Source organism: Flavobacterium sp. (assembly GCF_046296355.1).
Classification (GTDB): Bacteria; Bacteroidota; Bacteroidia; order Flavobacteriales; family Flavobacteriaceae; genus Flavobacterium.
Map to the genome: position 1 here is coordinate 1 of NZ_JBKBLM010000010.1, position 57,671 is coordinate 57,671.

At 35.9% G+C, this 57,671-nt stretch carries 44 protein-coding genes; 25 read left to right on the top strand and 19 right to left on the bottom strand.

Translation table 11 applies throughout. The features are described 5' to 3' along the window. Positions 1-254 (top strand): CAP domain-containing protein (locus ACK4HO_RS06045; RefSeq protein ID WP_409663993.1); only part of this gene is annotated, 254 nt, incomplete at its 5' end. Between the two features lie 67 nt (positions 255-321). On the opposite strand, the gene fumC is transcribed toward ACK4HO_RS06045, so the two are convergent. Further along, positions 322-1,707 carry a class II fumarate hydratase gene (gene fumC / locus ACK4HO_RS06050; RefSeq protein ID WP_409663995.1) on the bottom strand — a complete coding sequence of 462 codons (1,386 nt, stop codon included), beginning with the start codon at positions 1,705-1,707 and terminating at the stop codon, positions 322-324. A gap of 245 nt (positions 1,708-1,952) precedes the next feature. Here fumC and ACK4HO_RS06055 point away from each other — a divergent pair, with 245 nt between their 5' ends. Beyond that, a complete protein-coding gene (locus tag ACK4HO_RS06055; RefSeq protein WP_409663998.1) occupies positions 1,953-2,126 on the top strand; it encodes a hypothetical protein in 174 nt (57 codons plus the stop codon). A gap of 53 nt (positions 2,127-2,179) precedes the next feature. On the opposite strand, the gene ACK4HO_RS06060 is transcribed toward ACK4HO_RS06055, so the two are convergent. Continuing rightward, positions 2,180-4,639 (bottom strand): TonB-dependent receptor domain-containing protein, encoded by a 2,460-nt coding sequence (locus tag ACK4HO_RS06060; protein ID WP_409664001.1) that lies wholly within the window; start codon positions 4,637-4,639, stop codon positions 2,180-2,182. Positions 4,640-4,730: 91 nt separating this feature from the next. After that, positions 4,731-5,072 carry an arsenate reductase (glutaredoxin) gene (gene arsC / locus ACK4HO_RS06065; RefSeq protein ID WP_409664003.1) on the bottom strand — a complete coding sequence of 114 codons (342 nt, stop codon included), beginning with the start codon at positions 5,070-5,072 and terminating at the stop codon, positions 4,731-4,733. Positions 5,073-5,143: 71 nt separating this feature from the next. Here arsC and ACK4HO_RS06070 point away from each other — a divergent pair, with 71 nt between their 5' ends. Together ACK4HO_RS06070 and ACK4HO_RS06075 are read left to right on the top strand one after the other, a co-directional pair. Next, entirely contained in the window at positions 5,144-6,094 is a 951-nt protein-coding gene (locus ACK4HO_RS06070; RefSeq protein WP_409664006.1) for a CPBP family intramembrane glutamic endopeptidase, read from the top strand. Continuing rightward, positions 6,087-7,127: an AMP-binding protein gene (locus ACK4HO_RS06075; protein ID WP_409664009.1), complete on the top strand. Its 1,041-nt coding sequence runs from the start codon at positions 6,087-6,089 to the stop codon at positions 7,125-7,127. The genes ACK4HO_RS06070 and ACK4HO_RS06075 overlap by 8 nt, the downstream gene beginning before the upstream one ends. A gap of 65 nt (positions 7,128-7,192) precedes the next feature. Here ACK4HO_RS06075 and ACK4HO_RS06080 read toward each other — a convergent pair whose 3' ends face one another. The 5 genes from ACK4HO_RS06080 to ACK4HO_RS06100 form a co-directional block, all read right to left on the bottom strand. Further along, complete coding sequence (locus ACK4HO_RS06080; RefSeq protein ID WP_409664012.1) at positions 7,193-7,618, bottom strand: DoxX family protein; 426 nt, start codon at positions 7,616-7,618, stop codon at positions 7,193-7,195. A gap of 79 nt (positions 7,619-7,697) precedes the next feature. Beyond that, the gene (locus ACK4HO_RS06085; protein ID WP_409664015.1) at positions 7,698-9,317 is read right to left on the bottom strand and encodes a M1 family metallopeptidase; all 1,620 of its coding nucleotides are present in this window, start codon (positions 9,315-9,317) and stop codon (positions 7,698-7,700) included. 48 nt (positions 9,318-9,365) lie between these two features. Further along, positions 9,366-11,030, bottom strand: a complete 1,665-nt coding sequence (locus ACK4HO_RS06090; RefSeq protein ID WP_409664018.1) for a pseudouridine synthase — start codon at positions 11,028-11,030, stop codon at positions 9,366-9,368. A gap of 56 nt (positions 11,031-11,086) precedes the next feature. Next, complete coding sequence (locus ACK4HO_RS06095) at positions 11,087-11,506, bottom strand: DUF5004 domain-containing protein (protein ID WP_409664021.1); 420 nt, start codon at positions 11,504-11,506, stop codon at positions 11,087-11,089. Between the two features lie 30 nt (positions 11,507-11,536). Continuing rightward, on the bottom strand, positions 11,537-13,165 hold the full coding sequence (locus ACK4HO_RS06100; RefSeq protein ID WP_409664024.1) for an acyl-CoA carboxylase subunit beta: 1,629 nt from the start codon (positions 13,163-13,165) through the stop codon (positions 11,537-11,539). A gap of 193 nt (positions 13,166-13,358) precedes the next feature. On the opposite strand from ACK4HO_RS06100, the gene ACK4HO_RS06105 reads away from it, so the two are divergent. The 5 genes from ACK4HO_RS06105 to ACK4HO_RS06125 all read left to right on the top strand — a co-directional run bounded on the left by ACK4HO_RS06105 (position 13,359) and on the right by ACK4HO_RS06125 (position 18,253). Beyond that, entirely contained in the window at positions 13,359-14,003 is a 645-nt protein-coding gene (locus ACK4HO_RS06105) for a DUF47 domain-containing protein (protein ID WP_409664027.1), read from the top strand. Positions 14,004-14,029: 26 nt separating this feature from the next. After that, a complete protein-coding gene (locus ACK4HO_RS06110; RefSeq protein WP_409664030.1) occupies positions 14,030-15,361 on the top strand; it encodes an inorganic phosphate transporter in 1,332 nt (443 codons plus the stop codon). Positions 15,362-15,495: 134 nt separating this feature from the next. Beyond that, positions 15,496-16,719: a porin gene (locus ACK4HO_RS06115; protein WP_409664033.1), complete on the top strand. Its 1,224-nt coding sequence runs from the start codon at positions 15,496-15,498 to the stop codon at positions 16,717-16,719. Positions 16,720-16,870: 151 nt separating this feature from the next. After that, complete coding sequence (locus ACK4HO_RS06120) at positions 16,871-17,380, top strand: hypothetical protein (protein WP_409664036.1); 510 nt, start codon at positions 16,871-16,873, stop codon at positions 17,378-17,380. A 105-nt stretch (positions 17,381-17,485) separates the two neighbouring features. Then, positions 17,486-18,253 carry a dienelactone hydrolase family protein gene (locus ACK4HO_RS06125; protein ID WP_409664039.1) on the top strand — a complete coding sequence of 256 codons (768 nt, stop codon included), beginning with the start codon at positions 17,486-17,488 and terminating at the stop codon, positions 18,251-18,253. A 309-nt stretch (positions 18,254-18,562) separates the two neighbouring features. Here the strand turns inward: ACK4HO_RS06125 and lpxD are convergent, their stop codons facing one another. Further along, complete coding sequence (gene lpxD, locus ACK4HO_RS06130; RefSeq protein ID WP_409664042.1) at positions 18,563-19,561, bottom strand: UDP-3-O-(3-hydroxymyristoyl)glucosamine N-acyltransferase; 999 nt, start codon at positions 19,559-19,561, stop codon at positions 18,563-18,565. Positions 19,562-19,640: 79 nt separating this feature from the next. Then, positions 19,641-20,739 (bottom strand): peptide chain release factor 2 gene (prfB, locus tag ACK4HO_RS06135; RefSeq protein WP_187660477.1). Its coding sequence is split into 2 segments (ribosomal slippage): positions 19,641-20,675 and positions 20,677-20,739, totalling 1,098 coding nucleotides; the frame shifts between segments, so codons are not numbered across the junction. 91 nt (positions 20,740-20,830) lie between these two features. Here prfB and ACK4HO_RS06140 point away from each other — a divergent pair. The 3 genes from ACK4HO_RS06140 to ACK4HO_RS06150 all read left to right on the top strand — a co-directional run bounded on the left by ACK4HO_RS06140 (position 20,831) and on the right by ACK4HO_RS06150 (position 25,388). Then, on the top strand, positions 20,831-21,856 hold the full coding sequence (locus ACK4HO_RS06140; protein WP_409664045.1) for a threonine aldolase family protein: 1,026 nt from the start codon (positions 20,831-20,833) through the stop codon (positions 21,854-21,856). Positions 21,857-22,204: 348 nt separating this feature from the next. After that, positions 22,205-24,268, top strand: a complete 2,064-nt coding sequence (locus ACK4HO_RS06145; RefSeq protein ID WP_409664048.1) for a S9 family peptidase — start codon at positions 22,205-22,207, stop codon at positions 24,266-24,268. Positions 24,269-24,347: 79 nt separating this feature from the next. Continuing rightward, a complete protein-coding gene (locus tag ACK4HO_RS06150; protein ID WP_409664051.1) occupies positions 24,348-25,388 on the top strand; it encodes a PLP-dependent cysteine synthase family protein in 1,041 nt (346 codons plus the stop codon). A gap of 91 nt (positions 25,389-25,479) precedes the next feature. On the opposite strand, the gene ACK4HO_RS06155 is transcribed toward ACK4HO_RS06150, so the two are convergent. The 5 genes from ACK4HO_RS06155 to fahA all read right to left on the bottom strand — a co-directional run bounded on the left by ACK4HO_RS06155 (position 25,480) and on the right by fahA (position 31,476). Continuing rightward, entirely contained in the window at positions 25,480-25,899 is a 420-nt protein-coding gene (locus ACK4HO_RS06155) for a hypothetical protein (protein ID WP_409664054.1), read from the bottom strand. A 320-nt stretch (positions 25,900-26,219) separates the two neighbouring features. After that, positions 26,220-26,930: a YebC/PmpR family DNA-binding transcriptional regulator gene (locus ACK4HO_RS06160; protein WP_409664057.1), complete on the bottom strand. Its 711-nt coding sequence runs from the start codon at positions 26,928-26,930 to the stop codon at positions 26,220-26,222. A 95-nt stretch (positions 26,931-27,025) separates the two neighbouring features. Then, positions 27,026-29,053 (bottom strand): S41 family peptidase, encoded by a 2,028-nt coding sequence (locus ACK4HO_RS06165; protein WP_409664060.1) that lies wholly within the window; start codon positions 29,051-29,053, stop codon positions 27,026-27,028. A 2-nt stretch (positions 29,054-29,055) separates the two neighbouring features. Further along, positions 29,056-30,141, bottom strand: coding sequence for a glycine cleavage system aminomethyltransferase GcvT (gcvT, locus tag ACK4HO_RS06170; protein ID WP_409664063.1), 1,086 nt, complete (start codon positions 30,139-30,141; stop codon positions 29,056-29,058). Positions 30,142-30,192: 51 nt separating this feature from the next. Next, positions 30,193-31,476, bottom strand: a complete 1,284-nt coding sequence (gene fahA / locus ACK4HO_RS06175) for a fumarylacetoacetase (protein ID WP_409664066.1) — start codon at positions 31,474-31,476, stop codon at positions 30,193-30,195. Between the two features lie 109 nt (positions 31,477-31,585). Here fahA and glyA point away from each other — a divergent pair, with 109 nt between their 5' ends. After that, complete coding sequence (gene glyA / locus ACK4HO_RS06180) at positions 31,586-32,860, top strand: serine hydroxymethyltransferase (protein WP_187660467.1); 1,275 nt, start codon at positions 31,586-31,588, stop codon at positions 32,858-32,860. Between the two features lie 53 nt (positions 32,861-32,913). Here glyA and ACK4HO_RS06185 read toward each other — a convergent pair whose 3' ends face one another. Further along, the gene (locus ACK4HO_RS06185; RefSeq protein ID WP_409664071.1) at positions 32,914-33,486 is read right to left on the bottom strand and encodes a pentapeptide repeat-containing protein; all 573 of its coding nucleotides are present in this window, start codon (positions 33,484-33,486) and stop codon (positions 32,914-32,916) included. Positions 33,487-33,633: 147 nt separating this feature from the next. On the opposite strand from ACK4HO_RS06185, the gene ACK4HO_RS06190 reads away from it, so the two are divergent. The 10 genes from ACK4HO_RS06190 (at position 33,634) to ACK4HO_RS06235 (ending at position 49,910) form a co-directional block, all read left to right on the top strand. Then, a complete protein-coding gene (locus ACK4HO_RS06190) occupies positions 33,634-34,677 on the top strand; it encodes a GMP reductase (RefSeq protein ID WP_409664074.1) in 1,044 nt (347 codons plus the stop codon). Between the two features lie 2 nt (positions 34,678-34,679). Continuing rightward, the gene (locus ACK4HO_RS06195; RefSeq protein ID WP_409664077.1) at positions 34,680-35,207 is read left to right on the top strand and encodes an NUDIX hydrolase; all 528 of its coding nucleotides are present in this window, start codon (positions 34,680-34,682) and stop codon (positions 35,205-35,207) included. 63 nt (positions 35,208-35,270) lie between these two features. Continuing rightward, positions 35,271-36,686, top strand: coding sequence for an MATE family efflux transporter (locus ACK4HO_RS06200; RefSeq protein WP_409664080.1), 1,416 nt, complete (start codon positions 35,271-35,273; stop codon positions 36,684-36,686). Between the two features lie 488 nt (positions 36,687-37,174). After that, positions 37,175-38,455, top strand: coding sequence for a tyrosine-type recombinase/integrase (locus ACK4HO_RS06205; RefSeq protein WP_409664083.1), 1,281 nt, complete (start codon positions 37,175-37,177; stop codon positions 38,453-38,455). A 276-nt stretch (positions 38,456-38,731) separates the two neighbouring features. Then, positions 38,732-40,486 carry a T9SS type A sorting domain-containing protein gene (locus ACK4HO_RS06210; protein WP_409664086.1) on the top strand — a complete coding sequence of 585 codons (1,755 nt, stop codon included), beginning with the start codon at positions 38,732-38,734 and terminating at the stop codon, positions 40,484-40,486. Positions 40,487-40,496: 10 nt separating this feature from the next. Continuing rightward, positions 40,497-43,808, top strand: coding sequence for a hypothetical protein (locus tag ACK4HO_RS06215; RefSeq protein ID WP_409664089.1), 3,312 nt, complete (start codon positions 40,497-40,499; stop codon positions 43,806-43,808). Positions 43,809-43,814: 6 nt separating this feature from the next. Next, a complete protein-coding gene (locus ACK4HO_RS06220) occupies positions 43,815-47,300 on the top strand; it encodes a DUF6443 domain-containing protein (protein WP_409664092.1) in 3,486 nt (1,161 codons plus the stop codon). Beyond that, positions 47,284-48,069 carry a toxin-antitoxin system YwqK family antitoxin gene (locus ACK4HO_RS06225; RefSeq protein WP_409664095.1) on the top strand — a complete coding sequence of 262 codons (786 nt, stop codon included), beginning with the start codon at positions 47,284-47,286 and terminating at the stop codon, positions 48,067-48,069. The genes ACK4HO_RS06220 and ACK4HO_RS06225 overlap by 17 nt, the downstream gene beginning before the upstream one ends. Positions 48,070-48,812: 743 nt before the next feature. Further along, entirely contained in the window at positions 48,813-49,340 is a 528-nt protein-coding gene (locus ACK4HO_RS06230; protein WP_409664097.1) for a hypothetical protein, read from the top strand. Between the two features lie 153 nt (positions 49,341-49,493). After that, the gene (locus ACK4HO_RS06235) at positions 49,494-49,910 is read left to right on the top strand and encodes a hypothetical protein (RefSeq protein WP_409664100.1); all 417 of its coding nucleotides are present in this window, start codon (positions 49,494-49,496) and stop codon (positions 49,908-49,910) included. 11 nt (positions 49,911-49,921) lie between these two features. On the opposite strand, the gene ACK4HO_RS06240 is transcribed toward ACK4HO_RS06235, so the two are convergent. Genes ACK4HO_RS06240 through dinB form a run of 3 tightly spaced genes read right to left on the bottom strand, consistent with a single transcriptional unit; the run spans position 49,922 to position 55,537 of the window. Further along, entirely contained in the window at positions 49,922-51,289 is a 1,368-nt protein-coding gene (locus ACK4HO_RS06240; RefSeq protein WP_409664102.1) for an exonuclease domain-containing protein, read from the bottom strand. A gap of 2 nt (positions 51,290-51,291) precedes the next feature. Further along, positions 51,292-54,348, bottom strand: coding sequence for a DNA polymerase III subunit alpha (locus ACK4HO_RS06245; protein WP_409664105.1), 3,057 nt, complete (start codon positions 54,346-54,348; stop codon positions 51,292-51,294). 13 nt (positions 54,349-54,361) lie between these two features. Further along, entirely contained in the window at positions 54,362-55,537 is a 1,176-nt protein-coding gene (gene dinB, locus ACK4HO_RS06250) for a DNA polymerase IV (RefSeq protein WP_409664108.1), read from the bottom strand. Positions 55,538-55,635: 98 nt separating this feature from the next. On the opposite strand from dinB, the gene ACK4HO_RS06255 reads away from it, so the two are divergent. Further along, positions 55,636-56,412 (top strand): XRE family transcriptional regulator, encoded by a 777-nt coding sequence (locus ACK4HO_RS06255; RefSeq protein WP_409664110.1) that lies wholly within the window; start codon positions 55,636-55,638, stop codon positions 56,410-56,412. Between the two features lie 400 nt (positions 56,413-56,812). Next, positions 56,813-57,655, top strand: a complete 843-nt coding sequence (locus ACK4HO_RS06260; protein WP_409664113.1) for a hypothetical protein — start codon at positions 56,813-56,815, stop codon at positions 57,653-57,655. Positions 57,656-57,671: the final 16 nt, after the last annotated feature.

The following is a 57,671-nucleotide window of genomic DNA, read 5'->3' on the forward strand; positions in this document are numbered from 1 at the left end:
TTGATAACAACGTGTTCAACCACGATTACTTCCAACAACGTTCTGATAATTTAATCAGAGTATTAGGCGCAGAAAGAGTTAGCGAGAACATCGCCTACAATTATCAAACGGCTGAAAGTGCTTTTGCAGCTTGGTTAAGCAGCCCTGGACACAGAGAAAACATAGAAGGTGATTACACGCACTTAGGAATATCAGTTACCATCAATCCGGAAACCGGAAGAAAATATTACACCAATATGTTTATGAAAAAATAGTTTGATTATTGTTTTGTTTGATTTTGACAGATCTCTGAAAACCCGCCTCTAAAGCGGGTTTTTTAGTTTATACCATGTCTTCGGGTTTGACCCAAAGATCAAAATCTTCCCTGGAAACATAACCTAACTGAATAGCTTCTTCTCTTAAGGTTGTCCCGTTTTTGTGTGCAGCTTGCGCAATTTCTGCGGCTTTATAATAACCAATTTTTGTGTTTAAAGCAGTAACCAACATTAGTGAATTATCGACTAATTCCTTAATGCGCTTGTGATTGGGTTCAATGCCTTGGGCACAATGTTCATTAAAAGAAATACAAGCTTCGCCTATTAAGGTTGCCGACTGTAAAAAATTGGCCGCTATCATAGGTTTAAATACATTTAACTCAAAATGACCTTGCATGCCTCCGATAGAAATGGCTACATCATTACCCATTACTTGAGCACAAACCATAGTCAAAGCTTCGCATTGGGTTGGGTTAACTTTTCCCGGCATGATAGACGAACCGGGTTCATTTTCAGGAATTAGAATTTCCCCGATTCCGGAGCGCGGACCGGAAGCTAGCAATCTGATGTCGTTAGCGATTTTATTTAAAGAAACCGCCAGTTGTTTTAATGCACCGTGAGCTTCGACAATGGCATCGTGTGAGGCTAAAGCTTCGAATTTATTGGGAGCAGTTACAAATGGATGACTTGTGAATTGGGCAATATACTCAGCGACTTTTACATCATAACCTTTAGGAGCATTTAATCCGGTGCCGACAGCAGTTCCGCCTAAGGCTATTTCGAACAAGTGTGGCAAGGTATTTTTTAGCGCTTTTAATCCATAATCCAATTGGGCTACATAACCTGAAAGTTCTTGACCTAAGGTTAAAGGTGTCGCATCCATTAGGTGTGTTCTTCCGATTTTGACGATATTTTTAAATTCTTTGGCTTTGAGGTCTAAAGTATTGCGTAGTTTTTCAATTCCCGGAATGGTAATTTCTGTGATAACTTTGCATGCCGCGATATGCATGGCAGTAGGGAATGTATCGTTAGATGATTGCGATTTGTTAGCATCGTCATTGGCTTTAATCCATTGTTCACCTTCACCGATTTTTAATCCGGCTAGGACTTGGGCTCTATTGGCGATGACTTCATTGACATTCATATTGCTTTGGGTGCCTGAGCCGGTTTGCCAAATAACTAAAGGGAATTGGTCATCTAACTGACCGGCTAAGATTTCGTCACAGACTTTTGCAATGGCATCGCGTTTTTCGGAAGCCAATGTGCCTAAATCACAATTGGTGTAAGCGGCAGCTTTTTTTAAGTAGGCAAAACCTTTTATGATTTCTTTTGGCATTGAAGCACTTGGACCGATTTTAAAATTGTTTCGGGAACGTTCGGTTTGTGCGCCCCAATATTTATCGGCTGGGACTTTTACTTCTCCCATAGTGTCACGTTCAATTCTGTATTCCATAATTATGCAGTTTTATAATTTAGCCCGGATAGGAGTGAAAATCCTTTTTATTGCTTAGCATACATTCCTTCGATTGCGCTCAAGGTGACAAAGCGATAAAAAGATTGTAGCGGATAGCCGGAAATAGCTCCTTAAAATTAAGCTAAAAATTGTGGATAAACTATTTAATAAAAAAGGTTTTGTTTTTTGGCTACAATAAATATTACGCTTACATTTGCATATAATTCAAAAAAATTCCGGAAAACATGTTTGAATTTTCACAGTATTTAGGTTTCTTGGCTTTCTTAACCATTCTTACGATTGGTTTTTGGTTGATGATTTTCTTAATCACTTTCATCGTTCCTTATTGGATTTTTGGTGGTGTTAGAGAATTATTGGCAGAAAGAAAAGCCCAAAAAGAAGCCGAGCAAACAGCCTAGTTTTGAACTAGATGTTTATAAAAAAAGCCCCGAGTTTCGGGGCTTTTTTAATTTTATGATCCTGGGAAATCTCCGCCGTCGTCTTGTTGACCGTTACGCGGTTTTCTTTCTTTTTCGTTTTTCTGTACGTTGAAACGATATGTGAAAGAGAAGTTGATTTGTCTCACTCTCCATTGCATTTCGCCATAAGAGTCTACTTGTCCCGGAATATAAGTTTCAGAAATTCTCTTTCTGGAATTAAATACATCACTTACATTTAGTGAAACGGTTCCTTTGTCTTTTAAAATATCTTTGCTGAAACCAAGGTTCATACTAAAGTTTCCTAAACTTTTTCCTTGGGCTTGTTTTTGTTCACCGTTGTAAGTAGCATTGGTTTGCCAATCTATTTTATAAGGCAAGGTTATTTTTGAGGTTAGTCTGGTAAACCAAGAAGTGGCACTAAAATCAAAATTTTGCGTAACGAGGATGTCATTTAAATCGGTGTAAGTGTAATCTCCATCCGTTTCGTTGTAGAAGAAGTTGAAATTACTGTTTAATTTCCACCATTTGTAAGGTGAATAATTTAAGGTAAATTCAAATCCAACTCTGTATTGTGTAGCCAAATTGATAGGCGTAGTAATGATTACCGGTATATCGTTTTGTAATTCACCGTTTGGCCTTCTTACCCATTGGAATGAATCGGTAGTTTTGTTCCCGTAAAGTGATGTGTTGAAGGTTAATTTGTTCCAACGTTTGATATAGCCTAAATCGATAGCATCGGTAAAGGCCGGATTTAAATCGGGATTACCTATAAAGATGTTTACGTTACTGGATAAGTTGTTGAACGGATTTAACATTCTTCCTCTTGGTCTTTGAATTCTTCTGCTGTAACTGATGGAAGCGCTGGTTTGTTCACCGATTTCATAGGTAAAGAAAGCACTCGGAAAGAAATTATCGTATTTTTTGTTATTGAAATCAGCTGTTGCTAATTGGTTTACATGAATATCGGAATCTTCCCAACGCGCACCGAAAAGGAAAGAGAATTTTTTGACTTTGAAACCATAACTGCTGTACAATGCACTAACATATTCTTTATATTCTAAAATATTGGTGAATTGTGGCTCTGGAATTCCATCATTGACTACACTATAATTAGTAGTGTTTTTTGAAAAATCACCTTTATAACCGAATTCAAATTGGCTTCCTTTTCCAATGGGGTAAACATAGTCTGCCTGAAATAAATTTCTGCTTTGCTTTTGATTGTTGGTAGTTTCGTCTAATCCGACGACATTGGTATTGGTTGCGGTATCAGAAATCAAAGCTAAGTTTGTATCTGTATTGGAAGAGAACGAACCGTCAACAGTTAGTTTGTGGCCTTCTTTCTTAAAGTTTTTAGTAAAATTGGTTGAGTATTCTACATTCTTACTTTTACTGTCTTCGTAGTTGATACGATTTCTGGTGTAATCATAAACGCGGTTGGCATCGTAATAGTTTTGCAACACATTATCGATATTGTAACCGATACTTCTTCTGAAGTTGACAATGTTCGTCCAAGTGAATGATTTAGTTAAGAACCAATCGAAACCAAAATTTCCATTGTAAGATTCATTCAAACGATCATTTTCTCTGGTTTCAAACAAATAGTTTCTGGTTGAATTGTCATCATTTAAATACCTCGAGTTTGTTAATGCTTTTCCGGGACTGTTTCTATTGCTGTAACCTTGAGTGGTAAACAAGTTAAAATTTTCTTCTTTGTAGTTTATTGTTCCGCTCAAACTATTGTTTTTTGGATCTCCAATGCCGCCGATGAATGTTCCGTTGATGCCTTGGTTTTTCCCTTTTTTCAAGATGATGTTCAATAATCCGCCACCGCCTTCAGCATCATAACGTGCTGATGGATTAGTGATTACTTCCACTTTTTCAATGGCATCAGCCGGAATTAAACGCAAAGCTTCGGTGATGTTAATGGCATTGGATGGTCTGCCGTCAATTAAGATTCTCACGTTTTCATTGCCACGCAAACTCACATTTCCTTCCACATCTACAGAAACTGAAGGGATATTGTCTAATACATCGCTAACGGTTCCGCCTTTGACCATCAAGTCGTTTCCAACATTGTATACTTTTTTATCTAATTTTATTTCAACGGTTGTTTTTTCGGCTCTAACGACGACTTCGTTTAGTTGAGTAGCATCTTCTTCCAATGAAATGGTACCCAAATTGGTATTAGCGGAAAGTTGTTTGCCTTTAATTTCGGTAGGCTTAAACGAAATAAATTCAATAATGATGTCAAATTCACCCGCAGCAGCATCTACTGAAAAGTTTCCTTTGTTATCAGTGATACCGCCAAAAACTTGTTTGAGATTTTTTGTGTTTTTTAAGGTAATTGTAGCGTATTCTAAAGGCAATTTACTTGCTTTATCCGTTACATTACCGGTGACAACTATTTTGGCGCGTGCAGGATTTTGTTGTGCGAATGCTAAAAAGGTGTAAAAAAATAATAATAAGGTTGTGATAATCTTAATTTTTTTCATCTAAAATGTTTTGTTCTTGCTTGAGAGTGCAAAAATACACTTTGGTTTAAGGGACAATTCACAAATGTTTGTTAAATGTACACCTATGGTTTTAGAGGAATTTTTCTAGTTTTTCAAGGTCGCGACCAATGATAGCTTGGTTTCCTTTAATAACTATTGGTCGTTCCATGAGTATTGGATATTCAACCAAAGCTTTGATTACTTGATTATCAGTCAATGTTTTCCCTTTAAAATTATCAATCCATATGGATTCCTTTTGACGAACTAATTCTATTGGGTTAAGATTTAATTTATGTAGTAACTCTTTTAATTCACTTTCGGAAAGAGGATTTTGCAGATAGTTTCTGATTTCGTATTCGGTTTTAGCTGCATCAAGAAAAGCCAAACAATTTCTCGATTTTCCGCATCTTGGATTGTGGAGTATTTGTAACATCTTTTTTTAGGCAAAGTAATAGATATTAATAGAAAAAACTTAATTTAGGCGAAATAAAATCACCAAACCTTATGTTTATAGAAAACGGTTTTTTTCCTGAAAATAAATTTTGGAAATATATTGTAGGCTCAATACTGATTATTGTAGCGTCAACTATCGGTCAAATCCCCTTTGCTGTTGCTGTAGCGGTCAAAGCCATGACATCAGAAGGAAGTTACCCAACAACCAACGAAGCAGTTATGCGTTATTTGTCGCCTAATCTTACTCTGTTTTTGTTGCTTTTGTCTTTTGTTTTTGGGTTTGCAGGAATTATTTTAGTGGTCAGATATTTTCACAGACAAACGCTTTTATCAGTCACTACTTCCAGGTCCAGAATTGACTGGGGAAGAATCTTTTTTGCCTTTTTTGTATGGGCCATTTTTGCAGTGGTTTCAACAGTTGCCTTATATTATTCAACACCGGAAAATTTTATTTGGAACTTCAAACCGATTCCATTTTTGATATTGGCTATTATCGGAATTTTGTTAATTCCCATTCAAACGAGTACTGAGGAATATGTTTTTAGAGGGTATTTAATGCAAGGTTTTGCTGTTTTGGCAAAGAACAAGTGGTTTCCGTTGGTGATGACTTCATTGATATTCGGAACCATGCACATTGCGAATCCTGAGGTAGAAAAAATGGGTTATATTGTTTTGATTTATTATATCGGTACCGGTTTATTTCTTGGTATTATTACCTTAATGGATGAAGGAATGGAGTTGGCTTTGGGATTTCATGCTGCCAATAATTTGGTTACAGCGTTGCTCGTTACTTCGGATTGGTCAGCTTTTCAAACGAATTCGGTACTAAAAGATGTCTCGACACCTTCAGTAGGATTTGAAGTTTTGACACCAGTCGTTATTATTTTTCCGTTGTTATTATTTATCTTTAGTAAAAAATATAAATGGACCAATTGGAGAGAAAAACTCATTGGAAATATTGTAAGCGAAGAACCCATCCAAAATAATGAAAGTCATGAATAGCCCAACCTACGAAAACGTACACAATCAATTTAAATTGAATGGATTTCACCTCAACCACGAAGACTTATGTCGTGTGGCTTATAGTTTTATTAAAGAAGGTGAAGATTTTGAAAAGCCTGTCGGAGATTTTCTTTTAGATTGGTTTGACAGCAAAGATTATATCGAAATGCAAACTTCGGGAACAACCGGAGCGCCAAAAATAATTACTGTAAGCAAACAAGCCATGGTCGAATCGGCTTTGGCGACAGGAGATTTTTTTGAATTGCAACCCGGAAATAAAGCCCTGCAATGTTTACCGGTTAAATATGTGGCCGGAAAAATGATGTTGGTTCGTGCCATGATTCTCGGTTTAGATTTAGAATTTGTGGCGCCTAGTTCACATCCGATGCGTAATAATGAAATTGACTATGATTTTGTTGCTATGGTTCCGTTGCAAGCTCAAAACTCATTGGCAGAATTAAAGAAAGTAAAGAAAATGATCGTTGGCGGTGCAGCTATCAATAAAAATTTAGAAAAGCAATTGTTGAAACTCCCAACCCAAGTTTTTGAAACTTACGGTATGACAGAAACAATCACTCATATTGCTGCCAGAAAATTAGGCGAAAAAGCTTTTACCGTTTTGCCCGGCGTTACGATTTCCTACGACGATAGAAACTGTTTGGTGATTCATGCCCCGAGAATTTCAGATGATGTAATTATAACCAATGACATTGTTGAATTGCTTAACGAAAATCAATTTGTTTTCCTAGGTCGAATGGACAACGTGATTAACAGTGGTGGTATAAAATTAATCCCTGAGCAAATAGAGGAGAAGCTGGCAAACAAGATACAACAACGTTTCTTTATCACTTCTAAACCTCATACCGAATTGGGAGAAAAAGTAATTCTGGTTATTGAAGGTGAAAAGCACGATTTAGGTGACGATATTTATGAAGACTTAGACAAATATGAAAAGCCTAAAGAGTTGGTTTTTATTCCCAAGTTCAAAGAAACCGGCAGTGGAAAAGTCATGAGGAAAGAGACGATGCAATAAATCAAAAACGCACTAAAGTAAACAAACCTTAGTGCGTTTTTTGTTGTTATGGGAATTACAACATTTTATTTTTGCATTTTGAAATAGTAGTCCGCCGAATGTTTACCGCTTCCGTAAATAGTGTAAAAAACACTCAGTGCCAAGGTAACTGTGGCTATAAGTAAATTCATTGCATTCATTTCGCCAATGAAGTTAATTAAAACCGCACCCAACAGAATTGGCAATTGCGCTATCAATGCCCAACGGGTCAGTAGCCCAAAAATAATCATGATACCGCCCATAATATGAGCCGAAGCAATGTAGTGAAAAGTCAACATGCCACCGAGAAAATTACTGACCGGAGCAATTAAGTCTTCAAAATCTCTACTGTTACTAATAAAATAAGCGCCTTTATAAATTAAAAATACACCCAGAAGAATTCTTAGTGTGTCAAACCAAATTGTCGAATGAGCATTGGCCCATTTGTTCAAACCTTTTACTGAAGTATTCATAATAAGTAAGTTTAAAGTTTAATCTAAGTTACTATTTATTAATTAGATACAGAAAAGAATCACGCTTTTTTTGAGTGTATTAACGTGTTAAGATGTAAAATTTATTGGCTAATATGTTGACTTGGTTGATTTCTTTGACTTTTAAATCTGTAGAAGACCAATTGCTTTTTGGGTAAATTCTGATGGTTTTGTTCTCTAAAACAATGTCGACAGGCATTTCAAAGTCGGCCTCCACATTGGTCCAGCGCGCTTCTAACTTGCCTTTGGTTGTTTTCAAGTCAAGCTTAGGGATAGTAGTTTTGTTTAAGTACTGATTGAAAACCGGCGTCAAATTCATCCCGCTTTCTTTGTTGAAAAAGGCAATAACGGTTTCGTTGTCAATGATTTTATGTCTGAAAGTATTGGAATAATCCAAAATCATTTTCCACCATTTAGCATCATCATTTACAATATGGCGCAAGGTATTGAGTAACAAAGCACCTTTGGGATACATATCGCCTGAACCTTCACTATTTACGCCATAATTTCCAATGATTGGTCGGTCGTTTTGAACATTCATGCGCAAACCGTTGGCGTATTGCATGGCTTTTTCGTAGCCCAATGTGCATTCAACATAAACAATTTCGGTGTATTGGGTAAAGCCTTCGTGTACCCACATATCGGCTATGTCTTTAGTCGTGATACTGTTTCCAAACCATTCGTGACCACTTTCGTGAATGGTAATATAATCAAAAGTCAGCCCGATTCCGGTTCCCGACAAATCCATTCCTAAGTAACCTTTGAAATATTTATTACCGTAGGCTACAGCGCTTTGGTGTTCCATACCTAAATAAGAAGTTTCCACTAATTTATAACCATCCTCTTTAAACGGATACTCGCCAAATTTACTTTGGAAACAATCCATCATCGGTTTTACTTCTTCAAAATGGGCTTTGGCTTTGGCTTCGTTTTCACGTAGTACATAATAATCTAAGTCTAAACCTTTGTAGTTATCATGCAGGTGAACATAATCCGCAATATTAACAGTGATGTCGTAAGTATTTATCGGATTTTTAACTTCCCAATCCCAGCGCGTGTAACCGTTTTTTAAATCCTCTGAACCTAAAAATCGTCCGTTAGAAACATTCATCAAACCGTTTGGCACTGCTACTTTTATGCTTGCACCTCTATCGGGTTCGTCGCTTTGAGAATCTTTTACAGGATACCACAAACTCGCGCCGGTTCCTTGAACGGCAACGCCAATCCAATCTTTGCCATTTGAATCTTGACTAAACACAAATCCGCCATCCCAAGGCGCACGACGAGCAATAATAGGTTTTCCGGAATAATAAAATCTAATCGACTGTTCCGGCATGTCTTTTAGTAAAGGCGTTGGGAAATTGATGAAAACAGCGTTGAATTCTCGGTCGTAAGTGAGTTTTCTTTTGTTGTAAACTATACTGTCGACTTTCATGTTTTCGAATAAATCGATTTGGATGGCCGTGGCATTTTCAAACGGTTTAAAAGTAATGTCATTGTAACCGATGATTGTTTTTGTTTTGGGATCAATTTTGATATTCAAATCATAGCGTAAAACATCAAAACAAGTTCGTTCCGGACGCAATCCGCCTTGTAGCGTGTCTTTTCGGGTGAATGCTTTTTGCGCCATTAATGATTGAAAACCAAGTAATAGTAATGAATAACCGATTAATTTTTTCATGTGGAAGTATTTCTTAATGAGTCTCAAAACCCATTATTTGTTACGAATCTAAAATGCTGCAGCTACAGTAACCGTAACCGTCTCTTTTGAAATGGGATGACTAAAAGTAATACTTTCTGCATGCAAATGCAAACGATTCGCTTTAGTTCCGTATAAATCGTCGCCAACTATTGGTGTATTGAGGCCCAAATTATGAGCGGCATGCACCCGAAGTTGGTGTGTTCTGCCGGTAATCGGGTAGAAGTAGACTAAGGTTTGATTATTTCTACGTTCAATCACTTCCCATTTGGTTTGCGCCGGTTTTCCATAATCGTAACACACCATTTGATTTGGGCGATTGTCTAAATCAACGCGCAATGGCAAATCAATCAAGCCGCTATCTTCTTTTAGTAATCCGTCAAGTAAAGCAACATAGCGTTTTTTTACTTTTCGTTTAATGAATTGAGATTGTAATTCTTTATGAATTTCGCTCGACTTAGCAATCAAAAGCAATCCCGAAGTTGCCATGTCTAAACGATGAACAATCAATGGTCCGGTAGCATTGGGATAAAGTTCGGCTACTCGTGCCGAAACAGAATCTGTAACTTGTTTTCCCGGAACCGAGAGGAATTCAGCCGGTTTGTTTACTATGGCCAAATAATCATCTTCAAAAACCACTTCGAGTGATTTTCCTGCAGCCGGATTGATTCCGAATGGATTTTCGTCCATAGGAATATCTTTGAGCATGTGTGCTAAAATGGGTTCGCACTTCCCGGTACACGCCGGATAAAACTGCCCGTGTTTTCTAACTTCTGATTTGGGCGATTGTCCCCACCAAAATTCTGCCATCGCAATGGGTTTCAAGTCATGTTGAAAAGCGTAATGCAATAGCTTTGGTGCCGCACATTCTCCGGCGCCGGCTGGTGGATTGCCATTAAAAATTTGGGCCAAACTTTTTAATTCTTGGTACTGATTGAGAAAGGCATATTCGGCAAAAATCTGCTGTTGCAACGCGGCCGATTTCTGACTGCGTTCTTCTTTGAGTTGGTTAATTTTATGGGTAAATTGGCTCAGTTTCTCTTTGGTTTCGGAAAGATGATTTTCTAAATAGTCGTTTAATTCTCGGAAAAGGAACTTGTCTTTTAAACTTTCTCGGACCAATTCATTCATTATTTTTTCTAAGGAAGTCGCATCGGTAATTTCAGCTTGGGCTTTTTTGCGTTGTAATTTACGTGCCTTTTTAGCTTCACTCATTTTGATTTTCTCGGCTTCTAATTTTGCTGTAGCCAAAGAGCTTTCTGTTTGGAGTATTTCACTTAAGCGAAGAAACTCGGGATGGCTTTCTAAAGTATCTACTTCTGAATTTATAGCGGTTAGTTCTTTTATTCCAATTAAAAAAAAGCTATTTTCTTCCAACATATCAAAAACCGTTGGCACAAATAAAGGCAAATGGTTTTGCTCAGCCAGTTTCCCGGAGAATGCCCAAAGATAACCTAACTCGCTATCAGCCTTTTGAACTACTAGAACGCCAAACATTTTTCCAATTACTAAACCTTCTTGTCCAGTATCTAAGCCAAAGTTGTGTTCAAAATCGGTTTGGGTTTCGAGGTAGTTTTGCAATTCACTTGCAGCAATCACACTCAATTCATGTGGTTCGTAGTAGAATGGAAAAGTGAATTTCTCGGGTAAAGTAATACCTGAAATGTTTTGTTTGAAAGCGATAAAATGAGTCATAGATTTCATCGTTGCAAAGCTAAAAAAGGAAATGGGAATGTTTGCTAAATTCTGATTTATTCCTTTAATAAAAGTTTCAAATTAGCAATCGTAGGAATTTCAGATTTGTAAAATTGAAGCGATGTAGGCACCACTTTATCGGAGGTGTCACGAGGTGATTTTTTAATAACTCTTGCAGTTGTACCGGTGAAATTCAAAGTGTGGTCTTTGTCTAAATCTGAAGTTTCTGTCGTGAATTTTATAATCTTATTTTCTATTTTCCAAGTTCCTTTACCTTTTGTGTAGTATTCATTCGTATTGTTATTGATATAACTCGTATAAAGAAATGTCTTGTCGGAATTCAATTGAAGTTTGTAATCAATGATTTCACCTTTTACTGCTTTTACATAAAAGATATAAGTTCCGGTATATTCTTCGGTTTGAGCAGAAAGGCCTAAATTTATTGTTGCGAAAATGAAAAGCAGTAGTTGTTTCATGGCATTTATTTATCTGTAAAGTAATTGAATTTAAACCTGTATCACACCCAAATTAAATTTCTTCTCAATAGGCGAATGATTCGCAGCTTCGATTCCCATGGAAATCCAAGTACGGGTTTCTAAAGGATCAATAATCGCATCGGTCCATAATCTTGCCGCGGCATAATAAGGAGAAACTTGCGCATCATAACGTGCTTTGATTTTATCAAAAAGTTCTTGTTCTGTTTTTTCATCTACGGTTTCGCCTTTCGCTTTTAGGGAAGAAGCTTCAATTTGAGCCAATACTTTTGCGGCTTGCGTTCCGCCCATTACGGCGAGTTCCGCACTTGGCCAAGCAAAGATTAATCTAGGATCATAGGCTTTGCCACACATCGCGTAGTTTCCGGCACCGTATGAATTACCTACAATCACCGTGAATTTTGGTACCACCGAATTGGAAACGGCATTCACCATTTTGGCTCCGTCTTTAATGATGCCTCCGTGTTCGCTTTTGGAACCGACCATAAATCCGGTTACGTCTTGCACGAACACTAACGGAATTTTCTTTTGGTTACAGTTGGCAATAAAACGGGTGGCTTTATCGGCAGAGTCAGAATAAATTACACCTCCAAATTGGATTTCGCCTTTCTTGGTTTTCGAAACGGTTCGTTGATTGGCTACAATACCGACAGCCCAACCGTCAATTCGGGCATAACAAGTGATTATGGATTTGCCGTAATCAGGTTTGTACATGTCCATTTCGGAGTTGTCGACCAAACGTTTGATAATTTCCATCATGTCGTATTGTTCGGCTCTCGATTTAGGTATTATTCCGTATATTTCTTTTTCGTCTAAGGCTGGTTTTATAGGTTTTTCTCTATTGAATCCTGCTTTTTCGTAATCACCAATTTTCCCTACGATACTTTTGATTCGGTCTAAAGCATCTTTATCGTCTTTGGCTTTATAATCGGTCACGCCTGAGATTTCGCAGTGCGTTGTAGCTCCGCCAAGTGTTTCGTTATCTATGTTTTCACCAATAGCGGCTCTTACCAAATAGCTTCCGGCCAAGAAAATACTTCCCGTTTTATCCACTATCATCGCTTCGTCACTCATAATTGGTAGGTAAGCACCGCCGGCAACACAACTTCCCATCACCGCGGCAATTTGGGTAATACCCATGCTGCTCATAATCGCATTGTTTCTGAAGATGCGTCCGAAATGTTCTTTATCAGGAAAGATTTCGTCTTGCATTGGTAAATAAACACCGGCAGAATCGACTAAATAAATAATCGGCAAACGATTCTCCATCGCGATTTCTTGGGCACGTAAATTCTTTTTAGCCGTAATCGGAAACCAAGCACCGGCTTTTACGGTAGCATCATTGGCCACGACTATACATTGTTTGCCTTTGATGTAACCCATTTTAACCACAACGCCGCCAGAAGGGCAACCGCCATGTTCTGCATACATTCCATCACCCACAAAAGCGCCAATCTCTATACTATTTCCTTTGGCGTCAAGCAAATAATCGATGCGTTCCCGAGCAGTCATTTTGCCTTCGGAATACAATTTTTCAATGCGTTTTTCGCCGCCACCAACTCTGACTTTGGCAAAACGTTGCTTTAAATCGGTGAGTAAAAGTTTGTTGTGATCTTCGTTTTTATTGAAGTTGATGTCCATGTTGTGATGAGTGTAATGATGTTTATTTTAATCGGAGGCTAAGCTACGAAAACGTTTTCAATAAGAGAAATGAGAGTTCTTTATGCTTAAATCTTTATGTTAAAAAATTGTAAATTATAATAACTTCATAATTATAATTAATTAATATTCACTTAACATTGGTACTATACATTTGCATCAAATTTTTTACACCATGTCAATAAACAGTATTTTTCAGTTTTTAGTTCCAAAAGATAAAAAATTCTTTCCACTTTTCGAACAAGCCACAGCAAATTTAGTATTATTAGCCGAAACATTGCATGAAGCGGTTAATGCTCCAAAAGTAGAGCGAGAAGAGTATTACAGTAAGATAGAAGAATTAGAAGCTACAATCGAAGAGATTACTCATAAAACTCACTTAGAATTAAGCAGAAACTTTATCACTCCGTTTGACCGTGAAGATATCCACTCTTTAATTAAAGCGATTGACAACGTTGCCGATTATATGCATGGTGCTGCTAGCAGAATGCGTTTGTACCAAGTTGAAAAAATCACCAAGTCGATTCGTAAATTGACGGAAATTAATTTAGAAGCTTGTCAGTTAATCAATATCGGTATCAAAGAATTGAAAGACATGAAAGACCACAAGGCGATTAAAGAGACTTGTAAAAAAATCAACAAATTAGAAAGCAAAGCGGATTCGGTTTTTGATAAAGCAGTAGCGGATATCTTTGAAAACGAGACTGATGTTAAAAACATTATTAAATATAAAGAAGTACTTTCTGCTTTAGAATCAGCTTCCGATAAATGTAAAAGTGTTTCCAACGTAATGGAGCAAATTTCAGTAAAACATTCATAAATAGTTTCTAACCAATAACAACATTTATGGATTTTACTTTACTAGTAGTAATTATATTTTTAGCCCTGGTATTTGACTATATCAATGGTTTTCATGATGCAGCCAACTCGATTGCAACGATTGTAGCGACTAAGGTTCTGACGCCTTTTCAGGCCGTACTTTGGGCAGCGTTTTTTAACTTTATGGCCTATTGGGTTTTTGGATTTGGTGTAGCCGATACGGTAGCCAAAACAGCTCATACCAGTAGCATTGACTTAACGGTGATTTTGGCTGGAGTCATAGCCGCTATTATTTGGAATTTAATTACTTGGTGGAAAGGAATTCCTTCCTCATCTTCTCATACTTTAATTGGTGGATTCGCCGGAGCGGCTATTGCTCACGGTTTCCGCGATGTAACCGATCCGGAACATGCCGGATTTAAAATTGTAAACTGGTTAAAAGACGCTAAAGAAGGAGAATTATTGCCTTCTGGGGTTGTTATAGTAATCTTGTTTATTGTATTTGCACCGCTATTGGGAATGATTATTTCCTATTTCATTTCTCTATGGTTAATGTATTCTTCTAAGAAAAATGTTTGGCCCAAAGTACTGACTGTTGTTTTAATGATTTTAGTATTGTGGTTTTTAGCTTCAGTAATGGTTTCTTATGAAGACATCAAAAAACCAAGATTTGAAAGTCATTTTTGGAGCGTAATTACTGAACCTCACAATATAAAATGGTTCTTAGTAGCCATTATTTTTTACAGTTTGGCAATATTCAACTTACTATTCAGTAGTTTTTCTACCGCAAAAGCTGAAAAAGTTTTAAAGAAAATGCAGCTTTTGTCCTCAGCAGCTTTTAGTTTAGGACACGGTGGAAATGACTCTCAAAAAGTAATGGGTATTATTGCAGCAGCCGTGGCAGTTTACATCAAATCAAATCCGAATATCGATATGTCTGCCGGTTGGCTGGACTTAAACGTAGTCTTGCCTTCTGAAAAAGACGGCGTAAAAATTGACGGTGTAATGCCTGGTTGGATTCCGTTAACTTGTTATACCGTAATTGCATTAGGTACTTTAAGCGGTGGATGGAAAATTGTAAAAACCATGGGTTCCAAAATCACTAAAGTAACCGCATTTGAAGGGGTAGTGGCTGAATCTGCGGGTGCCTTGACTTTATTCTCTACAGAACATTTTAAAATTCCGGTATCAACAACACACACCATTACAGGTTCAATCATTGGAGTAGGAGTTACCAAAAGGGTTTCAGCCGTTCGTTGGGGTGTAACCGTTAAATTATTATGGGCTTGGATTTTGACCATTCCGGTTTCAGCTGTTTTAGCAGCATTGGTTTATTATTTACTAAAATTGTTCATATAATTTTTTTATATTTTTAAAAGCCGACTGTAAGGTTGGTTTTTTTTATAACCAATCCTTATTTGTTATCAAATCATTTCTTTAATATCAAATTATTGTAAAAAACAATAAAACTAAACTACAACAGACGACTAAACATGAAAAAAATATTAGTAATTGTTACTTTACTCGTATCAATTTCCATATCTGCCCAAATTACAATTGAACAAAACAAAAATGATAATGACGTTAAATTATCAGCTTTGCCCTATTACAGTTTTGGTAAGGGTATTGGGATGACTTCTCCGGATAGTTTGTTTCAAATGAACATTCGTTTCCGAATGCAAAATCGAGTTACTTATATTGAAAATGAAGGCGAAAATGGTGCCTATGACGGACAAGTACGCCGCTTGCGTTTGCGATTTGACGGTTATGTTGGGAATCCGAAATTCTTGTATGCCATCCAATTGTCATTTGCACCCGGTGATATTGGCGAAGTTAAAGAAGGTGAGAATATTAATATAATAAGAGATGCCGTTGTTTTTTACCGACCAAATAAAAATTGGAACATAAGCTTTGGACAAACGAAGTTACCCGGAAACCGCCAACGTGTGAATTCATCCGGAGGTTTGCAATTAACCGACAGAACCATCAACAATGCTAAGTTTACCATTGATAGGGATTTTGGTTTTCAAGTCCATAACATGAATGAATTCAAAGATAAATTCTCCTATAATTTAAAAGCAGCTCTTTCAGGTGGAGAAGGTAGAAACCAAACCGGAAAATCTGATGATGGAGTAGCGTTAACAGGAAAAGTTGAATTATTTCCGTTTGGCGCATTTACTAAAGACGGTACTTATTTTGAAGGCGACATTATCCGTGAGAAGAAACCAAAAGTATTATTGTCGGGTGCTTTTCAACAAAACAATCATGCCCAACGTACACAAGGTCAATTAGGTAATGATTTATTCGAAAGTAGAACTATGCAATCTGTTTTGTTAGACGCCATGTTCAAATACAATGGTTGGGCTGCTATGATGAGTTATATGTCGAGAACCACAAACGATAACGCATTAACGATTAATCCGGATGACATTACCGAAAGCAATTATGTTTTTGTAGGTAACGGATTTGACTACCAAGCCAGTTACATCACAAAGTCTAATTATGAATTCATTGCCCGATATTCGACTCAAAATGTTGGCAAAGACATTGAAGCCTTAACACCAAATACAAGAGAATATTCAGTTGGTATCACAAGATACATTTGGGAGCACTCTTTCAAATTGCAAGCAGAGGTTAACTATGACACCTTGAAATATTTCGACGGCTCTTCTAAAAACAATTGGTACTTGCGTTTTCAAGTCGAAATCGGAATCTAATACACCTTTATATTTTAAACTCTTATTAATCCCAATGTTAAGTTTTTGCCTAAAACGAAAACTTAACATTGGGCTATTCTTTTATATATTACTTTTGTTTACATTAAATTAACAAATAATTTACATTAAGTTTAACAATAAAGAAAATACAATGATAAAAAGAAATGAAACGGTTAGCGAAACAACACCGGAAGTTAATTCTGTTTCGGTGAACCAAACACCAACTGAAGAGGTTGCAAAAGTAGAGTCACCAAAGCCTGCACCAAGAAGAAGAACAACTACTGTTGTTAAAACAACAATTCCTAAAGTGGTAACACCAAGAAAAACAACTACACAAAAAAAAGCTGAAAATATTGCCACTAGCAATGAAGAGGTTTCAGTAAGCATTATTAACCAAGAAACACCGGAAATTATGAAAGATTCTGATAAAGAAAAAGCCAAAAAAGCGAAGGCAAAAGAAAAAGAGAAAAAAGAGAAAGCGAAGAAAAAGGCTAAGGCTAAAAAAGAAAAGGAAAAGGAAAAAGAGAAAAAAGAAAAAGCCAAGAAAAAAGCCAAAGCCAAAAAAGAAAAAGCTAAGGAAAAAGAAAAAAAAGATAAGGCTAAAGCAAAAGCTAAAAAAGAGAAAGACAAAAAAAAGTCAAAGTCTAAAAAGAAAAAATAGCAATTACAAAAGCATTCGGACATCGGATGCTTTTTTATTTAATAACGCATTAACTTTTGTTTTAACATTTTATGATTAATTTTAATCGTAATTAATTTAAATACTATGAAACTAAAAACAATCCTTCTTGCTCTTATTATGTCATCATCATTTATCTCATTTGCCCAACTCAACGCAGTCGACTACAAAGACGGTGAACAAACGTTAAGTGGTTTTGGTATTATGCCAAAAAGTGACTTGAAAGACAAACCCGGTGTGTTGGTTTTACCCGCTTGGTTTGGAATTGATGCCCATTCTAAAGAAAGCGCGGAGAAATTAGCTGAATTGGGATATTATTCTTTCGTTGCCGATATTTACGGAAAAGACAACCGTCCGAAAAACAGTGCCGAAGCCGGAAAAAATGCCGGTTATTACAAAAAGAATTATGCGGAGTATCAAAAGCGTATCCAATTGGCTTTAGACCAACTAGTTAAATTGGGTGCCAATCCCGATAAAATTGTTGTAATGGGTTATTGCTTTGGCGGAACAGGATCTATTGAAGCGGCGAGAGCCAATCTAAAAGTGCAAGGAGTAGTTTCTTTTCACGGTGGCTTAGGGAAAGATGTTACCAGAGCTGTTGGGAAAATCAACCCAAAAGTCTTAGTCTTTCACGGTGCCGATGATCCTTTTGTTCCGAAAGAAGAAGTAGATGGTTTTCAAACAGAAATGAGAGCTTCCGGTGCCGATTGGCAAATGGTTTTTTATGCCAATTCCGTGCACGCTTTTACCCATAAAGATGCCGGAAGCGACAACAGCAAAGGCGCAGCACACAATGAATTGGCCGACAAACGTTCGTGGATTGCCCTAAAAGATTTCCTAAAAGAAGTGTTGTAAGTTTTCACCAAATAGAATCATAGATTTTAAAAGTTATATCATTCTTTTCTATGAATCTATGTGGTAAAAGTTAATAAAAAAAGCCCAAAATAGTTATCTACTTTGGGCTTCATTATTTCTATAAAATACAAAAGTCGATCTGGAGCGATCGACAATTGCGGTGAGGTGTAACTCCCTTTCGGAATCCTCGTGGCAAATATACATTGTTATTTTAAATTATAAATTATAAATTTTAAATTGTTTTTAAAGTTTTTGTTAATGCATTCTAAATGCTAATTTCATTTATAATTTATAATTCAAAATTTATAATTATTTATTTGAGTCTCTTACCAATCTTTTCAAAATAGCCCATTGTTTCAAAGCATCTCGCGCATCAATCGCAGGATAACCTAAAACTGTTTTTCCTGCTTCAATATCTCCGGCAACACCTGAACCTGCTCCAACTATAGCGCCATCTCCAATGGTTGTATGGTCTTTTATCGAAGCGCTTCCGCCAATGATAACGCCGTTTCCTAAAGTTACCGAACCGGCCAAACCGGAATTCCCGGCCATGATACAGAATTTGCCCAACTTAGAGTTGTGCCCAATTTGCACTAAATTATCAATTTTACAACCATCGCCAAGTACGGTCGAGCTGAATTTGCCTCGGTCAACGCAAGAGTTGGCACCAATTTCAACCCCATTACCCAAAATCACATTTCCAATTTGCGGAATTTTAACCAAACCTCTTTCCGTACAAGGCCTGAAACCGAAACCGTCTGCGCCTATGGTGCAGTTAGGATGCAAAATACAATGACTGCCCACATGACAACGTTCCCTGATTACTGTTCCCGACCAAATAATGGTATTTTTACCAATGGTACATTCGTCCAAAATAGTCACATTCGGATAAATGGTAGTGTTTTCTCCAATGATTACATTCGGACCAATATAACATCCGGCTCCAATTCGGACACCATTTCCTATAGAAACGGAGTCGTCAATAATAGCTGTTGGATGAATATCTACAGAGAAAACCGGCGGAGCAGGAGCAAACATCTCCAATACTTGTGACATGGCTAAATCGGCATTTTTTACTTTGATAAATGCTCGATTGTCTCCGGGTTCAATACTGATGTCTTGGTTTACGACGGCAACACAAGCTTTGGAAGTAGCCCAAAGCTTTTCATATTTTTTGTTGCCAATAAAGGATATTTCAGTCTCCGAAGCAGATTCTAATTGCTCCGGAGCTGTTATTTTATGTGATGTATTGCCGACGATTTCGCCTTGTAATACCTCATTAATTTCTTGAATTGAGAAAGAACTCATAGTGGTTTTGGTTGGTTATAATTCTCAAATTACTGAAATTGCATTTGAATATCCTAATTATCCAAAACAGAATGACTGTTTATTCTTCTTCTTTTTGTCCCATCATCATCAAATAAGCTTTCAAGAATTCATCAATGTTACCATTCATTACGCCATCAACATCGCTGGTTTCGTAACCGGAACGCACGTCTTTGACCAATTTATAAGGATGCATCACATAATTCCGAATTTGTGAACCCCATTCGATTTTCATTTTACCTGCTTCGATATCGCTGCGTTGGGCTTGTTGTTTTTTTAACTCTATTTCATACAATTGCGATTTCAACATTTGCATCGCACGCTGTCTGTTGTCTTGTTGCGAACGCGTTTCCGAACACTGAATTTGGATTCCCGTTGGTTTATGGAATAACTGTACTTTGGTTTCTACCTTATTTACGTTCTGTCCACCGGCGCCACTCGAACGAGAAGTGATGATTTCTATATCGGCTGGATTAATTTCAATTTCGATAGTATCATCCACCAAGGGATAAACATAAACGGAAGCAAAGGAAGTATGGCGTTTGGCATTACTGTCAAATGGTGAAATTCTCACCAAACGATGTACGCCGTTTTCCCCTTTTAGGTAACCAAAAGCATAATCACCTTCGATTTCTAAAGTCACGGTTTTGATTCCGGCTACTTCTCCTTCTTGAAAGTTCAACTCTTTGACTTTATACCCTTGATTTTCCGCCCACATCAAATACATGCGCATTAACATTGACGCCCAATCACAACTCTCCGTTCCACCAGCACCGGCCGTAATTTGCAGCACAGCACTCAAACTATCGCCTTCGTCAGAAAGCATGTTTTTGAATTCTAAACTTTCGATATGGGTATTGGTGAGTTCGTATTGTTCGTCGAGTTCCGCTTCGGTGGCATCGCCGTCTTTGAAAAATTCGTACACCATTTGGAGTTCTTCCGCCATGGCATTGCCTTTTTCAAAATCTTCGACCCATTTTTTCTTGGAGCGCAAGTTTCTGACAATGATTTCGGCTTCTTTGGCGTTGTTCCAAAAGTCGGGCGCAAAGGTTTTTTCCTCTTCGTTGGTAATTTCTATAAGCTTGGCATCAATGTCAAAGATACCTCCTCAACGCACCAAGGCGCTCTACAATACCTTTTATTTGTTCGGTATTTGTCATAAATAATGTAGTTTTGTGGTTTATAAACCTAACCGGCTTTTATAAGCTGTCAGGTTTAAATTTCAACAAAAGTAAGCGATACAAACAGAATATGGAAATTAATTTAATCAGCGATACCGTAACCAAACCTTCTCCCGAAATGTTGCAAGCCATGTTCAACGCCAAAGTAGGTGATGACGTGTTTAAGCAAGACCCAACCGTAAATGCTTTTGAAAAAATGGTAGCCGATTTATTTGAGAAAGAAGCCGCTTTGTTTTTTCCTTCGGGAACGATGGCGAACCAAACGGCGATTAAATTAAACACCAATCCCGGTGACCAAATCATTTGCGATAAATGGTCGCACATTCATTTATACGAATCAGGTGGCGCTTCTTTTAATAGTGGTGTCAATTTTAATTTGTTAGATGGAAACCGTGGAATGATTACCGCCGAACAAGTTAAAGCCGGAATTAATGACCCCGAGTTTTACCACGCGCCATTGTCGAAAATGGTAGCGATTGAAAACACGACCAATAAAGGTGGCGGTGCTTGTTATGATTTAGAGGAATTGAAAAAAATCAAACAAGTTTGTGTCGATAACAACTTAAAATACCACTTAGACGGCGCTCGTTTGTGGAATGCGATTGTAGAGAAAAAGCAACATCCAAAGCATTTTGGAGAATTATTCGATACGATTTCCGTTTGTTTTTCTAAAGGTTTAGGTGCACCGATTGGTTCTGTATTGATTTCCGATGCTGAGACGATGCATCGCGCTTTGCGTATTCGAAAAATATTTGGTGGCAACATGCGCCAATCGGGTTATTTGGCGGCAGCCGGCATTTATGCATTGCAAAACAATATCAACCGATTAACTGACGATCACAGAAGAGCAAAAGAACTCGGCCAAGCATTACAACAATTATCTTGGGTCGCAAAAGTAGAACTTGTTGAAACCAATATCATTGTGTTCTCCGTTCAGCCACATATTGATGACAAAGCGGTAATGGACAAGCTTAAACAAAAAGGAATCGTAATCAGTTTACTAGGAAAAGGCGCATTGCGTATGGTTACGCATTTAGATTACCGTCAAGTTATGCACGAATACGTCCTTGAAACGTTAGGAAAGATTGAATTTTAAACTTTAAGTAGAACCTTTCTTGGTGTTTGCATAGCTTCTCTTGTCATTAGTAAAGCCTTTCTTGTTTATTGTTGGACGTATCTTGCTTATTGTTGAGCCTATCTTGTCTATTGTTGGACCTATCTTGCTTATTGTTGAGCCTATCTTGTCTATTGTTGAGCCTATCTTGCTTATTGTTGGACCTATCTTGTCTATTGTTGAGCCTATCTTGTTCTTAATATTGTAACCAAATCGATTTGTAGTGATTAAGTAATGGTTAAATGTTAATTTTTAAGTTTATAACTTCCTGAGCTTGTCAAAACTTGTTTAGGCATTATAGCTATTTTTGTACTAATAATAAACAACTCCATGCCCGAAACCATTCTATTACCGCCAAAAGCTACTATTATTCCACACCAGTTGGAAAAACACGGTCATGTTCGTACCGATGATTATTATTGGTTAAACCAAAGAGAAAAAGCGGAAGTGATTGATTATCTCAATCAAGAGAACGAATACTACCAGCAATCCACTGCGCATACCAAAGATTTCCAAAAGGATTTATTCGAAGAAATGAAAGCCCGAATTAAGGAAGATGACGAATCGGTTCCTTATTTCTACAACGGCTATTATTATATTACGCGTTTTGAAAAAGGTAAAGATTACCCAATTCATTCGCGCAAAAAAGGCAGTTTGGAAGCCCAAGAAGAAATCCTATTCGATTGCAACGAAATGGCGAAAGGGTTTACCTATTTCAACTTGGCCGGATTGAGTATTAGTGAAGACAATGTTTGGGCGAGTTTTGGTACCGATACTGTTTCGAGAAGACAATATACTATTCAGATTAAGAATCTTCAAACCGGAGAAATACTTCCCGTAAAGATTGAAAATACTACCGGTGGCGCAACTTGGGCAAGTGACAACAAGACTTTATTTTACACCCGAAAAGACGACCAAACCTTGCGTTCGGATAAGATTTATAAGCATAAAATCGGAACGACTTCCGATAAAGACAAATTGGTTTACTTTGAAAAAGATGAAACGTTTGATGTTTCGGTTTACAAATCGAAGTCGAAAAAATACATCATTATCAATTCTAACAGCACGCTAACTACTGAATACCGAACGGTTTTATCGGCAACTCCGGATGCTAAGTTTACCATTTTCCAAAAAAGAACACGCGGTTTAGAATATTCGATGTCGCATTTTGGAGACCATTTTTATATCGTTACCAATAAAGACAAAGCAACCAACTTCAAGTTGATGAAAACACCGGAAAACGCTACTACAAAAGAAAATTGGGTAGATGTGATTGCGCACCGAGAAGATGTTTTGTTGGAAGATATTGATATTTTTAAAGACTATTTAGTTGTTGCCGAGCGGGCTAATGGTTTGAACCAAATTCGAATCATGCCATGGAGTGGGAAAGGAGAATACTATTTGCCTTTCGACAGTGAAACTTATACAGCTTACACCACAACCAATCTCGATTTTGATACTGAAATCCTTCGTTATAGCTTTCAATCATTAGCAGTGCCATCATCTGTATTTGATTTCAATATGAAAACGAAGACCAAAACCTTGTTGAAAGAACACGAAGTTTTAGGTGGACAATTCGATAAAAACAATTACACCGAAGAACGACTTTGGGCAACAGCCAAAGACGGAACTAAAGTCCCAATATCAATGGTGTATCGCAAAGGCATCAAGAAAGATGGAAACAATCCAACGCTTTTGTATGCTTATGGTTCTTATGGTGCTACGATGGATTGTTATTTCTCCTCGGTAAGATTGACGTTGTTAGACCGCGGTTTTATTTTTGCCATAGCTCACATCCGCGGCGGTGAAGATTTAGGCCGACAATGGTATGAAGACGGAAAGTTGCTCAAAAAGAAAAACACGTTCACCGATTTCATCGATTGTTCGCAATTTTTGATTGACAATAAATATACGTCACCACAACATTTGTATGCCGAAGGTGGTTCTGCCGGAGGTCTGTTGATGGGTGCAGTAGTCAACATGGCACCATCTTTGTACCACGGAGTCATCGCGCAAGTGCCGTTTGTGGATGTAGTAACAACAATGTTAGACGATACAATCCCATTAACGACGGGTGAATATGATGAATGGGGTAATCCGAATGTAAAGAAATATTATAATTATATGCTTTCCTATTCGCCTTATGACAATGTAGTCGCGCAAGACTATCCGAATATGTATGTATCGACCGGATTGCATGATTCTCAGGTACAATATTGGGAACCAGCGAAATGGGTCGCCAAATTAAGAATTTTGAAAACTGATAATAATCAGTTATATTTGGATACCAACATGGAAGCAGGTCACGGCGGAGCGTCGGGAAGGTTTGAAGCCATTAAGGAAATCGCCAAAGAATACAGTTTTTTGTTAGATTTAGAAGGAATAAAAAGATAGTTTAAAATATTTTATTAAATTTGCAAAGTTAAAAAGTCTGCAAAATAGACTTGTTAATACGCCTTGACTAATTTATTTTATGAAAGAAAATATAAAAGCTCACGATAATGTGTTAAGTTTAATAGGGAATACACCTCTTATTAGACTTAATAAAATCACAGAATCTTTACCGGGAAATTTTTATGCTAAGGTTGAAGCTTTCAACCCTGGTCATTCCACCAAAGACAGAATTGCATTATATATTATTGAAGAAGCAGAAAAACAAGGCATATTAACGCCGGGAGATACTATCATTGAAACTACATCGGGTAACACCGGTTTTAGTTTGGCTATGGTAAGTATCATCAAAGGATACAGCTGTATCTTGGCGGTGAGTTCAAAATCTTCGAAAGATAAAATAGACATGTTGCGCAGTTTGGGTGCCAAAGTATATGTTTGTCCGGCACACGTTTCTGCCGATGACGAGCGTTCTTACTACAACGTAGCCAAGCGCTTACACGAAGAAACCAAAGGTTCTATCTACATCAATCAGTATTTTAACCAATTGAATATAGATGCACATTACAAATCAACGGGTCCGGAAATTTGGGAACAAACCAACGGACAAATTACCCATTTGATTGCGTGCAGCGGCACCGGAGGAACGATTTCAGGAGCAGCAAAGTTCTTGAAAGAACAAAATCCGAATATTAGAATTTTAGGAGTAGATGCTTTTGGTTCAGTATTGAAAAAATACCACGAAACCAAAGAGTTTGATGCCGATGAAATTTACCCATACAGAATAGAAGGTTTAGGGAAAAACTTAATCCCAACCGCAACCGACTTCGATGCTATCGATCATTTTATGAAAGTTACCGATGAAGAGAGTGCACACACCACCAGAGAAATTGCTAAAAAAGAAGGATTGTTTGTAGGCTACACTTCTGGAGCCGTAATGCAAGCCATTAAACAATACGCCGAAGAAGGTGAATTTGACGAAAACAGTAATGTAATTGCGATTTTCCCTGACCACGGTTCGCGTTATATGAGTAAAGTATATAGCGACGACTGGATGAATGAACAAGGTTTCTTTGACAGTATTAATGCGGAAGAAGTACAGAAGATTGAGTTTATTAAGTAATTAGAATTACTTTAAGATATAGAAAACGCCGAGCATTTGCTTGGCGTTTTTTTTTTTGTAGGCACGGATTGTAAATCCTCGCTATCAATTGCTATCGCATGGTTTTATTGACGTCTTTTTCATCATACTTTGCCTTGAACCGTTTGAGGTTGTCGAGATTGATGTCACCTTTAAGGTTAATTACTTTTTCTTCGAGTAACAAGGCGATTAAGAAATCCCATTTTTGTTCACGGAAGTTTTTGGATTGAATCGTGGTGTTTTCTTTGGCAAAAACTATTTTTTTACTGTCATCGACTTTGCTTTCCGTATTATTGTTGTCTACAATGATGTTAAGCAATTCTTCTTTGGTGTTGAGTTTGTAAACATACAACTCGTTGCCCATTGATTTTTTGGCAAAGCTGAATGCCGGTGTATCGCCCGAATAAACAATATTGTCTTTTAGTTTAATTTCCTGCGCGGTTAGAGTTGTTGCTGTAAAAATCAGCGCTGCAATATAGTGTAGAGGTTTCATGACTTAAGAGTTTTATACTGTCTAAGATACGGAATTCACATTAGATAACGTTAGGTTTTGCTTAATGTAATTCGTTTTTGTGGGCACGGATTGAAAATCCTCGCTATCACGTTGAAAATATGTGCTATCCGTTTTATAAACTCTTGTAGTAACGCAGATTCGCAATTCTAGCCCCGATAGGAGCAAGCTACCGTGTAGCGCGGATAGCGGGAGCAGTGTTCTAAGAAAGCCAAAACGTTCTGCTCCTAAAAACAAAAAACGCCAAGCAAATGCCTAGCGTTATATTTAATATCTAAAATTTAATATCTAATATCTAATATTTATTCTTCCATCGTATGATACACGTTCATCACGTCGTCATCTTCTTCGATTTTCTCGATTAATTTTTCTACGTCGGCCATTTCGGCTTCGGTTAACTTTTTAGTGATTTGCGGAATTCTTTCAAATCCTGAGGATAAAATTTCTATACCACGGCTTTCTAGTTCTTTTTGAATAGCTCCAAAACTCTCGAAAGGTGCGTAGATAAGGATTCCGTCTTCATCGGCAAAGATTTCTTCGGCACCGAAGTCGATAAATTCTAGTTCCATTTCTTCGATGTCGATATTGTTATTCGGGATTCTGAAATTACAAGTGTGGTCGAACATGAATTCTACCGAACCTTGTGTTCCCAATGTTCCGTTGCATTTGTTGAAATAGCTTCTGATATTAGCAACAGTTCTGTTGTTGTTGTCGGTAGCGGTTTCAATTAAAAGGGCAATTCCGTGCGGTGCATAGCCTTCAAAAAGTTGTTCTTTATAGTTGGCGGTATCTTTGTCGGTTGCCTTTTTAATGGCGCGTTCAACGTTTTCTTTCGGCATGTTGGCCGACTTAGCATTTTGCATCACGGCTCTCAAGCGGGAATTGGCTTCCGGGTTTGGTCCGCCTTCTTTCACCGCCATCACGATGTCTTTTCCAATACGAGTAAAGGCTTTGGCCATGGCTGACCAACGCTTCATTTTTCTTCCTTTTCTAAATTCAAATGCTCTTCCCATTTCTGATAGAATGTTTTTTTATTTTGTGCAAAAATAAGGGTTTATTCGGTTATTGCAAACAAATACGTCAGCCGAAATTAAGTTAATGCAATCGGCTATGGTTTAAAGTTTTTAACATCGTTTAAGATATTTAAGGCTTCCAGAATATGGTAGTTTTGTTTGATTTCTTTGATTCTTTCCGTGTTGCAGCTTCTCAAATAGTCATCATATTTTTGGTATTCATCATCGGTTGAATTTTGTTCTACGGCTATTGGATAGGTTCTTTCATTGGTGGATTGGATTTCTTTCCAAAGCTTGTTTATTTTAGAGACATCATCAAATACGGCAGAAAATTGCAGCAATACCGGTGGTAAATCATTATCGTAGAGCGGATTGATTTTGGCATTAAGGAGTTTGATATCACTGGCTAATTTATCATTGTCAATGCGATACTGACTCAAGCTGATGGCATTGGTTTTTATGCGCTCGTTGGCCAATCGGTTGTATTTTACATTGATACCGATTTCATCATTTTTTAAGGCGGTTTTATTGCTGTCTTCTCTCGGCATTTGTTTGTCAAACAACAACGGTATTTCCACATCGGGTATGATGCCGCTGTATTGATTGCTTTTTCCGGTAACGCGATAGAATTTCTCTAAAGTCAATTTTAAAAATTCATCATTCTCAGAATTGATGGGAAATATGCGTTGCATAGAAGCTTTGCCTAACGAACGGTTTCCGATGATTAGTGCCCGACTGTAATCTTGCATGGCATTGGCAAAAAACTCACTGGCAGAGGCAGAAAAACCATTAATCATTACTATCATCGGACCATTGTAAATAGTGCCGCGATTCATGTCTTTTAAGATTTCCTTTTTGTTTTTGTTGTTGTTCATCACCGCTAGCGGACCCGCATCAATAAACAAACCAGAAAGCCTTATGGCTTCTTCCATAGAACCGCCGCCATTGTTTTCCACATCAATGATTAAGCCGTCGATTTGATCTTGTTGGAGTTTGTAAATTTCTTTGGCTACATCACCGCTGACACTCGATTTTCCATTTTCAAAAGTAGCGTAGAAGCTCGGAATTCTGATGTAACCAAAAGTGCTGTTCTCTTTTTTCAACTTAAAACTGAAAACATTATTTTGATAATCTTTCATTATCTTTTTGTTGAGTCGAACGCTGTATACTTCACCGGTTTTTTTTCTGAAGGTGAAATCGGCTGTTTTGTATTCGTTTGACGTAATGATTTCATCAATTTTCTTCATAGACGAACAAGCAATCTCGTATTCTTCCTCTTTATATTTGACTTTTAAAAGTGTGTCGCCTTTGTCAATTTTTTCAGTGAAGTAGGCTGAACTTCCCGGAATAATGTCGTCTACGGTCATTTCGTCTTTTTCAGTCACAGAAACATAAAGTCCAAAAGTCAAGTTGTCGGAACTTACTGTTGAATAAAAAGAAGACTTTTCGCTTTGAGAAAAATATTCCGTATGAGGATCAAAATAGGAGCAAAAGGCAGAAAAGAAAACCGAATTAAACTCGGCTTTGTTCATTGCGTAGCTTTGAATTTTACATTCGCTTTTCTCAAAAACCTTGGCTTTACTGGCTGCAGCCAATGTTTCGAAATTAGCGGTAAGCGAATCTTTGTTGGTACTCAATTCCGCCACATCGCGAAGTATATTGTACAGTAATCTTTTTTTGTACAAATGTTTTAGCTCTTTTTCTTCTTTGGCATAAGGAAAAGCTTCTTTTGAAAAGACTACTTTTTCGGTACTGCTCATAGGAAAAGGTTCTTTCTTGATGGCTGCCAATAACACTTTGTATCTCGCAATGGTTTTGGAGTAGGCGGTATAAAATTCATCTAAAAAACTACAGTTGTTGTTTTTGAGATAATCGTCAATTTTGAGTTCGTGTTTTTGAAGTGCTTTGATTTCAGACTCAATAAACAAGCGGTTTTCATCGTCTAATTGACTAAGGAATGTTTTAAAAACATAAACCGATAAACTATCGTCTACCGGTTTGGGTTTATAGTGATTCTCTTGTATGAGCAGGTTAATTTTTGATAAAGTTTCACAAGGATTCTTTTCAGTTTGTCCGAAAAGAATGAAAGGAAGAAAACCCGCTAAGACAAGTAATTTGTTCACATCTATTGTTTTTTATAAAAGGGCAATTTGGCTACTTTTGCTTTTACTTTATTGTTTCTGATTTGAATGTAGATATCACTGTCAACGGCTGCAAATTCAGTTTTGACATAACCCATTCCAATTCCTTTGCCTAAAGATGGTGCCATAGTTCCCGAAGTAACGATTCCGATGTTGTTTCCATCAGCATCTACAATTTCGTAGTCGTGACGCGGAATGCCTCTTTCTATTAATTCGAAACCAACCAACTTGCGAGTAACACCGGCTTCTTTTTGTTTTAAAAGATTCTCAGAATTGGTGAAAGTTTTGGTGAATTTGGTAATCCAACCCAAACCGGCTTCCAAAGGAGAAGTAGTGTCATTAATGTCGTTTCCGTATAAACAGAATCCCATTTCTAATCTTAAAGTATCACGAGCCGCTAAACCAATTGGTTTGATGCCAAAAGCGGCGCCGGCTTCGAATACTTTGTTCCAAACTTGTTCTGCATCTGAATTTTTGCAGTAAATTTCAAATCCGCCTGAACCGGTATAACCTGTGGCAGAAATGATTACGTTGTCAACTCCGGCAAATGGCCCAACTTCAAAATGATAATATTTGATTTCAGATAAGTTTACGGAAGTTAAGGACTGCATGGCTTCCACAGCTTTTGGTCCTTGAATGGCCAACAAGGAATACTCTTCAGAAATGTTTTTCATGTCAACACCTAAATCATTATGAGAAGAAATCCATTTCCAGTCTTTGTCGATATTTGATGCATTGACTACCAATAAATATTGGTCTTCTTTCATTCGGTAAACGATTAAATCATCTACAATTCCGCCGTCATTATTAGGCAAACAAGAATATTGCGCACGCCCGATTTCGAGAACCGAAGCGTCATTAGAAGTTACTTTTTGAATTAGTGCCAAAGCATTTTCGCCCGTAAGCAAAAATTCACCCATGTGTGACACGTCAAAAACGCCCACGCCATTTCTTACGGTTTCGTGTTCGGCATTCACACCTTCATATTGCACGGGCATATTGTAACCGGCAAACGGAACCATCTTGGCACCTAAACTTTCATGAATGTGTGTTAAAGCTGTGTTTTTCATTTTAAATTAAATTGTGTTGTTGTTTGTGTTTGTTCGTTGTTTGTTGGAAGGTTATTTTCTCACGAATGGTGGTAAAAGTTTGGTTTCGACTTCTCCAAAACCAATTCTTACCGTTCTATTTTGACAATATCCTTTCATGATCACGGTGTCATTGTCATTGATGAATTTGCGTTCACTGCCATCATTCATTATAATTGGATTTTTTCCGCCCCAAGTTAATTCGAGCATAGAACCAAAACTATCAGGTGTTGGACCCGAAATTGTTCCCGAACCCATCATGTCTCCTGAATTTACGCGACAACCGTTAGAAGTATGATGCGCCAATTGTTGTGACATTGACCAATACATATATTTGAAATTGGATTTAGAAACCAAACTTGGCTCTACATTTTCAGGTTCGATATACACTTCCAAATTGATATCGAAAGCGTGTTTTCCTTTTTGTTGCAAATAGGGAAGTGGCATCGGCTCTTGGTTTGGCCCTTTGGTTCTAAAGGGTTCCAATGCATCCATAGTTACTATCCAAGGAGAAATCGATGACGCAAAGTTTTTGGCTAAGAATGGTCCGAGTGGCACATATTCCCATTTTTGAATATCTCTTGCGCTCCAGTCGTTCAATAAAACCATTCCGAAAATATAATCTTCGGCTTCAGTTACGGGAATGTTTTCTCCCATGATGTTGGCATCGGTTGTGATGAAAGCAGTTTCCAATTCGAAATCGACTGAACGTGACGGACCAAAAACCGGTGACGTTTCGCCATTAGGTAAAGTTTGTCCCATTGGTCGGTGAATTGGAATTCCGGATGGAATAATAGTTGAACTTCTTCCGTGGTAACCAACCGGAATGTGTAACCAGTTTGGCAACAAAGCATTTGCCGGATCGCGGAACATTTTACCAACGTTAGTAGCGTGTTCTTTGCTGGAGTAAAAATCGGTGTAATCTCCAATTAGGACCGGAAGTTGCATTTCAACATCTTCCATTTTAAAAATGACTATTCCTCGGTGTTCTTCATTGTCTCTGAGTAACGGATTGTTAATATCGAAAATATCGCCAATTCGGTTTCTAACCAATCGCCAAGTTTTTTTTCCGTCAGAAATAAAATCGTTCAATGTGTCTTGCATAAACATATCATCGGTCAAATCAATTCCCTCAAAATAATTTAGCTGTTGTAAAGCGCCTAAATCGATAGCGTAATCACCAATTCTTGTTCCGATCGTGATGACATCTTCTTTGGTTAAGAAAACACCAAAAGGAATATTTTGAATAGGGAAGTCACTGTCTTCAGGTATATTAAGCCATGATTTTCGGGTAGGATTGTTTGTTGTATTGGGCATGATGCTGTTGATTTAGTTGTTGAAAAATTAGCAATCAAATATATCATTAACTATTAATTTAACAAACGATTTTTGTAATTTTGACCTCAATTTAACGAAATAATTTCAAATGCAACGCGACGAACAAATTTTTGACTTAATTCTTGAAGAACAAGAAAGACAAATTCACGGAATTGAACTAATTGCCTCTGAGAACTTTGTAAGTGATCAGGTGATGGAAGCAGCTGGTTCTGTATTGACTAATAAATATGCCGAAGGCTATCCGGGCAAAAGATATTATGGTGGCTGCGAAGTAGTAGATGTGATTGAGCAAATCGCCATCGACAGAGCGAAAGCTTTATTCGGTGCCGAATATGTTAATGTTCAACCACACTCAGGTTCTCAAGCAAACACGGCTGTTTTTGCAGCTTGTTTAAAACCGGGCGATAAAATCTTAGGATTCGATTTATCTCACGGTGGTCACTTAACTCACGGTTCTCCTGTAAATTTTTCAGGAAAATTGTACTCGCCAAGTTTTTATGGTGTAGAACAAGAAACCGGAGTATTAAACTATGATAAGATTCAAGAAATCGCAACCAAAGAGCAACCGAAAATGATTATCGCAGGCGCTTCAGCGTATTCTCGTGACATGGATTTCAAACGTTTCAGAGAAATTGCGGATAGCGTTGGTGCTTTATTATTAGCTGATATTTCACATCCTGCCGGTTTAATTGCAAAAGGTTTGATGAATGATCCAATTCCACATTGTCATATCGTTACAACTACAACGCACAAAACTTTACGCGGACCAAGAGGCGGAATGATTATGATGGGGAAAGATTTCGAAAATCCATGGGGTTTAACAACACCAAAAGGAGAAATCAGAATGATGTCACACGTTTTAGACATGTCGGTTTTCCCGGGAAATCAAGGCGGTCCATTGGAACACATTATTGCCGCAAAAGCAGTAGCATTTGGCGAAGCTTTATCAGATGAGTTCTTTGCTTATGCGATGCAAGTGCAAAAAAATGCCAAAGCGATGGCGGAAGCTTTCGTAAAAAGAGGTTACCATTTAATCTCAGGCGGAACAGACAATCACATGATGTTAATCGACTTAAGAAACAAAAATATTTCCGGTAAAGATGCCGAAATTGCTTTGGGCAAAGCCGAAATTACTGTAAACAAAAACATGGTGCCGTTTGATGACAAATCACCGTTTGTAACTTCAGGAATTCGAGTTGGAACTCCTGCTATTACGACTCGTGGTTTAGTCGAAAGTGATATGGAAACGATTGTTGATTTAATCGACAGAGTGTTGATGAATTCAACTAATGAGGAATTATTAGCTGAAATCGGAGACGAGGTAAACGATATGATGAGCGAAAGAGCGATTTTCGTTTATTAATCGCTTCAAAATATTTAATATAAAACCTTCAAGAGTTCGCTTTTGGAGGTTTTTTATTTTACGACGATATCATATTTCTGCAACAATCCTTTCAAACCATCAGTCGAGAAAATCGCCTTTTTAATTTTATTCTTTTCAGGATCGAAAGCATAATCATAACTCGTTGAAAAATCTGCTTTATTAGCAATAGTGTCAATAAAAACAGCTCTTCGCAGATTACAATTGTCGAATAAAACTTCGGTTAAATCACTCGCCATAAAATCGACGGCTATCATACTGCAGTTGATGAATTGCATTTTTTTCATCTTCAAGGCGTAGAATTGGGCATAATCCAACAAACAATCCTTGAAGTGAAACTCAAAAATTACTTGGTCTGTCATCGCAAAATTGACATTCGTAAAATTGCATTTGGTAAACCAAACACCGCGCAAAGAAACATAATTGATTTTGGTGTCTTTAAAATTACAATCAAAGAAATTACAATCGACAAAAGTTACCGTTTGGAAGGTGCAATCGGTGAAGTCGATGTTGTAAAACGTGCAGTTATCAAACTCTTTGAATTTGGTATTGACATCATTAAAAACCTCGTTTCTGAATTCCTGGTCTGCTATATAATCTGAATGCATAAGTGATTTATTGGTGTGTAAAACTACTAAATTAAATCGCAATGGCTTACGAACAATTGTTGATAAATTTTAGACTGTAAAAATGATATTTTACGATTACCCAAGACGGAAAAACAATACATTTGATTGTAATGAAAAATTTGAATTATGAGAATTGAAACCGATCTGAAATTGGGCTTTAAAGATGTGATGATACGACCAAAACGCTCCACTTTAAACAGCAGAGCTCAAGTGTCTTTGGAAAGAGAATTTAAATTTCTGCACAGCACGCACGTTTGGATAGGTGTACCGATTATGGCAGCCAATATGGATACCGTTGGCACTTTCGAAATGGCATTGGCTTTAGCCAAAGAAAAACTCTTTACCGCCATTCACAAACATTACACAGTAGCGCAATGGAATGATTTCTTGAAAAGTGCACCAAGCGAAATTGCCGATTACATCGCCGTTAGCACGGGAACCGGTAAAAGTGATTTCAAAAAGATAGTAGAAATATTTACTCAGAATCCACAACTGAATTTTCTTTGTATTGATGTGGCCAATGGTTATTCGGAACATTTTGTGGAGTTTCTGCGTCAAGCGCGAAAACAATTTCCGGATAAAGTCATCATTGCCGGTAATGTAGTGACAGGCGAAATGGTCGAAGAACTTTTACTGGAAGGTGCTGATATTATTAAAGTGGGCATTGGTCCGGGTTCGGTTTGTACCACCAGAGTCAAAACTGGTGTTGGTTATCCGCAATTGTCTGCTATTATTGAATGTGCCGATGCGGCTCACGGTTTGGGCGGACATATCATCAGCGATGGTGGCTGTGCGATTCCGGGTGATGTGGCAAAAGCTTTTGGTGCGGGTTCCGATTTTGTAATGCTCGGCGGCATGTTGGCCGGACATACCGAAAGTGGTGGCAAACTGATTGAAGTAGAAGGAGAAAAGTTCAAGCAGTTCTACGGCATGAGTTCTGAAACTGCGATGAACAAACACGTTGGCGGTGTTGCCGATTACCGTGCGAGTGAAGGCAAAACAGTTCAAGTTCCTTTTAAAGGTGATGTAATCGAAACACTTCATGACATTTTGGGAGGCATAAGAAGTACTTGTACTTATGTTGGAGCGTCCAAATTAAAAGAACTTACTAAACGAACTACTTTTATTAGAGTAACTGAACAAGAAAATACCGTTTTCGGTAAATTATAAAGATGACAGACGGAACAGCCTTTTTTAAATTTTGTCCCCATTGTGGTTCGCAGGATATTGAATATAATAACAATTTCAAGTTCAACTGTCATATTTGTGATTTTGTATTGTACCATAACATAGCGGCAGCAGTGGCGATTGTATTTACTTATGAAGACAAAGTTTTGTTTACGGTAAGAAACGCCGAACCTGACAAAGGTAAACTCGATTTACCCGGTGGATTTATTGATCCGGGTGAAACTGCCGAAGAAGCAGCTTGTCGGGAAATCAAGGAGGAAATAGGGTTAGATATTTCACCACAAGCGCTCAAGTATGTTACTACTTCCCCGAATAATTATTTGTACAAAAACGTTGCCTACAGAACGATGGATATTTTTTACGAATGCGAATTGGATTCAAACAATATCTCCATTACTGCAGAAGAGGAAATCAAAGACCTAATTTGGATTAAAAGAAACCAAATCGATTTGGATGTCATAGGTTTTGTATCCATCCGAAAAGTGATTCAAGAACGATATCTTTTGGAATAAGCCATTTTCGTTGGTTTTTTTGTACTAAAAAATGTTATTTTTGAATAAACTAATCCTTTCAGAATGTCATCCAATCCAAATAAAATCACCACACTTTTTCGGCTAATCAAGCAATCACTCAAAGGAGAAGAACATGATTATACGCAAGGCAACGTAAAAACGGCTATCCTTTTACTGGCTATACCGATGATTTTGGAATTGAGTTTGGAATCAGTGTTTGCCGTCGTGGATATTTATTTTGTGGGTCACTTGCCCAATGCTGATGTGGCTGTTGCTACTGTTGGTTTGACTGAAGCTGTAATTTCATTGGTTTATACTCTCGGAATTGGTTTGAATGTTGGTGCCACAGCCATTGTAGCCCGACGTGTTGGGGAGAAAGATTTAGTAGAAGCCTCTAAATCAGGAGCGCAGGCAATCGCAGTTTCCATTATTGTGGCAATCCTTGTGGCTATTTTAGGTGTTTATTTTGCTTCGGATATTTTAGCCTTAATGGGGGCACAACCCGAAGTTATTAAAGAAGGAACTGCTTTTGCCCAAATCATTTTTGCCAGTAGTCCCGCCATTATTTTACTGTTTTTGATTAACGGAATATTTAGAGGTGCCGGAGATGCTGCAATGGCGATGAGAAGTCTTTGGTTAGCGAGTATTATCAATATCATTTTGTGTCCGCTGCTCATTTACGGTTACGGACCTTTTCCGGAACTGGGTTTGGTTGGCGCCGCTGTTGCCACAGCAATAGGTAGAACAACCGGAGTAATTTATCAATGCTATCATTTGTTTGCCAAAAGTAGAACGATTAAAATCTACAACACTTATTTCAAGCCTAATTTCGAAATAATCAAATCTTTGTTGAGCATTTCCACACCCGCTATGTTGCAGTTTTTTATCCAAAGCGGTAGTTGGATTGTCTTGACTTATATCGTTTCAGTCACCGGAAGTACGGATGCTAGTGCCGGTTATCAAATTGCAATTAGAAATGTGGTTTTCTTTATTTTACCGGCTTGGGGATTAAGTAATGCGGCTGCGACTTTAGTTGGGCAAAATTTAGGTGCCAAACAACCTGAACGTGCTCAAAAAAGTGTTTTATTGACCACCAAATACAATATCATTTTTATGAGTTTTGTGACTTTAATCTTTGTTTGCTTCTCCGAATTAATCATTAGTTTTTATACAGCCGACAAAGTGATTTTGGCTTATGGAAGTCAGGCACTGCGAATCATCGGATTGGGTTATGTTTTCTACGGCATTGGAATGGTGATGATACAAGCTTTGAATGGCGCGGGAGATACCAAAACGCCAACATGGATTAACATCGTTTGTTTTTGGATGATACAAATTCCATTGGCTTGGTTTCTTGCCGTTTATCTTAAACTCGGTCCGTTGGGTGCTTTTATAGCGATTCCTTCTGCTGAAACGGTTTTAGCTTTATTGGCTTTTTATTATTTCAAAAAAGGGAAGTGGAAGACGGTGGAGGTTTAATAATGCATTCAAACAAAAAAAAACAATCAAGTAAACTGTAGTGGATTCACTTCGTGCATTCTTAAATAATGGGTTATATAACAAACTGATTTTGCTTCGCAATATCCATCAAAGCTCCGCTTTGATAATGCTATAAAAAACAAAAAAATGATCAAGTAAACTTGTGGTAATGAAGGTAGAGGATTCACTTCGTGCATCCATCAAAGCTCCGCTTTGATAATGCATTAAAACAAAAAAAACGATCAAGTAAACTTGTCGTTTTTTTTGTTTGAATGCATTCATTCGTGACCTCGACTGTTCAACAGTTAGGTCAATATTTTATACCTTTTTACGTCGATCTCGACGTTTTCATTGGCTTTTTTGAACTAAATTTTAGCTTCATGTAGACATTAGTGGACTCAACGACCACCAAATGGACACAAAAAGAGGCACAAAATTTTGACACAAAATTATTAAAATTTAATTTCAAAAAACAAAATGAGCCACAAATGAAAACAAGATTTTATCTCAGAAAAAGCACTAAAAGTTATTCAATTAATTTTGAATATCGTGACGCCTATTTAAATATTAGGTTAAGAACTTCAACAGGATATTCAATATTAAATTCTAAATCATGGGATGATAAAAAGGAACAATTAAAATTGCCATCTTCAGTTCCAAATGCCGCGGAAATTAATACGATTTTGTCGGAAGCTATAAGCAGTTTCAATAAATTTATGCTAGTTGCGCGAGAATCTGAGGTTTCAGAATTATCTATTCAAAAGTTTATGGACCAATTATTTAAAAAAAAGAAGCATGTATCTACTGAAATTGATAATGTACAAAAGAGAACTTTAATTGATTATTATGAATGGTTTTTGAAATTTTATTCAGAAAACAACAGCCCTTATACCAATAAAAAATTGACAAAAGGAACTATAAAAACTTATAGGTCCGGACTAACAAGATTGCAAGAGTATATTAATTCAAAAGGTCTAAATAAATTTTCTTTTCATGACTGTAATCGAGATTTTTACAACAATTACATCAGGTTTTTAACAGAAAAAAATTATTCAAAAAATTATATTGGAACAATAATACAGAAGTTAAAGACAATTTTAGGTTATGCTTATGATGAAGGAATCCATTCAAACAATGAATTTAAGAAGCAATATTTTTCAAAATTAACTGAAGAAATTGACCATGTGTATTTATCTATTGAAGAACTTGGTAAAATTAATTCGCTGACTCTTACAGATGATGAATTAGACAACATAAGAGATATATTTCTAATTGGTAGCTTTACCGGATTAAGGATTTCAGACTTATTGGGTTTACTTAAAAAGTCTAATCAAATATATGTACAAGATGGTTATAAATATTTTAGTATTAGACAACAAAAGACTTCAAATAGCGTTGTAATTCCTCTTAATAGCATTGTTCTAGAGATATTAAAAAAAAGGAATGGTAAATTACCAGTTTACATGCATCAAAATTTAATTAATCAGCATATTAAGTGTATTTGCAAAAGAGCTAAAATAACAAATATTCATGTTTTAAGACGAACTGAGGGTGGAAATGAAATCGAATATGAATTACCAAAATACAAACTAGTTTCTTCTCATACGGCTCGACGTTCATTTTGTACCAATGCATATAAATCAGGAATGCCAATTCAAGATATTATGGCCATAAGCGGACATAAATCTGAAAAAGTATTTATGAATTATGTAAAAGTTGAAAAAACTGAGAATGCCAAAAGAATCGCAAAGCATGCATTTTTCAATTAATCCAATCAAAATAATGTGGCATAAATGAATTTTAATTTGAATAATTAATTGTCAATTATTTTCACTTTGTATTATGAAAATGTTGTTTAACTGCTTTCGGAATCCTTTGCTAAATAATAATCTTGGTAAATGAAAAATGATTTAAAAATCAATTTTTTTATAAACTTGTCATTGTTAATTTCGGCAAAATCAAGCTAATTGTAATCTTTTTACATCATAATCCATAAAAAAAATCCCTATTAGTGGGGATTTTTTTTATGGATTTAATTGTTGAAATTGAAAAAAAAAATTTACAAAATATACACTTTTAGTGTACCTAAAGTTAATAAGACTTATTTAAATTGGCAAAATGAACCTAACAACCTTTTTATTATGACACAAAATATGCTATTGCAACATCGACTTCTAGTCTGTTGCTTTTTTTTATCAGGATTAACATCACTTAGTGCCCAAGACATTCTTTGGGAAAAGAGCTATGGTGGTAAACAAGCCGATTATTTATTTGACGTAGTTCCTACAACTGATTACGGCTTCTTATTGGCCGGTAGTTCTTTATCTAAAAAGACTGGAAATAAAACTGAGGATAGCCGTGGTGATTTAGATTACTGGATATGGAAAATGGATGAAAAAGGAGAATTGGACTGGCAAAAGAGTTTTGGAGGTTCAGGGCAAGACAAACTGAGAAGTGTTGTACTTACTTATGAAGGCGGATTTTTGTTGGGTGGTTCCTCGGACTCTGCTGAAGGTTTGGATAAAAGGCAAAGTGGAAAAGGAGTATCAGATTTTTGGATTATTAAACTCAATGCTAAAGGTGGAGAAGAATGGCAAAAGACTATAGGCGGTTTAGGGCAGGATGAATTGACAGTTGTTTTAAAGACCAAAGACGGAGGTTTTATAGTAGGCGGTTCGAGTAATTCGGAAAAATCAGGCGATAAGACAGAAGATAGTTTTGGTGGCATGGACTATTGGGTTTTGAAGTTAGATGTTAGAGGCGACCTTGTTTGGCAACATACTTTCGGAGGGAATTACAACGATGAACTCAGAAGCATAACCTTGACTGATGAAGGAGGCTATTTATTGGGAGGCAGTTCAAACTCAACAGATAGCGGTACTAAAATTCAAAAAAATATAGGTCAGAGTGATTATTGGATAGTTAAACTGGACAAGGATGGTAATGAGCAGTGGCAAAAGACAATAGGCGGGAAGGGTGATGACCAATTGTATGTGGTGCGAACAACTGCTGATGGTAGCTGTATTTTAGGCGGTAATTCAAACTCAGAAAGTGGTGAGGATAAGAGAAGCAGTAATGAAAGCGGGACGGACTTTTGGGTACTAAAAATAGATAAAGAGGCTAATATACTCTGGCAAGAGACATATAATATTGGGAAAGTGGATGTGTTGACTTCCCTGATTGAAAATGGTGATAAAACCATTTTACTTGGGGGATATGCTAAAGGTGAAGCGGTTAAAAGAAAAGCACCCTTAAAAAAGATTAGTAGTTTAAAAGGCAAGCCTAGCAGTGCAGATATCGAACAAAAAGTTAAAGCAGGAACTGATGACTATGTTGCTTTGAAGATTACTGAGAAAGGGGAAGAAATTTGGCGAAAAAGTGTTGGCAGCCAAGGGCAGGATATCTTGAAGAAAGTTGCAGAAACCAGAGACGGTGGCTATTTAATGGCCGGAACGAGCAAAGGTAAAATCTCTGACAACAAAAACAGCGATATTGGCAGTAATGATTTTTGGGTTGTAAAGTTGAAAGACAAACAAAAGCCAAAAGCAGATAAGAAACCGGTTGAAGCCATTCCAAATCCTGCGACGGATTATACTAATGTTATTGTAGGTTATGATTTCAATAAAGGAACAGCTACGTTAGTTGATTTGGCTGGGCATGTATTGCAACAGTTTGAGATTACTGACAGAACTGTGCCTATAGATTTAAAAGGATTACCTGACGGGATTTATATCGTAAATATTAAAACGGATAAACAGAGTGATGGGGTTAAAATAGTAAAAGGAAGAAATAAAAATTAAAAGAAACAAAATGAAATATTTATTTTTTACAACAGTAACATTATTGTGTTTGATAAGTGGTTACGCTCAAGAAATCAGTACAGATTTACCAGTTTTATCTCCTCAATCACCAACTACTAGTAATTTAGGTAAGTATGGTGAAATTCAAGTTAATGAGTCAACGGGATTAATTTCACCTTCTATACCTGTATTTGAATATGATGCCGGGAAATTTTCAATTCCTTTAAGTTTAAATTATTCCGGAAATGGAGTAAGGGTAAATCAAGACCCAACGTGGGTTGGGATTAATTGGAATATAAATCCGGGAGGTGTTATTACAAGGACAGTTATAGATTTGCCCGATGAATTAACCCCTACTGTACATAGAAAATATGTATCAGAGGAGTATTTAGATAATTTAGATGGAGCCTATGGCGTAATTATGAATTCAAATCCTTATTGTGATTTTGATACTAGTTCAGATTGGTTTACCTATTTAAAAAGTTTAACATTTTCCCATACTGATTCGGAAATGGATATTTTTAATTATAATTTTTTAGGGTATTCGGGTAGTTTTTATTTGGATGTAAATAATGAAGTGCATTTAATAAAATATGACAAAGAGATTTCTGTGAGTTTTCAATTGCTTCCGGATAACCAAAGTATTTTTTTAATCAAAACTCCTGATGGGAACTCTTATTTTTTTGGAGGACCAAATGGGTCAGAATCATCAAGTGTAGTAGTAAATAATGGTGCCGGATCAATTGCCGCAGTTCCACATGTTCAAAATTCCTTTTACTTGTATAAAGTTAGTTATTTAACCGGTGGGAGTGTAGATTTTCATTATGAAAATTATGATACTACTTCTGATTTTCAATATAATATTGGAGTGCAAGAAAGTGCATCAATTTCGTATCCAATGCAAGTTCCCTGTAATAAACAAGTAAAGATTTTAATGTCTGATGTCCAAAATCTTGTAAGATTGACAGAAATATCAAATACATTCAATGATTTAAAAGTTGTATTCAACACTTCATCTTATGGACTTCATAACAGAATGGTAAAATTGAATTCATTAGAACTAAAGAGTAATGCGACTCTTTTGAAAAAGGTGGCATTAAATTATCTTACGATTGACAATGAGGATATTCCCAGTGAGAAAAAGTTTTTTTTAGAAAATGTAACATATTATGATAAAGAAAACATCAAGATTAGTGATTATGAACTTGAATATGAGAGACCGGAAGATTTACCAAGTAAAGATTCATTTGCTCAAGACCTGATGGGGTTTTACAATGGACAAACTAGTAATACGACATTATTGCCGAGAACCAATTTCATGCTACTAAACGAGAATTGTCAATTTGGTTTAGCTAATAGAAATGCTAGTGAATATTTTAGTAAAACCGGATCGTTAAAAAAAATAGTCTACCCAACTGGGGGGTATTCAGAATTTGAATATGAGCTACCGTACAAAGGCGAAGTAGATGTAATCGAAAATCATTACTTATCAGTAAGGTATAGAGATGAGTACTCTAATAGCGAATCCTCTCCTCATGTTAGCTCATTTAATCAAAATATTTATTCAGAAGGAATTTATCACTCGGATGGTGGAGATGGGCCTTTAATTTTAAGTGAAAATAAAACGATAAATGTCAGATTTAATATAGCAATTAACGGTAATTTTTCACATAATGTAGTTGCAAAAGTAACTGCCTTCAAATACAACGGTCCTGAATATTCTGAGACATTTACCATAAATCAAGGAGAACATAACAATGCGATAAAAAATGGAGAAGTGAATCTAAGCCTAACTCCAGGTTCCTATACTTTTAAATTTTCAATGATTCTAAATTGCGCTGATTCTCATAATTGTAATAATCAAAATTATCAAAACAATCAAAATTCCCTCAGGGGCATCGCTGACCTAAGTATTCCCAATGGAACAAGGCCAGAATATTCTCCCGGATTGAGAGTTAAAAGAGTTAGAACATCTGATGGAGGATCAAACGAAAATTTGATTAGATATTATTACAATAATAGATTAAATCTTACCGTTGAATCATTTCAGTTTCATACTAATTTTGTATACCAAACGTACATACCAAATGCCAATGGTGAGCACCTTCCTTTGATAAATTTATACAATCTAAGTACAAGTAGCGTAAAAAATATATTTAATTCTTTTAATAATCAGTTTATATACAATTATATCACTATCAGTTATGGAGGTGATAATTTTGAAAAAGGAGGCAAGCAAATGGAGTTTATCAAGTATTATGATCATCCGCCAACATTTTATAATTATTCCAGAGATTGTCCATTTGAAGGTTTGTTTACACTGGATTATATAGGTAATACAATGAATGCTATTGATGCAGGGAATAATGATTCTTATCAAAATAGTGTATTGAAAGAAGAGCAAATTTTTAACAGTAATTTAAAAACTATAAACAAGAAAAGCTATTTTTATGAGGGTACTATTTACGAGCAAGGGTTTAATATAAAAACTTTTGATTTTGCAGTCACTCCACTCAACCAATATATAAATAAAATGTTTTTCCTGTATAATACCAATTCTTATAAATATAGATTGCTTTCTACAAAAGAAACAGAGTATTTTGGTAATGATTTTTCAAATGAAGTTGAAAAAAACACCAATTATACTTTTTCAGATGATAAGGTTAGTCTGCCAAGCATTATTACGACAGAAAATAGTAAAGGAGAAACAATTAAAACTATGCTTTTTTATCCCTCAGATGCTCCTTTATTAAGTAATCTATCTACAAATCAAGTGAGTTTGATTAACAATTTACAAGTTGGTAAACATAATCTTTCTGAAATTATTAGGAGTGAAAATTATATTGAGAATACTTTAATGGAAGCTAAACAAAAGGTCTACGCGAATTTCAGCGGTAATATTTTACCAACTTCTATTCAAGCTAGTAAAAGCAATAATAGTTTAACAGATAGAGTTAAAATTTTGAGTTATAATTTTAGTGGTTCCCCAACGCTCTTGAAAAAAGAAAACGGAACCTTGGTTAAGTACATTTATAATACAAATCAACAAGTAATTTATAAAATTGAAAACTACGACACAAGCTTTATAATTGATGATGGTTTAGTTAATTCAGGAGATTGTTTTTATCAAGAATTATATCCAACGTGTATGGTAACTTCATATAAGTACGATTCTTTGACAAATAAATTGTTGAAAGTAGTTGATCCAAAGTGTGATGTAACCAATTTCGAGTACGATGATTTTGGCAGACTTTTCCGAGTTTATGATAATCAAGGAAATCCTATTTCAGAGAACCAATATCATTACAAAACTCAAAACTAATCCAAGATGAAAAAGATATTTATATATATAATTGTATTGTTTCCAGTTTTTGCTTTAGGACAGAGTTCAAATCAAAATTATGTAAAGACAACCACTTATAGAGCGGAGAATGCAGGTAATCCAGTTCATTCAGTTTCTTATTTTGATGGACTGGGAAGGCCAATCCAACAAATAGCCCATCAACAGTCGCCGACAGGCAATAATATGGTAACTCATATAGAATATGATGAGTTAGGTAGACAAAAAATGGATTATCTACCTATAGTATCGGGAACTGGTTTGGATTATCAGGGTTTGACAAACGCCTCTGTTGGTTCTTATTACTCGAGTCTTTCATTTCCAACATTGGAATTGACTAATACACCATTTAGTGAAAAGGAATTTGAAGCTTCTCCTCTCAATAGAGTTTTCAAACAAGCTGCTCCTGGTGACTCCTGGAAGATGGGAAGCGGTCATGAAGTAAAATTTGACTATCAAACCAATGGAATCGAAGAAGTTAGGTTATTAAAGGTAATTACTACACCTAATAGTGAGGGTTTGTATGATATTATTTTTTTCAATGGTGGTTTTTACACTGAAAATCGATTGCACAAAACAATTACCAAGGATGAGAATTGGATAGCAGGACTTAATAATACAACAGAAGAGTTTAAAGACTTTGAAGGTCGTGTCATTTTAAAACGAACGTATGCTGATATTGAGGAACAAACAGAAGTAGCTCATGACACTTATTATGTTTATGATGATTATGGCAACCTTACTTATGTTTTACCACCATTAGTTAATTTTAATGAAGGAGTTGACATTGATGTGTTGGCAAACATATGTTATCAATACAAATATGATTGTAGAAATAGACTGGTTGAAAAGAAATTACCGGGTAAGCAGTGGGAATATATTGTCTATAACAGCCAAAATATGCCAGTAGCCACAGGTCCAGCTCAAAGTCCTTGGGGAGCTAATGAATGGGGTTGGATGATTACCAAGTATGATGCTTTTGGCAGGGTAATTTATACCGGTTGGATGGAAGCTCCTGTGGATAGTGATAAGCGATACCAATTTCAAGTGTCTATTGGTACAGACTGGTCAGAACAATTTAGTGCTCAGGGAAGCATCATTGATATGGTTGCACTGAGTTATACTAACAATGTTTATCCGACAGATTTTAAAGTATTGACGGTTAATTATTATGACACCTATACTTATATCAACCCACCTCAAAATCCGCTACCAGAGATTGAAGATCAAGCAGTATTGGACAATGTTAAATCATTGGCCACTGGAAGTTGGAATAGGGTATTGGATGATGCAAATAACACTAATGCTGAGTTGTCTTATACTTTGTACGATTTAAAAGGCAGAGCGATAAGAAGTCATAAAACTAATTATTTGGATGGTTCTACCATAGTAGATACAAAACTGGACTTCATGGGTAAACCAGAATTTACCAATACTTATCACAAAAGAACGGATAATACAGCAGTGATTAGTATAAAGGACATGTTTGAATATAGTGCTCAAGATAGGTTTCTAGTTCACAAACAAAAAATTAATCAACAACCTGAAGAATTAATTGTCAAGAATGAATATGATGAGCTTGGCCAATTGATTGCTAAAAGAGTCGGCGGACCTGATGTGGTTAATTTAGGCGGATTGCAAAAGGTGGATTATCGTTATAACATCAGAGGCTGGCTAAAGAGTATTAATGATGTTGACCAGTTGAATGATTTTAATTCGCCTAATCACGATTTATTTGCCTTTAAGATTAATTATGATTTGCCTGAAAACACAATAGGGGGTGATGTAAAAGCTTTATACAACGGTATTATTTCAGAAACTTTTTGGAGAACAGGTACTGATAATGTGAAAAGAAAATATGGTTATCAGTATGATGACTTGAACCGATTGAAAAAGGCTTTTTATCAAAGACCAGATAATACCTCGCAAGTTACAAACATGTATGATGAATATTTGGAGTATGATAAAGCCGGAAATATCACAAGTTTGATACGAAATGGAGATTTTGATTCTGCCAATTATTCAGAAGCTATTGAAATTGACCAATTGAAATATGAATATGACTCTGATAAAAAGAATCAATTGGTTACCGTAAGGGATTTAACTAATTCTACATTAGGATTTAAAGATGATTTACTAAATGATGGTGATTATAGATATGATGATAATGGCAATATGATATCAGATGACAATAAAGGCATTACCAATATCAAATACAATCATTTAAATTTACCTGTTCAAATAATGTTTTTAAATGGTGATAAAATTGACTATTTTTACAATGCGACAGGGCAGAAAGTATTAAAGAATGTTGTACAGGGACCTCAATTTATGGTTACTGATTATCTTGATGGGTTTCAGTATAGAAGTGCAAAACTTGAGTTTTTCCCACAAGCAGAGGGCTATGTAAGTGTAGTGGGAGATGTACCGCAAGATTACAAGTTTTTTCATGTGTATAACTACACAGACCATTTGGGTAATGTAAGAGCCTCTTATGGTTTAGACCATGATACAGGGACTTTAAAGTTAATGGAGGAAAATCATTATTATCCTTTTGGGCTGAAACATACTAGTTACAATATTTACAAGAGAAAATATGAATTTGAAGGCGAAGTTGGAGTCATTGTACCAACTCCATTAGGTGAATTACAAGCGTATAATTATAAGTACAATGGAAAAGAGTATCAGGACGAGTTGGGGCTTAACATGTATGACTATGGCGCAAGAAATTATGACCCTGCTATTGGTAGATGGATGAATATTGACCCACTGGCGGAAAAAGGAAGAAGATGGTCACCATATACTTATGCATTGGATAACCCAGTTTATTTTATTGACCCTGACGGGATGGAAGCCTTGGATTGGTATAAAGATAAAAATGGGAATATTAAATTTGTTAATGGAAGTGGAGCAATAAAAGGATATGAAAATATTGGGAGAACTACTAATGTTGTTGCAGGTACAGGACAAGCTTTAACTTTAAATTCAAACGGTACAGCAACTAGTATGAATTCCGGGAAAAAATACGGAGCTAATAGAATACTTGAGGTAAATTCATCAACTGGTACAACAGTCTCAACTATAAAGTCGTCTAAACCAATCGCAGAAGGTAAAGATAATATAGCTTTATCAGATGGAGGTGAAAGTCGAGCTTCTGATTCAGAAAGGGTGAGAAATCTTAAGATGATTGATTTAGGAGGTATGATGGATATGCTGTTGACAGTATTCGGTTTTGATTTAAGTCCGAGTAAACCAAAGGATAAAGGGACAAATGGTGGAAAACCCACATCCGAAGATAAGGCGGATGATATAATTAATGCAGCAGATAACGGCACAAGTGCTACAGAAAAAATAGTTGAAGAGATTGATAAACCTTCTGTAAATGATTCTGTAGTTTCACCATATATTAAAGGCTCAAAAGAAAATACTAAACGTTCTAGTAGACCAAAAACAGAAGATGAAAAAAAGCAATAAAATAGTACTATTAGTAATCGCAATAATTTTAATTTTTTCTATAACATTAATATGTTATTATGATAGCGATAAAAAACAATTGGTTTTAAAACATTATTCTCCCGACACAAAACGAACAGATTCTCTTGAATATGTTATTAGAAACGGAGATACTGTTTTTCATGGAAAGTTTACCACTTATAATGAAAAAGGAATTAAGATAGCAGAAGGTAATATGGTAAATGGACATGTTAAAGGAAAATGTATTTATTACTATGATAATGGTAAAATAGAGTCAATCTTTTACAGGAAGAACGCCAATATCGCAGAAGAAAGTACTAAATATTATGCTAATGGGAATGTAAAGAGATATACGTTGTATGACCCCAAGGGATTAGCCTGCTTTGTGATTAATTATGATGAACAAGGTAATGTTAAAGATTATGATGGATATCCAATAATAGAAACCTATCAATTCAAATTTTCGCATAAGGCGCAATTTAATATTGAAAAAAACCAGTACCTAAAAGTAGGAGATACAATTAAGTACAAATATTTAATTGCAAATATTCCTAATTCGAAACAAAGTCTCTTTATAGAATCATTAGGGTTAAATAACTCAAAAGTTAAAAGAGTTTTAAAGAAAACTCCAGCAACTGAAACTGATGTAACAGAGATTGCAAATAAGCAAGGTCTAAATACAATTAGAGGCATTGTCAAATATGAATTTAATGATAAAAGAAAAACTGTAATTCAAGATACAATATCTTTTGATGTAATGGTAAATTGAGGTAGGTAATGTTCGGTAATGTTTCAAAGTTAGTGATGAACCATTTTCAATTACATAACAATTTGTAAATCAAATTACCATTCAAAAATGAATAACAAAAAGGAGTGCACTAATGCGCTCCTTTTACGTTTGAAAATATCGTAAAACGAATATAATGATCAAAAACAACACCTAGTTGTAAGGAATAAGTGCAACTGTAATTTGATGCATTATTAATTATTTTTAATCTAATGATAACTATTTAAATTAATAGACCATAAATAATAATGACTGTAAAACTTTAAATGTAATTACATCTTAAAATATTTAAATATGAATTTATTTGTCTTAAATAAACTTCAAATAATTTTGAGAGTATTAAATTTTTATGGTTGGTTATTATATTTTGAAAATTTAGTAGTATTTTGAATTTCTTGATAATATTTTTTTGAATATTTATTATTAAAATTAATCCTTCTTTTTCTTATAATTTGCTACTTTTGAATAAATAAATCAATCCATGAAATAAAAAAAACATTTAACATATCAATAGCGTAGCTATTAATCTTTCTCCGAGAAACCGCCAAACATCAAAAAGAAACATAGATTAATAAGTGAACTGCTCCCGTCATGCGTGGGCTTCTCTTATCTATGTTTCGGGTACTTGGCGGTACCTTCGGCGTTGGGTGTAGAGTTTGTCCCACGCTGTTGTTTTTATAACAATTTAAAAACTCTTTGGGACTGGGGTTACATAAGTCAAAATCATGAATTCAATTAAAATTATTTTGTTTTTGTTTACTTCTTTGGTTTATTCACAAACTAAAAGAGAATTGTTGGACCAAATTGAATCTTATCAAAAATCGGTGGTTTGGAATAAGGGCTACGATGTTGAGAAATCAAAACTCTTTGAAGCAATGAATGTTGTTGGAAGCCAAGAATATCAAAAAGTTATTAGAGAAAGCGAATCTAGAGGTTTTTGTGAATACTATGCTGAAAGTGCTGACTATAAAGAAACACTGACGATGGAAATTGCTAATGATAAGCAACCATACCGAGTTACTTTTTCAATAAAAAAAGAAAGTAGAAAATTAGATTTACTCACAGGTAAATACACTGATTGGCAGACTTCCTATGACATTTCGCAGTCATATCAATACAAATTGCAATACCTTATATATACAATTGCTATTGGTCCAATTGAATTACCGAAGGAGTTATTAGAAAAAATTGAACGCTATAATCAAGGACAAACTAAGGATAGGAAAAGGATTTTAAAAAATACTGACTATTGAGAAATATCAACTTAGAATTTAATAATTTTGATAAATAATGGGGTTTTAAATCCCATTATTTTGCCTACGAAATCTAAATAGGAAATGCCTAATTTACCAGTATAGTTCTCAGGATATTTTATCAACTTGTAACCAAATCATAGTAATATAATAATGACGACAATTTTTGCTTATCTCCGTGAAGGAAGGAATCAATTTAGACTTGACCCTATAATTAAAAATGACACTTATGCCTTTTTGAATTTTATACCGGGTGAAGGAAGTCCAGACAATTTAAGAATAAATATTTCAATATTTGATGATGACAATATTTTAGTTGATCAGTATGATTTCATATTATATCTAAGTATGTGCAAAAAAAGCTATCAAGAACACTATATTGGATTACAACAAAATGGAACAAATGAGAAAATAATATTTTCTGCCTTTAATCCTGTCAATAATGAACCTCTCGGAAATTTTTGTATTGGTGTATCAGTGGTAAAAATAAAAGATGGCGATGAAGAGGGAAGAGGAGGCATTTATTTGCGACCAAAAGTACCTACTAAGCCTGTTTTTGCAGAATGCTAATTAATAATTGTCTATTCTATTTGAAATATTTTGGAAGGATGTTTTTCTTTATAAGAAGATATTAAACGCATGATATAATTATTACTTGGGTATTTGCTAACAAATTCTTTAATTTCTTCGGGATTTATAAATCCAATATCTGATGTGATATAGCCCATTCCGTAGAAGTGTCCCTTTTCAACCCATATACAACTTCGTTCTTCTTTGGACCTTCCTTTATCAATTATTGCGAAACTTGTTCTGTTATTTTTCAAAGGATAGATGGCTTTCTCGATTTTCTCATTGTGCTCATTCTTATGGGGTAAATCTGTTGTTTCTACCTTTTCAAAAAGCTCTCCTTCATTGGTAATGCCGTAGTGACAAAATCTATTGTCTATTGAAAATTGTTCAGCAAGATTGCGTAAAAAACTTATTCCTTCATGTAAACTATTGAAGGATTCAATACAAGACTGAAATTTGACCAGCTTACCAATAGCCAAGTATTTGTAACCACTTCTGGCTTCATATTCATAAAGGCCATACTTTGGGTCAAAACGTTTAAGTGCCCTGTTATAAGTTGGCCATAACTTCTTTATTTCTGTACATTCCAAAAGCAGCGCCATGAATTCTGTAGCACATACTTCAAAGGAGATTGCATATATATCACGCAGGAAATTTTGTCTTTGGGGTTTGATACTATGTCCGCTAAAATGAGAAGCAACCCGTTTTTTTATGTTTACAGCTTTACCTACATAAACTACTTTTCTTTCCTGATTATGAAAATAATAAACTCCCGGTTTTTCAGGCAGTTGTTCAAAGTCGTGTGGTGGCAAGTTGGGAGGCAAGCGCTGGTCTTGGGCTGTATTCTTTATCATTTTTGGTATTTGACCTTCATAGTCTGACTCCAATAATTGGGAAAATAGTATTGCGGTTGCATCTGCATCGCCACCGGCACGGTGTTGGTTTACTAATGGAATGTCTAATGAATTGCAAAGCTTACCCAAACTGTATGAACGCAAACCGGGTATAATTTTTCTTGATGCTCGAACGGTACAAAGTTTTCTAGCAGTCCATTTAAAGCCGCTTTGTTCGAGTTCATGACGAACGAATGAATAATCGAAATTGACATTATGTGCCACAAAAATTCTGTTGGTAAGCATTTCTAGGACTTTTTCTGAAATAAAATCGAAGATTGGGGCATTGCGAACCATTTCGTTATTGATTCCTGTGAGTGCAAAAATAGCAGGAGGTATTTCCTTTTGAGGATTAACAAGGGTTTCCCAACGGTCTATTATTTGAGTTCCGTCATGTATGATAATTGCAATTTCAGTAATGCGACTGCCACCGGCATTTCCGCCAGTGGTTTCTATATCGACAATTGCGTATTCTTGTTTTTTCATATTTATTGTGTCATTCTTTGTCTGGGCAAATTTATTTCGTGTTCCTGCGGATAAGGTGCCCTGTGAGTCATACTAATATCTTCACGTATTTGCTGCTGTGTCTGAAAACGCTTTTCATCTGTAGCAGAATAACGAGGATCAGGAATGAAAGGCATTTTCTCCATTTTTGATATTGTGATTGTAGGGAAGTGGTAGTCGACCTCCACCTGACCCAACAGAAGATAACATCCACCACCTTTGAATGGATACTTTTGCAAGCAATCGGTAAAATGCGCTGTATCGAAAAACTCTCCTTCAGCATCTATCCAAGTACCGAAATACATATCACCTCTTTTTGTGGGAACGTGTTTACGAGAAATCAAATAGGCCAACATCCTTACTGTTTTTTTATGGTGTTTGGTCAAATCCCGCGCCATTACATCTCCTCGGAATCTTGTTTGCAGTAAAGTAAAAGGGGTTACTGAAACAGGAAAATCAAGCAACTCAATTTCATCGAAAGCATCTTCGAATGGGGAACGTTCCAATACAGGCAATTTATATTCTCTGACCGGTTCCTGAAGTAGCATTAGATTGCGATTCTCTGGTTTGAAATTGATTAAAATCAATCTTGCGATTATCAGTAATTCATTTTTGGGTTTACCTGTAAATCGGAAGGCACCAATGAAGATTAGTATTTGGATGCCTTCAATACCAATCGGCACTCTATTGATAAAATCTTCTAATGATAGATACGTACCATTTTCATCACGTTCTTTAACCAATAGCTCTGCTGTTTTGAATTCCAAGCTCTTTAAATGCTGAAATCCCAAGTAAATGTTTTTATCGTATACCTTAGTTTGGTAATCGCTTTTGTTAACACAAGGGTTGTGGATTTTAGCATCAGACATTTTGGCTTCATGGATGTAAACTTCAGTTCGATAAAAGCCACCGAAATTATTGATTACTGCTGTCATGAATTCTATTGGATAATAGGTTTTCAAATAGAGACTTTGATAACTCTCGACTGCATAGGATGCCGAATGAGCTTTACAAAAAGAGTAACCTGCAAATGATTCTATTTGTCTGTAAATTTCCTGACTCAATTGGTCTGGATGCCCTTTTTTTGCACAGGATTCAAAGAAGTTGTCTTTTACTTTTTGCAAGGCAGCTTTTGAACGTCCTTTTCCACTCATTGCGCGTCGGAGAATATCACCATCTGCAGCAGGAAGTCCACCGTAATGTAAAGCAATTTTGATTACATCTTCCTGATATACCATAATACCATAGGTTTCTCCTAATTGTTCTTTAAACACCTCATGGAAATATTCGAAACGGTCGGGGTGATTGTGACGGAAAATGTATTCTTTCATCATTCCGGATTGCGCCACTCCCGGACGGATAATTGATGAAGCAGCTACCAGTACTTTGTAATTATCACATTTTAATCTTCTTAATAAACCACGCATGGCAGGACTTTCAATATAGAAGCAACCAATGGTTTTCCCTTGACTTAACAGTTCGTTACAAGTTTGTTCGTCTTTGGAAATTGAAGTATCCCGTATATCTACTTCAATTCCTTGGTTTTCTCTAATCAGCTTTATTGTATCATCGATGTGACCAATACCACGTTGGCTAAGAATATCAAATTTATCAAAACCAATATCTTCTGCGACATGCATATCAAATTGGACTATTGGAAAACCTTTTGGAGGCATTTCTAAAGCGGTGAAATTGGTTATCGGTTCTTCTGAAATGATAATACCACAAGAGTGCATACTCCTTTGATTGGGGTATTTTTCGAGCATCATGCCATAATCCTGTACCATTTTGACCACTTCATTTTTGTGATGTTTAACCATTGGATTTTTGGCCAATATATCTAACTCTTCTTTGGGTAAGCCAAATACTTTACCCACTTCACGGAAAATGGACCGGTATTTAAATTCGACATTGGTGCCACAAAAAGCTACATGATCCCGACCGTATTTATTAAAAATATATGTCAAGATAGTATCTCGTTCGCGCCATGACCAATCAATATCAAAATCGGGTGGTGTTTTGCGATTGACGTTTAAAAAGCGTTCGAAATACAAGTCGAGTTCTAACGGACAAATATTTGTTATATCAAGACAATAGGCGATGATGCTATTGGCACCACTGCCACGACCAATATGTAAAAATCCTTTACTAATACTGTACTGAACAATATCCCAAGTAATTAGAAAATAGCCGCTGAACTCTAAATCGTTGATTACTTTCAATTCTTTTTCAACTCTTGCTTTTGCTTCTGTATTATGCTCACCATAACGTCGAATCATTCCCTCTTGGGCTAGTCTAGTTAGTAATTTAATATCATCGTGTTTGTTGCCGGTAAAGTGTTTTTTGTTTTTTGGAGAATAGAAATCATACTCAAAATTGCATTCGGCTATAATGGTTTGGGTATTTTTAATAAGTTGTGGATAGTCACTAAACTTTTCAATTAGCTTTTCTAAAGGAATCATAACTTCAGTAAGTTTACAATAATCATTTTCGGCTAATTTTGAACCAATTATATTTAAGTCTATTGCCCTTAGAATTTTATGGAGGTTGAATTCTTTTTTGGTCCGATAAGTAACAGGTTGTAATACGACCATTTTCGATATTTTTCTTTTCCAAACGTAATTATACAGTTTGGGTAATTGTTCTGCACAGAAACCAATAAATTCATTTTCTTTCAATTCATCAGGAACATTATCTAAAGGATAAATGACATATACATTTTCAAAATCAGGAGCATTTTCCGGAAGTGGTGTGTTCTCAAAATTATGCTGAGTTACTAAACGATTCATTTCAGCAATACCAATTCTGTTCTTAGCTAAACCAATGTAAAGCTGTTTGCCATTGTTACGGAAGTCAATACCCACTAATGGTTTTATGTTTACTTCCTTGCAAGCTTTAATAAAATCATAAATGCCGGTTACAGTATTTATATCAGTCAATGCTATTGCCGTAACTCCATAATTTACAGCTTGTGATATCAAATCATGTAAAGGAATGGTACCGTAGCGAAGAGAGTGGAAGGAATGGCAATTGAGATACATAATTAATTACGAATTATGGGTTTAAACTGTCACGGGAATTATTGTTATTTTTTAGGATAGCATTGGCACGACCAACAGCCTGAAAGCCGTAACGTTTTTTCATTTTATCTAATGCCTGATATAATGCCAACATTTCTTCAGTATCTTCAAACATGTTTATCTGATAGGTACCTCTGACCAAACCCATGAAGGATACTCCAACTAATCTGATACGCATTCGGCGATTGTATAATTTATTGAATAATTCAAAAGCCAATTTTCCTAAAATATGATCACAAGATGTATAGGCCACTTTTCTTTGCAAATTCTCGGTATCAAAATTGGCGTATCTAATTTTTACAGCTACAGTTGATACTAGCCATTGTTCAGAACGTGCTTGATAGCAAAGTTTTTCGACCATACCCAGAATCAATGATTCTACTTTTTTAATATCAATAGTGTCTTGAAGATAAGTGTGTTCAGTAGAAAGTGATTTTCTTTCAGTATAAGGTTCAACCGGTGTATTATCAATTCCATTGGCTTTCTTCCATAGTTCTAATCCGTTTTTACCAATCATGCTTTGAAGTATTTCAGCCGGAGTTTCGGATAATTTTTCGATGTTTCGGATTCCGAGTCTGGAAAGGAGATTGAAAGTTACTTCACCGACCATGGGGATTTTACGGATTGATAAGGGATTGAGAAATGGCTGTACCATGTTCTGCGGAATTTCGAGATTACCTTTTGGTTTGCCTTCACTGGTAGCAATTTTAGAAACAGTTTTATTTACGGATAAAGCAAAACTTATTGGTAGTCCTGTTTCTTTCGTAATGGTTTGTATCAATTCATTTGTCCATTTATAGCAACCGTAAAATTTATCCATACCGGTAATGTCAAGGTAGAATTCGTCAATACTTGCTTTTTCAACCAAAGGTGAATTTTCCTCAATTATTTGGGTTACTTCATGGGATTTTTTAGAAAATAGTTCCATGTCTCCTTTTACAATTTTGGCTTGTGGGCAAAGTTGCATGGCCATTCTTATAGGCATAGCCGAGCGGACTCCGAAATACCTTGCCTCATATGAACAAGAAGCCACGACACCTCTTTCGCCACCGCCAACTATTAGAGGAATCCCATTTAATTGCGGGTTTTCTAATCTTACGCAGGAGACAAAAAACGTATCTAAATCCATGTGTACGATGGCACGAGACATATTATTTTTGAATTTTGGAGTGAAAATTTATTTTACAAAATTAGAACCATATTACCAAATATTATTATATTTGTTGTGAATTAAATTCACATAATCACATGTCTATATTTTCTGATAATCTAAGATACTTGCGTGTCAAAAGTGGTATGACACAGCAAAAAATAGCGGATGAATTAAGGATTCCGCGTGAACGTTACGCTAAGTATGAGGCTTTTACTGACCCACCATTAGACTGTTTGCAAAAGATTTCTCGGTACTATCATGTTAGTATTGATTTGCTATTGTCATTTGATATTAGACGTGTTCCTTATGAGAATTTGATACAATTGGAGGAGAACCGAATCTTGCTTCCAATTACTGTTGACAAAGATGGAGAAAACAAAATTGAGATTGTTGGCGCCAAAGCGCAAGCCGGTTATTTGGCAGGGTATGGTGATCCTGAATTTATTGAAAGTCTGCAACGTATTTCACTGCCATTTTTGACAAATGGAAAGTATCGTGCCTTTCCTGTTACCGGTGATTCTATGCCACCACACAAGGAAGGTTCGTTTGTAGTTGGTGAATATGTTGAGCGAATCAACGATATTGTAGATGGCAGGACCTATATTCTTATCACCAAAAACAATGGGATGTCATATAAGAGATTATACAAGAAAGACAAAAATAGTGTAATGGCTCACTCAGATAATACCATCTATGAACCTTATGAAGTGCTGTATTCGGATGTGTTAGAGATTTGGCGTTATGCCTGCAGTATAGCCACACAAGAATTTGAACCTGATGATTTAGGGGTAATGAGTGTTAAGGATGTATTGCAAGGAATACGACAGGATTTTTCAGCTTTAAGGACTGAGTTTATTCAAAGAAAGTGGTAATTTAACTTCATTTTAAAGCTACTAACGCATTCATTACTTCGCCTCTTTTATAATAAACTCTATGACCAATACCATAGGCAATTAATTTTTCTTTTTTAGTCCAATGCCAAAGTGTGGTAGTGTTTATTTTAACAATTTAGCGGTTTCTTCGCGAGTTAGTAATTCCTCGTCGAACTTTTTTTCATTCAGTACATCAATCCTTTTTTCTAACTTATTAAAAGCTAGTTGCAATTTTACAACTTATAAGTTATTACAATTAAAAATTATTATATTTACATCGATATTAAAATCTACAACAGTAGCGTGGATTGGTATCCTACCGAGTAATCGGTAAGTCAGGTTCGATTCCTGGCCGAGATAGCTTTAATAAATCTATTTCGGGCAGGAATTTTATTTAAATATGACACAACAAGAAATATATCAGTATTTTCAATATCACAACTCAAATATGAAGTTGCTGAAAATAGGTTTCGAAGAAATTCGAAATCAACTAAAACTTTTATATCTATCTAAAAACAAATCAGGTAATTATATTTTTAGTCTTGACGACACAATAGCTGATAAAATTCTAGCTTTAGAAAAAGCCAAATCTTTGTCAAGAATTCTATCTGGAATACAAGTATCGTGGGCTGAAGAAAGTATTAAACGCTTATTTTACGAAAAGGAAGTCTTAAGTGAGAATCAAATCAATTATTTACTAGAACAACCTTTGGACCAAAAATGGTATAAAACACTTCACATTATTTTCTGTATCGCTTACGAATTAGTTCCTGCTGGTGATGAATTTTGTCTAACAGTTAATATTAAACTTCAAAGAAGAAATTTAGGTAATGAACTTGTTCTGATATACTTTAGATTGAAAAAATTAATAACTGAATTTTTAATACCAAACTTTACAATTAGAAATAAAGTCCAACACGGAGAATGGTCATATGCATTTCGTCCTAGTTTTAGTAAGGAATTTTCACAAGAACTTACAGATATGTTAGATGCTGAAAACCTTGTTACTACTACATCTAGGTATACTCTTGTAAATACATTTTATCACATGTTAGTTGACATGGCTAGATTTAAAAGTAATTCATTTGCCATAGACTCTATGTTAACTCCATTTGAATATTTTTATCAAAAAAATATACAGAAAATAAATTTTGAAGTATTGAAGATTCAGAATCCGGAATTAGAAAATTTTATTCAAAGTAGAATAGATAAAGAAATTAGGGGAACGCAATATAGGAATTGAAACTGTCACTAACAAC

Excerpts from the sequence above, each read along its gene's own strand:
- fahA (WP_409664066.1), bottom strand. The coding sequence starts at position 31,476 with ATGCCCAATACAACAAACAATCCTACCCGAAAATCATGGCTTAATATA.
- ACK4HO_RS06060 (WP_409664001.1), bottom strand. The coding sequence starts at position 4,639 with ATGAAAAAAATTAAGATTATCACAACCTTATTATTATTTTTTTACACC.
- ACK4HO_RS06185 (WP_409664071.1), bottom strand. The coding sequence starts at position 33,486 with ATGCATTCAGATTATATAGCAGACCAGGAATTCAGAAACGAGGTTTTT.
- ACK4HO_RS06225 (WP_409664095.1), top strand. The coding sequence starts at position 47,284 with ATGAAAAAAAGCAATAAAATAGTACTATTAGTAATCGCAATAATTTTA.
- ACK4HO_RS06075 (WP_409664009.1), top strand. The coding sequence starts at position 6,087 with ATGAATAGCCCAACCTACGAAAACGTACACAATCAATTTAAATTGAAT.
- ACK4HO_RS06090 (WP_409664018.1), bottom strand. The coding sequence starts at position 11,030 with ATGACTCATTTTATCGCTTTCAAACAAAACATTTCAGGTATTACTTTA.
- ACK4HO_RS06070 (WP_409664006.1), top strand. The coding sequence starts at position 5,144 with ATGTTTATAGAAAACGGTTTTTTTCCTGAAAATAAATTTTGGAAATAT.
- ACK4HO_RS06155 (WP_409664054.1), bottom strand. The coding sequence starts at position 25,899 with ATGAAACCTCTACACTATATTGCAGCGCTGATTTTTACAGCAACAACT.
- ACK4HO_RS06145 (WP_409664048.1), top strand. The coding sequence starts at position 22,205 with ATGCCCGAAACCATTCTATTACCGCCAAAAGCTACTATTATTCCACAC.
- dinB (WP_409664108.1), bottom strand. The coding sequence starts at position 55,537 with ATGTCTCGTGCCATCGTACACATGGATTTAGATACGTTTTTTGTCTCC.
- ACK4HO_RS06235 (WP_409664100.1), top strand. The coding sequence starts at position 49,494 with ATGACGACAATTTTTGCTTATCTCCGTGAAGGAAGGAATCAATTTAGA.
- ACK4HO_RS06240 (WP_409664102.1), bottom strand. The coding sequence starts at position 51,289 with ATGAAAAAACAAGAATACGCAATTGTCGATATAGAAACCACTGGCGGA.
- ACK4HO_RS06200 (WP_409664080.1), top strand. The coding sequence starts at position 35,271 with ATGTCATCCAATCCAAATAAAATCACCACACTTTTTCGGCTAATCAAG.
- gcvT (WP_409664063.1), bottom strand. The coding sequence starts at position 30,141 with ATGAAAAACACAGCTTTAACACACATTCATGAAAGTTTAGGTGCCAAG.
- ACK4HO_RS06260 (WP_409664113.1), top strand. The coding sequence starts at position 56,813 with ATGACACAACAAGAAATATATCAGTATTTTCAATATCACAACTCAAAT.
- ACK4HO_RS06055 (WP_409663998.1), top strand. The coding sequence starts at position 1,953 with ATGTTTGAATTTTCACAGTATTTAGGTTTCTTGGCTTTCTTAACCATT.
- ACK4HO_RS06255 (WP_409664110.1), top strand. The coding sequence starts at position 55,636 with ATGTCTATATTTTCTGATAATCTAAGATACTTGCGTGTCAAAAGTGGT.
- arsC (WP_409664003.1), bottom strand. The coding sequence starts at position 5,072 with ATGTTACAAATACTCCACAATCCAAGATGCGGAAAATCGAGAAATTGT.
- ACK4HO_RS06080 (WP_409664012.1), bottom strand. The coding sequence starts at position 7,618 with ATGAATACTTCAGTAAAAGGTTTGAACAAATGGGCCAATGCTCATTCG.
- fumC (WP_409663995.1), bottom strand. The coding sequence starts at position 1,707 with ATGGAATACAGAATTGAACGTGACACTATGGGAGAAGTAAAAGTCCCA.
- ACK4HO_RS06125 (WP_409664039.1), top strand. The coding sequence starts at position 17,486 with ATGAAACTAAAAACAATCCTTCTTGCTCTTATTATGTCATCATCATTT.
- ACK4HO_RS06115 (WP_409664033.1), top strand. The coding sequence starts at position 15,496 with ATGAAAAAAATATTAGTAATTGTTACTTTACTCGTATCAATTTCCATA.
- ACK4HO_RS06085 (WP_409664015.1), bottom strand. The coding sequence starts at position 9,317 with ATGAAAAAATTAATCGGTTATTCATTACTATTACTTGGTTTTCAATCA.
- ACK4HO_RS06195 (WP_409664077.1), top strand. The coding sequence starts at position 34,680 with ATGACAGACGGAACAGCCTTTTTTAAATTTTGTCCCCATTGTGGTTCG.
- glyA (WP_187660467.1), top strand. The coding sequence starts at position 31,586 with ATGCAACGCGACGAACAAATTTTTGACTTAATTCTTGAAGAACAAGAA.
- ACK4HO_RS06190 (WP_409664074.1), top strand. The coding sequence starts at position 33,634 with ATGAGAATTGAAACCGATCTGAAATTGGGCTTTAAAGATGTGATGATA.
- ACK4HO_RS06150 (WP_409664051.1), top strand. The coding sequence starts at position 24,348 with ATGAAAGAAAATATAAAAGCTCACGATAATGTGTTAAGTTTAATAGGG.
- ACK4HO_RS06120 (WP_409664036.1), top strand. The coding sequence starts at position 16,871 with ATGATAAAAAGAAATGAAACGGTTAGCGAAACAACACCGGAAGTTAAT.
- ACK4HO_RS06140 (WP_409664045.1), top strand. The coding sequence starts at position 20,831 with ATGGAAATTAATTTAATCAGCGATACCGTAACCAAACCTTCTCCCGAA.
- ACK4HO_RS06100 (WP_409664024.1), bottom strand. The coding sequence starts at position 13,165 with ATGGACATCAACTTCAATAAAAACGAAGATCACAACAAACTTTTACTC.
- ACK4HO_RS06110 (WP_409664030.1), top strand. The coding sequence starts at position 14,030 with ATGGATTTTACTTTACTAGTAGTAATTATATTTTTAGCCCTGGTATTT.
- ACK4HO_RS06105 (WP_409664027.1), top strand. The coding sequence starts at position 13,359 with ATGTCAATAAACAGTATTTTTCAGTTTTTAGTTCCAAAAGATAAAAAA.
- ACK4HO_RS06095 (WP_409664021.1), bottom strand. The coding sequence starts at position 11,506 with ATGAAACAACTACTGCTTTTCATTTTCGCAACAATAAATTTAGGCCTT.
- ACK4HO_RS06205 (WP_409664083.1), top strand. The coding sequence starts at position 37,175 with ATGAAAACAAGATTTTATCTCAGAAAAAGCACTAAAAGTTATTCAATT.
- ACK4HO_RS06220 (WP_409664092.1), top strand. The coding sequence starts at position 43,815 with ATGAAAAAGATATTTATATATATAATTGTATTGTTTCCAGTTTTTGCT.
- lpxD (WP_409664042.1), bottom strand. The coding sequence starts at position 19,561 with ATGAGTTCTTTCTCAATTCAAGAAATTAATGAGGTATTACAAGGCGAA.
- ACK4HO_RS06160 (WP_409664057.1), bottom strand. The coding sequence starts at position 26,930 with ATGGGAAGAGCATTTGAATTTAGAAAAGGAAGAAAAATGAAGCGTTGG.
- ACK4HO_RS06215 (WP_409664089.1), top strand. The coding sequence starts at position 40,497 with ATGAAATATTTATTTTTTACAACAGTAACATTATTGTGTTTGATAAGT.
- ACK4HO_RS06230 (WP_409664097.1), top strand. The coding sequence starts at position 48,813 with ATGAATTCAATTAAAATTATTTTGTTTTTGTTTACTTCTTTGGTTTAT.
- ACK4HO_RS06245 (WP_409664105.1), bottom strand. The coding sequence starts at position 54,348 with ATGTATCTCAATTGCCATTCCTTCCACTCTCTTCGCTACGGTACCATT.